The organism is Streptomyces sp. NPDC002788 (assembly GCF_053592115.1).
Genome location: NZ_JBSFVB010000002.1, coordinates 421191 through 478428, shown reverse-complemented (window position 1 = coordinate 478428; position 57238 = coordinate 421191). Strand labels below are relative to the sequence as shown.

General features: G+C 71.5%; 48 protein-coding genes and 3 pseudogenes (2 of these 51 only partly in view). 32 read left to right on the top strand and 19 right to left on the bottom strand.

Annotation, left to right across the window (positions count from 1 at the left end; genetic code table 11):
- From ACWD1U_RS05395 to ACWD1U_RS05385, 3 genes are all read left to right on the top strand, one after another.
- Window positions 1–761 carry the 3' portion of a xylulokinase gene (locus ACWD1U_RS05395; RefSeq protein WP_451104622.1) on the top strand. Its footprint begins 688 nt before the window's first position, so only the last 761 of its 1449 coding nucleotides appear in the window; its start codon lies beyond the left edge, outside the window; its stop codon occupies window positions 759–761.
- Window positions 762–871: 110 nt separating this feature from the next.
- The gene (locus ACWD1U_RS05390) at window positions 872–2605 is read left to right on the top strand and encodes an ABC transporter ATP-binding protein (RefSeq protein WP_451104620.1); all 1734 of its coding nucleotides are present in this window, start codon (window positions 872–874) and stop codon (window positions 2603–2605) included.
- Window positions 2605–4533, top strand: a complete 1929-nt coding sequence (locus ACWD1U_RS05385) for an ABC transporter ATP-binding protein (RefSeq protein ID WP_451104618.1) — start codon at window positions 2605–2607, stop codon at window positions 4531–4533. Before ACWD1U_RS05390 ends, ACWD1U_RS05385 begins: the two co-directional genes overlap by 1 nt.
- Window positions 4534–4576: 43 nt before the next feature.
- Here the strand turns inward: ACWD1U_RS05385 and ACWD1U_RS05380 are convergent, their stop codons facing one another.
- The 5 genes from ACWD1U_RS05380 to ACWD1U_RS05360 all read right to left on the bottom strand — a co-directional run bounded on the left by ACWD1U_RS05380 (window position 4577) and on the right by ACWD1U_RS05360 (window position 11482).
- Window positions 4577–5743, bottom strand: coding sequence for an RNA polymerase sigma factor (locus tag ACWD1U_RS05380; RefSeq protein WP_451104616.1), 1167 nt, complete (start codon window positions 5741–5743; stop codon window positions 4577–4579).
- Window positions 5744–5961: 218 nt separating this feature from the next.
- Complete coding sequence (gene dnaG, locus ACWD1U_RS05375; RefSeq protein WP_451104614.1) at window positions 5962–7884, bottom strand: DNA primase; 1923 nt, start codon at window positions 7882–7884, stop codon at window positions 5962–5964.
- Between the two features lie 29 nt (window positions 7885–7913).
- Window positions 7914–9179: an NAD(P)/FAD-dependent oxidoreductase gene (locus ACWD1U_RS05370; protein ID WP_451104612.1), complete on the bottom strand. Its 1266-nt coding sequence runs from the start codon at window positions 9177–9179 to the stop codon at window positions 7914–7916.
- Window positions 9180–9312: 133 nt separating this feature from the next.
- Window positions 9313–10590 (bottom strand): deoxyguanosinetriphosphate triphosphohydrolase, encoded by a 1278-nt coding sequence (locus ACWD1U_RS05365; RefSeq protein WP_451104611.1) that lies wholly within the window; start codon window positions 10588–10590, stop codon window positions 9313–9315.
- A gap of 118 nt (window positions 10591–10708) precedes the next feature.
- A complete protein-coding gene (locus ACWD1U_RS05360; protein WP_451104609.1) occupies window positions 10709–11482 on the bottom strand; it encodes a sirohydrochlorin chelatase in 774 nt (257 codons plus the stop codon).
- A gap of 214 nt (window positions 11483–11696) precedes the next feature.
- Here ACWD1U_RS05360 and ACWD1U_RS05355 point away from each other — a divergent pair, with 214 nt between their 5' ends.
- Together ACWD1U_RS05355 and ACWD1U_RS05350 are read left to right on the top strand one after the other, a co-directional pair.
- Window positions 11697–12395, top strand: a complete 699-nt coding sequence (locus tag ACWD1U_RS05355) for a SanA/YdcF family protein (RefSeq protein WP_451104607.1) — start codon at window positions 11697–11699, stop codon at window positions 12393–12395.
- A 307-nt stretch (window positions 12396–12702) separates the two neighbouring features.
- Window positions 12703–14796, top strand: coding sequence for a molybdopterin oxidoreductase family protein (locus tag ACWD1U_RS05350; protein WP_451104606.1), 2094 nt, complete (start codon window positions 12703–12705; stop codon window positions 14794–14796).
- A gap of 1 nt (window position 14797) precedes the next feature.
- On the opposite strand, the gene ACWD1U_RS05345 is transcribed toward ACWD1U_RS05350, so the two are convergent.
- Window positions 14798–16441, bottom strand: a complete 1644-nt coding sequence (locus ACWD1U_RS05345) for a M4 family metallopeptidase (RefSeq protein ID WP_451104604.1) — start codon at window positions 16439–16441, stop codon at window positions 14798–14800.
- 139 nt (window positions 16442–16580) lie between these two features.
- Here ACWD1U_RS05345 and ACWD1U_RS05340 point away from each other — a divergent pair, with 139 nt between their 5' ends.
- Both ACWD1U_RS05340 and ACWD1U_RS05335 read left to right on the top strand, forming a co-directional pair.
- Window positions 16581–16997: a gamma-glutamylcyclotransferase family protein gene (locus ACWD1U_RS05340; protein WP_451104602.1), complete on the top strand. Its 417-nt coding sequence runs from the start codon at window positions 16581–16583 to the stop codon at window positions 16995–16997.
- A gap of 57 nt (window positions 16998–17054) precedes the next feature.
- Window positions 17055–17201: a hypothetical protein gene (locus ACWD1U_RS05335; protein WP_451104601.1), complete on the top strand. Its 147-nt coding sequence runs from the start codon at window positions 17055–17057 to the stop codon at window positions 17199–17201.
- A 21-nt stretch (window positions 17202–17222) separates the two neighbouring features.
- On the opposite strand, the gene ACWD1U_RS05330 is transcribed toward ACWD1U_RS05335, so the two are convergent.
- Window positions 17223–17837: an NADPH-dependent FMN reductase gene (locus tag ACWD1U_RS05330; RefSeq protein WP_451104599.1), complete on the bottom strand. Its 615-nt coding sequence runs from the start codon at window positions 17835–17837 to the stop codon at window positions 17223–17225.
- Window positions 17838–18108: 271 nt separating this feature from the next.
- Here ACWD1U_RS05330 and ACWD1U_RS05325 point away from each other — a divergent pair, with 271 nt between their 5' ends.
- Both ACWD1U_RS05325 and ACWD1U_RS05320 read left to right on the top strand, forming a co-directional pair.
- A complete protein-coding gene (locus ACWD1U_RS05325) occupies window positions 18109–18630 on the top strand; it encodes a hypothetical protein (RefSeq protein WP_451104598.1) in 522 nt (173 codons plus the stop codon).
- Window positions 18631–18761: 131 nt separating this feature from the next.
- Entirely contained in the window at window positions 18762–19421 is a 660-nt protein-coding gene (locus ACWD1U_RS05320; RefSeq protein ID WP_451104596.1) for a class F sortase, read from the top strand.
- Here the strand turns inward: ACWD1U_RS05320 and ACWD1U_RS05315 are convergent.
- Window positions 19359–19751: a winged helix-turn-helix transcriptional regulator gene (locus ACWD1U_RS05315; RefSeq protein ID WP_451104594.1), complete on the bottom strand. Its 393-nt coding sequence runs from the start codon at window positions 19749–19751 to the stop codon at window positions 19359–19361. The genes ACWD1U_RS05320 and ACWD1U_RS05315 overlap by 63 nt on opposite strands.
- 105 nt (window positions 19752–19856) lie before the next feature.
- Between ACWD1U_RS05315 and ACWD1U_RS05310 the strand changes: the two are divergent.
- The 5 genes and pseudogenes from ACWD1U_RS05310 to ACWD1U_RS05290 form a co-directional block, all read left to right on the top strand.
- A pseudogene (locus ACWD1U_RS05310) lies at window positions 19857–20741 on the top strand (NAD(P)-dependent oxidoreductase); the annotation flags it as partial.
- Window positions 20742–20949: 208 nt separating this feature from the next.
- Complete coding sequence (locus tag ACWD1U_RS05305) at window positions 20950–22167, top strand: NAD(P)/FAD-dependent oxidoreductase (protein ID WP_451104592.1); 1218 nt, start codon at window positions 20950–20952, stop codon at window positions 22165–22167.
- A complete protein-coding gene (gene nirB, locus ACWD1U_RS05300) occupies window positions 22167–24761 on the top strand; it encodes a nitrite reductase large subunit NirB (RefSeq protein WP_451104591.1) in 2595 nt (864 codons plus the stop codon). Before ACWD1U_RS05305 ends, nirB begins: the two co-directional genes overlap by 1 nt.
- Window positions 24758–25108 (top strand): nitrite reductase small subunit NirD, encoded by a 351-nt coding sequence (gene nirD / locus ACWD1U_RS05295; protein ID WP_451104590.1) that lies wholly within the window; start codon window positions 24758–24760, stop codon window positions 25106–25108. The genes nirB and nirD overlap by 4 nt, the downstream gene beginning before the upstream one ends.
- A 174-nt stretch (window positions 25109–25282) precedes the next feature.
- A pseudogene (locus ACWD1U_RS05290) lies at window positions 25283–25413 on the top strand (superoxide dismutase); the annotation flags it as partial.
- On the opposite strand, the gene ACWD1U_RS05285 reads toward ACWD1U_RS05290, so the two are convergent.
- On the bottom strand, window positions 25388–26530 hold the full coding sequence (locus tag ACWD1U_RS05285) for a helix-turn-helix domain-containing protein (protein WP_451104588.1): 1143 nt from the start codon (window positions 26528–26530) through the stop codon (window positions 25388–25390). The pseudogene ACWD1U_RS05290 and the gene ACWD1U_RS05285 sit on opposite strands and share 26 nt — an antisense overlap.
- Before the next feature lie 228 nt (window positions 26531–26758).
- Between ACWD1U_RS05285 and ACWD1U_RS05280 the strand changes: the two genes are divergently transcribed.
- The 4 genes from ACWD1U_RS05280 (at window position 26759) to ACWD1U_RS05265 (ending at window position 29825) form a co-directional block, all read left to right on the top strand.
- Window positions 26759–27187 carry a peptidase inhibitor family I36 protein gene (locus tag ACWD1U_RS05280; RefSeq protein WP_451104586.1) on the top strand — a complete coding sequence of 143 codons (429 nt, stop codon included), beginning with the start codon at window positions 26759–26761 and terminating at the stop codon, window positions 27185–27187.
- A gap of 270 nt (window positions 27188–27457) precedes the next feature.
- The gene (locus ACWD1U_RS05275; RefSeq protein WP_451104585.1) at window positions 27458–28615 is read left to right on the top strand and encodes an alkaline phosphatase PhoX; all 1158 of its coding nucleotides are present in this window, start codon (window positions 27458–27460) and stop codon (window positions 28613–28615) included.
- A 109-nt stretch (window positions 28616–28724) separates the two neighbouring features.
- Window positions 28725–29213 carry an excalibur calcium-binding domain-containing protein gene (locus tag ACWD1U_RS05270; RefSeq protein ID WP_451104583.1) on the top strand — a complete coding sequence of 163 codons (489 nt, stop codon included), beginning with the start codon at window positions 28725–28727 and terminating at the stop codon, window positions 29211–29213.
- A gap of 93 nt (window positions 29214–29306) precedes the next feature.
- Entirely contained in the window at window positions 29307–29825 is a 519-nt protein-coding gene (locus ACWD1U_RS05265) for an NUDIX hydrolase (protein WP_451104581.1), read from the top strand.
- 178 nt (window positions 29826–30003) lie between these two features.
- Here ACWD1U_RS05265 and ppdK read toward each other — a convergent pair whose 3' ends face one another.
- Entirely contained in the window at window positions 30004–32751 is a 2748-nt protein-coding gene (gene ppdK, locus ACWD1U_RS05260; RefSeq protein WP_451104579.1) for a pyruvate, phosphate dikinase, read from the bottom strand.
- Between the two features lie 405 nt (window positions 32752–33156).
- Window positions 33157–34383, bottom strand: coding sequence for an ROK family protein (locus tag ACWD1U_RS05255; protein ID WP_451104578.1), 1227 nt, complete (start codon window positions 34381–34383; stop codon window positions 33157–33159).
- A 119-nt stretch (window positions 34384–34502) separates the two neighbouring features.
- Here ACWD1U_RS05255 and ACWD1U_RS05250 point away from each other — a divergent pair, with 119 nt between their 5' ends.
- From ACWD1U_RS05250 to ACWD1U_RS05240, 3 genes are all read left to right on the top strand, one after another.
- Complete coding sequence (locus ACWD1U_RS05250; RefSeq protein ID WP_451104576.1) at window positions 34503–35948, top strand: MGH1-like glycoside hydrolase domain-containing protein; 1446 nt, start codon at window positions 34503–34505, stop codon at window positions 35946–35948.
- On the top strand, window positions 35945–37882 hold the full coding sequence (locus ACWD1U_RS05245) for an amylo-alpha-1,6-glucosidase (RefSeq protein WP_451104574.1): 1938 nt from the start codon (window positions 35945–35947) through the stop codon (window positions 37880–37882). The genes ACWD1U_RS05250 and ACWD1U_RS05245 overlap by 4 nt, the downstream gene beginning before the upstream one ends.
- 152 nt (window positions 37883–38034) lie before the next feature.
- Window positions 38035–39831, top strand: coding sequence for a CDP-alcohol phosphatidyltransferase (locus ACWD1U_RS05240; protein ID WP_451104572.1), 1797 nt, complete (start codon window positions 38035–38037; stop codon window positions 39829–39831).
- On the opposite strand, the gene dusB is transcribed toward ACWD1U_RS05240, so the two are convergent.
- Window positions 39832–40992, bottom strand: coding sequence for a tRNA dihydrouridine synthase DusB (dusB, locus tag ACWD1U_RS05235; protein WP_451104570.1), 1161 nt, complete (start codon window positions 40990–40992; stop codon window positions 39832–39834).
- A 78-nt stretch (window positions 40993–41070) separates the two neighbouring features.
- On the opposite strand from dusB, the gene ACWD1U_RS05230 reads away from it, so the two are divergent.
- A complete protein-coding gene (locus ACWD1U_RS05230; protein ID WP_451104568.1) occupies window positions 41071–42516 on the top strand; it encodes an MFS transporter in 1446 nt (481 codons plus the stop codon).
- A gap of 152 nt (window positions 42517–42668) precedes the next feature.
- Here ACWD1U_RS05230 and ACWD1U_RS05225 read toward each other — a convergent pair whose 3' ends face one another.
- Both ACWD1U_RS05225 and ACWD1U_RS05220 read right to left on the bottom strand, forming a co-directional pair.
- Window positions 42669–43103 carry a VOC family protein gene (locus ACWD1U_RS05225; protein WP_451104566.1) on the bottom strand — a complete coding sequence of 145 codons (435 nt, stop codon included), beginning with the start codon at window positions 43101–43103 and terminating at the stop codon, window positions 42669–42671.
- Window positions 43104–43405: 302 nt separating this feature from the next.
- Entirely contained in the window at window positions 43406–44788 is a 1383-nt protein-coding gene (locus ACWD1U_RS05220) for a glycine--tRNA ligase (protein WP_451104564.1), read from the bottom strand.
- Between the two features lie 185 nt (window positions 44789–44973).
- On the opposite strand from ACWD1U_RS05220, the gene ACWD1U_RS05215 reads away from it, so the two are divergent.
- The 5 genes from ACWD1U_RS05215 (at window position 44974) to ACWD1U_RS05195 (ending at window position 49020) form a co-directional block, all read left to right on the top strand.
- Window positions 44974–45966 carry a metal ABC transporter substrate-binding protein gene (locus ACWD1U_RS05215; RefSeq protein WP_451104562.1) on the top strand — a complete coding sequence of 331 codons (993 nt, stop codon included), beginning with the start codon at window positions 44974–44976 and terminating at the stop codon, window positions 45964–45966.
- A gap of 20 nt (window positions 45967–45986) precedes the next feature.
- Window positions 45987–46754 carry a metal ABC transporter ATP-binding protein gene (locus tag ACWD1U_RS05210; protein WP_451104561.1) on the top strand — a complete coding sequence of 256 codons (768 nt, stop codon included), beginning with the start codon at window positions 45987–45989 and terminating at the stop codon, window positions 46752–46754.
- Entirely contained in the window at window positions 46754–47656 is a 903-nt protein-coding gene (locus ACWD1U_RS05205; protein WP_451104559.1) for a metal ABC transporter permease, read from the top strand. Before ACWD1U_RS05210 ends, ACWD1U_RS05205 begins: the two co-directional genes overlap by 1 nt.
- Window positions 47657–47713: 57 nt before the next feature.
- Complete coding sequence (locus ACWD1U_RS05200) at window positions 47714–48130, top strand: Fur family transcriptional regulator (protein ID WP_451104557.1); 417 nt, start codon at window positions 47714–47716, stop codon at window positions 48128–48130.
- 386 nt (window positions 48131–48516) lie between these two features.
- Complete coding sequence (locus ACWD1U_RS05195) at window positions 48517–49020, top strand: hypothetical protein (protein ID WP_451104555.1); 504 nt, start codon at window positions 48517–48519, stop codon at window positions 49018–49020.
- Window positions 49021–49559: 539 nt separating this feature from the next.
- On the opposite strand, the gene ACWD1U_RS05190 is transcribed toward ACWD1U_RS05195, so the two are convergent.
- Genes ACWD1U_RS05190 through ACWD1U_RS05175 form a run of 4 tightly spaced genes read right to left on the bottom strand, consistent with a single transcriptional unit; the run spans window position 49560 to window position 51635 of the window.
- The gene (locus tag ACWD1U_RS05190) at window positions 49560–50390 is read right to left on the bottom strand and encodes an isoprenyl transferase (protein WP_451104553.1); all 831 of its coding nucleotides are present in this window, start codon (window positions 50388–50390) and stop codon (window positions 49560–49562) included.
- Window positions 50391–50423: 33 nt separating this feature from the next.
- Window positions 50424–51170, bottom strand: coding sequence for a DNA repair protein RecO (recO, locus tag ACWD1U_RS05185; RefSeq protein ID WP_451104551.1), 747 nt, complete (start codon window positions 51168–51170; stop codon window positions 50424–50426).
- Window positions 51171–51216: 46 nt separating this feature from the next.
- The gene (locus tag ACWD1U_RS05180) at window positions 51217–51432 is read right to left on the bottom strand and encodes a hypothetical protein (protein ID WP_030836519.1); all 216 of its coding nucleotides are present in this window, start codon (window positions 51430–51432) and stop codon (window positions 51217–51219) included.
- The gene (locus ACWD1U_RS05175; protein WP_451104549.1) at window positions 51429–51635 is read right to left on the bottom strand and encodes a hypothetical protein; all 207 of its coding nucleotides are present in this window, start codon (window positions 51633–51635) and stop codon (window positions 51429–51431) included. The genes ACWD1U_RS05180 and ACWD1U_RS05175 overlap by 4 nt, the downstream gene beginning before the upstream one ends.
- Window positions 51636–51752: 117 nt before the next feature.
- Here ACWD1U_RS05175 and ACWD1U_RS05170 point away from each other — a divergent pair.
- Both ACWD1U_RS05170 and ACWD1U_RS05165 read left to right on the top strand, forming a co-directional pair.
- Window positions 51753–52315: pseudogene (locus ACWD1U_RS05170) on the top strand (Scr1 family TA system antitoxin-like transcriptional regulator); the annotation flags it as partial.
- 239 nt (window positions 52316–52554) lie between these two features.
- Window positions 52555–53007, top strand: a complete 453-nt coding sequence (locus ACWD1U_RS05165) for a GNAT family N-acetyltransferase (RefSeq protein ID WP_451105019.1) — start codon at window positions 52555–52557, stop codon at window positions 53005–53007.
- Window positions 53008–53195: 188 nt separating this feature from the next.
- Here ACWD1U_RS05165 and ACWD1U_RS05160 read toward each other — a convergent pair whose 3' ends face one another.
- A complete protein-coding gene (locus ACWD1U_RS05160) occupies window positions 53196–53672 on the bottom strand; it encodes a protein-tyrosine phosphatase family protein (protein ID WP_451104547.1) in 477 nt (158 codons plus the stop codon).
- 330 nt (window positions 53673–54002) lie between these two features.
- Between ACWD1U_RS05160 and ACWD1U_RS05155 the strand changes: the two genes are divergently transcribed.
- The 3 genes in view from ACWD1U_RS05155 to ACWD1U_RS05145 are tightly spaced (at most 21 nt apart) and all read left to right on the top strand, a layout consistent with a single transcriptional unit that may run on beyond the window.
- Entirely contained in the window at window positions 54003–55634 is a 1632-nt protein-coding gene (locus tag ACWD1U_RS05155; RefSeq protein WP_451104545.1) for an ABC transporter substrate-binding protein, read from the top strand.
- Window positions 55635–55655: 21 nt separating this feature from the next.
- Complete coding sequence (locus tag ACWD1U_RS05150; protein WP_451104543.1) at window positions 55656–56618, top strand: ABC transporter permease; 963 nt, start codon at window positions 55656–55658, stop codon at window positions 56616–56618.
- A protein-coding gene (locus tag ACWD1U_RS05145; RefSeq protein ID WP_451104541.1) for a dipeptide/oligopeptide/nickel ABC transporter permease/ATP-binding protein crosses the window boundary here: on the top strand, window positions 56618–57238 show its beginning. 1350 nt of this gene lie beyond the right edge of the window; the window shows 621 of its 1971 coding nt (coding positions 1–621); it begins with the start codon at window positions 56618–56620; its stop codon lies beyond the right edge, outside the window. The genes ACWD1U_RS05150 and ACWD1U_RS05145 overlap by 1 nt, the downstream gene beginning before the upstream one ends.

Sequence of the window (57238 nt, the reverse complement as noted above, 5' to 3'; positions counted from 1 at the left end):
GCGAGACGATGGCGGCGGCGTTCGGGCTCGGCATCGGCCTCGGCGACGCGGTCGTGTCGCTGGGTGCCTCCGGGTCCGTCATGGCCGTCCACCCCGAGGCGCTGGTCGACGGCTCCGGGATGATCACCGCGCTGGCCGACGCGACCGGCATGCACCTGCCGGTCGTCACCACGCTGAACGCCGTGCGGACGCTGCGCGGGACCGCCGAACTGCTGGGGCTGCCCGATCTGGAAAGCCTGTCCGAGCTGGCGATGAAGTCGACGCCGGGGTCGCACGGTCTGGTGCTGCTGCCCTATCTGGAGGGTGAGCGGACGCCGAACCTGCCGCACACCGCCGGGACCCTGGCGGGGCTCAGGCGCGAGTCGATGAAGGCGGAGCACCTGGCGCGGGCGGCGTTCGAGGGCATGCTGTGCGGGCTCGCGGACGCCTTGGACGTGCTGCGCGGCCGGGGCGTGGAGGTCCGGCGGGTGTTCCTGCTCGGGCCGGCCGCCGAGCTGCCCGCCGTGCAGGCCGCCGCCCCCGCGCTGTTCGGGACGCAGGTCGTGGTGCCGCAGCCCGCGGACTACGCGGCGGTCGGTGCCGCCCGCCAGGCGGCCTGGGCGCTCGGGGCGTCACAGGGCACGCTCGACGTGCGCACTCCGCCGGCCTGGCAGGGCGCGGTGGCGCAGGTGCTGGAGCCCGGGGAGGAGCTGGCCGTGGGGCAGGCGGTGCGGCAGCAGTTCGTGTCGGTACGGGAGCAAACGCACCCCGGAGCGTTCTGACGGTTTGACCGCCTGTTGGGTTAATTCGGTTGAGGCAACGCCGGGGGAGTGTTCGACGATAGGGGCCAGGGGCAACCAACCGCCCCGTCGTCCACTCCGAGAGAAGCAGCGTGCTCATACGACTCCTGCGGACCAGTCTCAGGCCCTACAAGAGACCCATCGCCCTGCTGGTGCTGCTGCAGTTCCTGCAGACCTGCGCCACGCTCTACCTGCCCACGCTCAACGCGGACATCATCGACCAGGGTGTCGTGAACGGCGACACCGGCTACATCCTGGGCTACGGCGCCGTGATGATCGGCATCTCGCTGGTCCAGGTCGTGTGCAACATCGGTGCCGTGTACTACGGCGCCCGTACGGCCGCGGCGCTCGGGCGGGATCTGCGGGCCGCCGTGTTCGACCGGGTGCAGTCGTTCTCCGCACGTGAGGTGGGTCACTTCGGGGCGCCGTCGTTGATCACCCGGACCACGAACGACGTCCAGCAGGTGCAGATGCTGGCGCTGATGACGTTCACGCTGATGGTGTCGGCGCCGATCATGTGCGTGGGCGGCATCGTGCTGGCGCTCGGCCTGGACGTACCGCTGTCCGGGGTGCTGGTGGCGGTCGTGCCGGTGCTCGGCATCTGCGTGACGCTGATCGTGCGGCGGCTGCGGCCGCTGTTCCGGTCCATGCAGGAGCGGCTGGACAACGTGAACCGGGTGCTGCGCGAGCAGATCACCGGCAACCGCGTCATCCGCGCGTTCGTCCGGGACGAGTACGAGCAGCAGCGCTTCCGGAAGGCCAACACCGACCTCACCGACTTCGCGCTGGGCACCGGCAACCTGCTCGCGCTGATGTTCCCGATCGTCATGACGGTGGTGAACCTGTCGTCGATCGCCGTGGTGTGGTTCGGCGCGCACCGGATCGACAGCGGCGGGATGCAGATCGGTGATCTGACGGCGTTCCTCGCCTATCTGATGCAGATCGTCATGTCCGTGATGATGGCCACCTTCATGTTCATGATGGTGCCGCGCGCGGAGGTGTGCGCCGAGCGCATCCAGGAGGTGCTGGACACCTCGTCGAGCGTCGTGCCGCCGTCGGCGCCCGTGCGGGAGCTGCGCCGGCACGGTCATCTGGAGCTCCGCGGGGCGGGCTTTCGCTACCCGGGTGCCGAGGAGCCGGTGCTGCGGGCCGTCGACCTGGTCGCCCGGCCGGGCGAGACCACCGCGGTCATCGGCTCGACCGGCAGCGGCAAGTCCACGCTGCTCGGGCTGGTCCCGCGGCTGATCGACGCGACCGACGGGCAGGTGCTCGTGGACGGGGTCGAGGTGGCGGAGATCGACCCGGAGCTGCTCGCGAAGACCGTCGGGCTGGTGCCGCAGAAGCCGTATCTGTTCGCGGGGACGGTGGCGACCAACCTGCGCTACGGCAACCCGGACGCCACCGACGAGGAGCTGTGGCACGCGCTGGAGGTGGCGCAGGCCAGGGAGTTCGTGGAGCGGCTGGAGGGCGGGCTGGACGCGCCGATCGCGCAGGGCGGGACGAACGTCTCGGGCGGTCAGCGGCAGCGGCTCGCGATCGCCCGGACGCTGGTGCAGCGCCCGGAGATCTACCTCTTCGACGACTCCTTCTCCGCGCTCGACTACGCCACGGACGCCGCCCTGCGGGCCGCGCTCGCGCAGGAGACCGCCGAGGCGACCGTGGTGATCGTCGCCCAGCGGGTGGCGACCATCCGGGACGCCGACCGGATCGTCGTCCTCGACGAGGGCCGGGTCGTCGGCACCGGCCGGCACCACGAGCTGATGGCGGACAACGAGACCTACCGGGAGATCGTGCTCTCCCAGCTCACGGAAGCGGAGGCTGCCTGATGGCCGGGCCCATGGGGCGGATGATGGCCGGAGGCGGCCCCGACCAGCGCTCGCTGGACTTCAAGGGGTCGGGCAAACGGCTCGTCGCGCGGTTCCGGCCGGAGCGCGTCACCCTCTACGTCCTGCTGCTGTGCGTGGTGCTCAGCGTCGGCCTCAACGTCGTCGGGCCGAAGATCCTCGGCAAGGCGACCGACCTGGTCTTCGCGGGCATCGTCGGGCGGGACATGCCGGACGGGGCGAGCAAGGAACAGGTCCTGGAGTCCATGCGGCAGCGCGGGGACGGTGCCGAAGCCGACATGCTGCGCAGCACCGACTTCACCCCGGGCCGGGGCATCGACTTCACCGCCGTCGGGCACGTGCTGCTGCTCGCGCTGGGCGTGTTCGCGGTGGCCGGTCTGCTGATGGCGGTGGCGACGCGGCTGGTCAACCGGGCCGTGAACCGCACCATGTTCCGGATGCGGGAGGACGTGCAGACGAAGCTGTCGCGGCTGCCGCTGTCGTACTTCGACAAGCGCCAGCGCGGCGAGGTGCTGTCCCGCGCGACGAACGACATCGACAACATCGGGCAGACGCTCCAGCAGTCGATGGGGCAGCTCATCAACTCGGTGCTGACCATCATCGGCGTCCTCGCGATGATGTTCTACGTCTCCTGGATCCTGGCGCTGGTCGCGCTGGTGACCGTGCCGCTGTCGTTCGTCGTCGCCACACGGGTGGGCAAGCGGTCGCAGCCCCACTTCGTGCAGCAGTGGCGCACGACGGGCACGCTGAACGCGCACATCGAGGAGATGTACACCGGGCACGCGCTGGTGAAGGTGTTCGGCCGGCAGGAGGAGTCGGCGCGGCAGTTCGCCGAGCAGAACGAGGCGCTGTACGAGGCCGGGTTCCGGGCGCAGTTCAACAGCGGGGTCATGCAGCCGCTGATGTTCTTCGTGTCGAACCTCAACTACGTGCTGGTCGCGGTCGTCGGCGGGCTGCGGGTCGCCTCGGGCTCGCTGTCGATCGGCGATGTGCAGGCGTTCATCCAGTACTCGCGGCAGTTCTCGATGCCGCTGACGCAGGTCGCGTCCATGGCGAACCTGGTGCAGTCGGGTGTCGCCTCGGCGGAGCGGGTCTTCGAGCTGCTCGACGCGGAGGAGCAGGGCGCCGATCCGGTGCCGGGCGTGCGGCCGGAGGAGCTGCGCGGGCAGGTGGCGCTGGAGCACGTGTCGTTCCGGTACGACCCCGACAAGCCGCTCATCGAGGACCTGTCGCTCACGGTCGAGCCCGGGCAGACGGTGGCCATCGTCGGCCCGACGGGCGCCGGCAAGACGACGCTGGTGAACCTGCTGATGCGGTTCTACGACGTCACCGGCGGGCGCATCACCCTCGACGGGGTCGACATCGCGCGGATGTCCCGGGACGAACTGCGCGCCGGGATCGGCATGGTGCTCCAGGACACCTGGCTGTTCGGCGGCACGATCGCGGAGAACATCGCGTACGGGGCGTCCCGGGAGGTGACCCGCGGGGAGATCGAGGAGGCGGCCCGGGCCGCGCACGCCGACCGGTTCATCAGGACGCTGCCGGACGGGTACGACACGGTGATCGACGACGAGGGCACCGGGGTCAGCGCGGGTGAGAAGCAGCTCATCACCATCGCCCGGGCGTTCCTGTCCGACCCGGTGATCCTGGTGCTCGACGAGGCGACCAGCTCGGTCGACACCCGCACCGAGGTGCTCATCCAGAAGGCGATGGCGAAACTCGCCCACGGCCGTACGTCGTTCGTCATCGCCCACCGGCTGTCGACCATCCGGGACGCGGACGCGATCCTGGTGATGGAGAGCGGATCGATCGTCGAGCAGGGGGCGCACGAGGAGCTGCTGGCGGCGGACGGGGCGTACGCGCGGCTGTACAAGGCGCAGTTCGCGCAGGCAGTCGCCGAAGTGGACTAGGCAGGGACCAGACAGGCGGGGGCCGCCGTCGAGCGGCCCCCTCTCAGTCCAGGTAACCCCTCAATTGGTCCGCGAAGGCGTGGTCCCTCAGCTTGTTGAGCGTTTTGGACTCGATCTGCCGTATCCGCTCCCTGGTCACTCCGAAGATGCGGCCTATCTCCTCCAGGGTGCGGGGGCGGCCGTCGGCGAGGCCGTAGCGGAGCTGGACGACCTTGCGCTCCCGCTCCCCCAGGGTCGACAGGACCGCTTCCAGGTGCTCCTTGAGGAGGAGGAACGCGGCGGACTCGACGGGGCTGGCGGCGTCGCCGTCCTCGATGAGGTCGCCGAGGGCGACGTCGTCCTCCTCGCCCACGGGCGCGTGCAGCGACACCGGCTCCTGGGCGAGGCGCAGGACCTCGCCGACCCGCTCCGGCGGCAGGCCCAGGTGCGCGGCGACCTCCTCGGGCCTGGGCTCGTAGCCCCGCTCCTGGAGCATGCGGCGCTGGACGCGGACGACGCGGTTGATGAGCTCCACGACGTGGACCGGGACGCGTATCGTGCGGGCCTGGTCGGCCAGGGCGCGGGACATGGCCTGGCGGATCCACCAGGTGGCGTAGGTGGAGAACTTGTAGCCGCGGGCGTAGTCGAACTTCTCCACGGCCCGGATGAGGCCGAGGTTGCCCTCCTGGACGAGGTCGAGCATGGTCAGGCCGCGGCCGACGTAGCGTTTGGCGACCGAGACGACCAGGCGCAGATTGGCCTCGATCAGGCGGCGCTTGGCCATGCGGCCCATGACGACGAGCCGGTCGAGGTCCAGGGCCAGCTGACTGTCCAGGTCGGGGGTGAGCCGCAGCTTCTCCTCGGCGAACAGGCCGGCCTCGACGCGGCGGGCGAGTTCGACCTCTTCGGCGGCGGTCAGCAGGGGGATGCGGCCGATCTCCCGAAGGTACTGGCGGAACAGGTCCGAGGACGGGCCGCCGGTCTCGGCGCGGGCCGGGGGCGGTTCGACGGGCTCGGCGGCCTCGGCCGTCTCGATGGCCTCGGCGGGCGGCTCCTCCGGCTCCGGTTCCGTCTCGGGATGGTGCGCGACGCGGCTCTGAGCCGGGAGGGCGGACAGGGCGTCGGCCTCCGCGTCCGGCGCTGTGCCGTCAGCGCCGCGAGCGGAACGGACGCCGGTCTGGGTGAGGGTCTGGGTCTGCACGCGGGCGACCTCCAGGATGATCGCTGCCAAGGAGGGCGGCAGCGGTACTTCGGGGCGGAGTCGACGATTTCGCCGCTTTCCGTCCCCGTACGCGATGAGCGGAACCGCGGGGGTCCGGAACCCGTCGGTGACGGATCGGCCGCGCTCCGAGGACTCAGGCACCGGAACCCAGTGTGGGGTAAGACACATCGTCACCACGAGGGGCGTGCGATGACTTTTTGCTTCCGGTCCGTGACCGCGTGGTGACCTCAGAGCGCGGCGGCGCCGTGCTCCCGGAGGGTCTGGTCGTACTGCTGCAGGACCCACAGTTCGTTCTGGACGGCGGCCAGCTCGGCCGGGTCACCGTGGTTGCCGAGGCGGGTGAGCCGACTGGTGATGTCGCGGATGCGGCGCTCGACGGCGCGGCGGCGGACGGTGACCAACTGGGCCCCCGCGTAGGTCTCGTCGACGCCCTTCACGCCCTTGTGCAGCATGATCGCCTCGACGGCCAGTTCCGTCACCATCGCGCGGACCGCGTCGTCGGGGGCGGCATCGCGGACCTTGACCAGGTAGTCCTGTGGGTCGGCGACGCCCAGTTCGGCGCCGCCCGCGTCCAGGATGGCCTGGCGCACGGCGGCGTAGGGCGGGGCGGTGAACTCGTCCACGCCGTAGGCGTCGAACGCCGGGGAGACCAACTCGGGGCGCTGCAGGGCGAGTTTGAGCAGTTCGCGTTCGGTGGCGTAGACGGGGTTGCGGAGGTTGAGGGCCGGGCCGCGGGGGGCGGCGGACGGCTGGGCGGAGGCGTACTGCTGTGGCCCTTGCTGGTGCCGGTCCGGGGCGGGGCCCTTGCCGCCGCGGTCGCGGGCCCAGCGGGCCAGCTGGGCCACGCGCTTGACCACGAACTGGGTGTCGAGGATGCCGAGCATCCCGGCGAGCTGCACGGCGACCTCGTGCTGGGCGCCGCTGTTCTTGATGCGGGCGACGATCGGGGCGGCCTCGTCCAGGGCGGCGGCGCGGCCGGCCGGGGTGTCGAGGTCGTAGCGGCTCATGATCTGGCGCAGGGCGAACTCGAAGAGCGGCGTGCGGGGTTCGACCAGGTCGGCGACGGCCTCGTCGCCCTTGGCGAGGCGCAGGTCGCAGGGGTCCATGCCGTCCGGGGCGATGGCGATGTACGTCTCGGCGGCGAACTTCTGGTCGTCCTCGAAGGCGCGCAGGGCCGCCTTCTGGCCGGCGGCGTCGCCGTCGAAGGTGAAGATGACCCGGGCCGAGCCGTTGTCCATGAGGAGCCGGCGGAGGATCTTGATGTGGTCGCTGCCGAAGGCGGTGCCGCAGGTGGCGATCGCGGTCGTCACACCGGCGAGGTGGCAGGCCATGACGTCCGTGTAGCCCTCGACGACGACCGCGCGGGAGGCCTTGGCGATGTCCTTCTTCGCCAGGTCGATGCCGTAGAGGACCTGGGACTTCCTGTAGATCGCCGTGTCGGGCGTGTTGAGGTACTTGGGGCCGTTGTCCGCCTCGTGGAGCTTGCGTGCGCCGAAGCCGACGACCTCGCCGCCGATGTCGCGGATCGGCCACATCAGACGGCCGCGGAAGCGGTCGATGGGGCCGCGGCGGCCCTCCTGGGAGAGGCCGGAGAGGAGGATCTCCTTGTCGGTGAAGCCCTTGCCGCGCAGATAGCGCGTGAGGTGGTCCCAGCCCTGGGGGCTGTAGCCGACACCGAAGTGGACGGCGGCGGCCTGGTCGAAGCCGCGCTCGGCGAGGAAGACCCGGCCGGCGTCGGCCTCCGGCGAAGTGGCGAGCTGTTCCGCGTACCACTCCGCCGCGATCTTGTGGGCTTCGACCAGGCGGATGCGTTCGCCGCGCTGGTGGGACGGGTTGTATCCGCCCTCCTCGTAGCGCAGGGTGATGCCCGCCTGGCCGGCCAGGCGCTCGACCGCCTCCGAGAAGGAGAGGTGGTCGATCTTCATCACGAACGTGATGGTGTCGCCGCCCTCCTGGCAGCCGAAGCAGTGGAACAGCCCCTTGCTGGGGCTGACCTGGAAGGACGGCGACTTCTCGTCGTGGAAGGGGCAGAGACCCTTGAGGTTCCCGCCGCCCGCGCCCCGCAGCTGGAGGTACTCGGACACCACGGCGTCGATCGGGACCGCGTCCCGTACCGCCTTCACGTCCTCGTCGTTGATCCGTCCTGCCACGCGTGAATTCTACGGGGACGGTGTGACAGCTACGGTGCGAGGTTTTCGAGCGGAATGTGGGGGTCCGCGAGGGTCTCCGTGTCCACCTGGGCCTTGCTGCGGATCAGGCGCTGGATCTTGTTCGTGACGTCCCACACATTCACGTTCATTCCGGCCAGCACCCGGCCGTCCTTCAGCCAGAACGCGATGAACTCCCGTTTCCCCGCGTCACCCCGGATCACCACCTGGTCATAGCTGCCCGGCGGAGCCCAGCCCGAGTACTCCATGCCCAGGTCGTACTGGTCGGAGAAGAAGTAGGGCACACGGTCGTACGTCACGTCGCGGCCCAGCATGGAGCGTGCGGCCGCCGGGCCGCCGTTGAGGGCGTTCGCCCAGTGCTCGACGCGCAGGCGGGTGTCGAACAGGGCGTGCGGGAAGGAGACGACGTCGCCGACCGCGTAGACGTCCGGGTCGGAGGTGCGCAGCCGTGCGTCGACGACGATGCCGCCGCCGTGGGCGCGGTCGGCGATCTCGAGTCCGGCCGCCTCCGCGAGGTGGGTGCGCGGGGCCGCGCCGATCGCGGCCAGGACGTCGTGTGCCGGATGTTCCTCGCCGTCGTCGGTGCGGGCCGCGAGGACCATGCCGTCCTGGCCGGTGATCTCGGTGAGCCGGGCGCCGAAGTGGAAGCGGACGCCGTGCTCGCGGTGCAGTTCGGCGAAGAGCTGGCCGAGTTCGGGGCCGAGGACCGAGTGCAGCGGGGTCGGCCCGCGGTGGACCACGGTGACCTCCGCGCCGTACCCGCGGGCCGCGGCCGCGACCTCCAGGCCGATCCAGCCGGCCCCCGCGATGACGAGGTGGCCGTTGTCGCGGCCGAGGTTGGCCAGGACGTGCTTGAGGCGCTCGGCGTGGGCGAGGCGGCGCAGGTGGTGCACGCCCGCCAGGTCCGTGCCCGGGATGTCGAGGCGACGGGGTTCCGCGCCGGTCGCCAGGAGCAGCTTGTCGTAGCGGACGACGGTGCCGTCGTCGCCGAAACGGACCGTCTTCGCGGTGCGGTCGATCGCGTCGACGGTCTGGCCGAGGTGGAGCTCGATGTCGTTCGCCGCGTACCAGGCCGGCTCGTGCACGAAGAGGCTGTCTCGCTCCTCCTTGCCGAGCAGGTAGCCCTTCGACAGGGAGGGGCGCTCGTAGGGGTGGTCGCGTTCGTCGCAGATCAGTATCACGCGGCCGGTGAAGCCCTCCGCGCGGAGCGTCTCGGCCGCCTTGGCGCCGGCCAGTCCTCCTCCGACGATGACGAATGTCTGATCCGCGTCGACCACTTGTTGCCTCCTCGTCAGGGTGCCGCCACTTGCGAGCGTCCCGCACGGAGCGTGATGCGGGAAGAGGGAGTGACCCGATCAGGCCAGGGAGGGTCACGATCGGGGTGCTCGCTTCCCGCCTGTCGCGTCAGTCTCATGCCTGTCCTGTCAGACGGGCGTGAAGCGACCGGGCCGAGGTGTCGGTGAGGGAGGCGATCTGGTCGACGATCACGCGCTTGCGGGCGCGGTCGTCGGGCGCCTGGTCGAACAGCGCGCGGAACTGCGGGTCCAGGCCGTCCGGGGCGCGGGCGGTGAGTGCCTCGGCCAGTTCGGCGACGACGATCCGCTGGTCGGCGCGCAGGCGTTCCTGCTCGGCGCGCTGCATGACGTAGAGGTCGGCGACGGCCTTGAGGACGGCGCACTCCATACGGGTCTCGCGCGGGACGACCAGTTCGGCGGCGTACCGGGTGAGCCGCCCGGCACCGAACGCGGTGCGGGTCGCGGTCTCGGCGGCCAGGCAGAAGCGTCCGATGAGCTGGCTGGTGGCGTCCTTCAGCCGGGCCTGGGCCACGGCGGTGCCGTCGTAGCCGTGCGGCCACCACTCCTGGGCGAGGAGCCGGTCGAGGGCCTCGGCGAGTTCGGCGGGGTCGGTGCCGGACGGCACGTAGCGTCCGCGGGCGACCTCGAAGACGTCCTCACGTTCGGGGTCGGCGTGCAGGCAGTTTGGGTCGATGTGGCCGGCGTGCAGGCCGTCCTCCACGTCGTGCACCGAGTAGGCCACGTCGTCGGACCAGTCCATGACCTGCGCCTCGAAGCAGACGCGGGTGCCGGGGGCGTCCTTGCGGACCCAGTCGAAGACGGGGCGGTCGTCCTCGTAGACGCCGAACTTGTTCGAGCCCGGGTCGGTGGGGTGGGCGCCGCGGGACCAGGGGTACTTGGTGGCGGCGTCGAGGGCGGCGCGGGTGAGGTTGAGACCGACGGAACCCTCGGGGGTGAACCGTTTGGGCTCGATGCGGGTGAGGAGTCGCAGGGACTGGGCGTTGCCCTCGAAGCCGCCGCAGTCCGAGGCGAACTCGTTGAGGGCCTGTTCGCCGTTGTGCCCGAAGGGCGGGTGGCCCAGGTCGTGCGAGAGGCAGGCGGCTTCGACGAGGTCGGGGTCGCAGCCGAGGGCCGCGCCCAGCTCCCGGCCGACCTGTGCGCATTCCAGGGAGTGCGTGAGGCGGGTGCGGGGGCTGGCGTCCCAGGCGGGGCCCAGGGTGCCGGGCGTCACCACCTGGGTCTTGCCGGCGAGGCGTCGCAGGGCGGCGGAGTGGAGGACTCGGGCGCGGTCGCGCTGGAAGGCCGTGCGGCCGGGGCGCTTGTCTGGTTCCGGTGCCCAGCGGTCGACTGACGTCGGATCGTAGGCCGTGGAGTTCTGTGCGGTGCCTGCCATGTGTCGAACAGTAGGCGCCTGTGCGTGCGCCGGGTTCGTTTTCCGGGCGTGTGCGGGTCGCGTGTGGCTGTCGCGACCGCGCGGCGGAGCCGCAGATCGTTCCAGCCCCCGCGCCCCTTCAGGCCGATGCCAGTGCCGGTTCCTCGAAAGCCCGGGTCGCCAGGGCCTCGTCGTAGCGGTGAAGGAGGAGGTGGGCCATGGACGGGTGGGTGCCCAGGGGGGCCGCCGCCATCCCTGGGGCCGCCTGGGCGCACTCCGTGGCGAAGCGGCCGGGGGCCGTGAAGTAGGAGGCCAGGGCTATGTGGCGGCGGCCCCTGGCGAGGAGGGCGCGGACGGCCGTTTCCACCGTGGGGGTCGCCGCGGAGGCGTAGGCAGGGATGACGGGGACGCCCAGCCGGGCCGCGAGGAGGTGAGCGGTGCGGGTGGTGTCCGTCTTCGCGTCCGGGTCGCGGGAGCCGGCCGCGGCGAGTACCACCGCGCTGGTGCGGCGGGGCGTCGCGCCCCAGCCGGCCTCCGTCAGGCGGGCCTGGAGGGCGTCCACCAGGAGGGGGTGGGGGCCCAGCGGAGCCGCCACCCGGACGCGGGCCGGGGATGCCGCCGCCATCTCGGGGATGTCCTGCTTGACGTGGTAGCCGCGGCTGAGGAGGAGGGGGACGAGGACCGCTTCCGTGTCTGTGAGTGCGGCGAGGGTGTCGGGGAGCAGGGGGGCGTTCAGTTCGATGTGCCCGAGGTGTACCGGCACGTCGGGGCGCAGCGCGCGGACGCGGTCCAGGAGCGCGCGTACGGTGCTCAGCGCGCGGGGGTCGCGGCTGCCGTGGGCCACGGCCACGAGGGCGGGCGGGGCCGGGCGGCGCGTGGCGGGCGGCGGGACGAGGCTGAGCTGGCTGGGCATGCCACCGATGGTCGCGGCGCCACGTTGCCTCCCCGTTGCGTGGGGGTCACGGGTGTTTTCCAGCGGTTCACGATGCGGTACAGGGCGTGTGTGAGGTGCCTTGACCTGGGGTTTGCGGTGGGGAGTGAAGCTGGTCACGTGGCCGGGAGTGAACCGGGCGGCCCGGTTGGACGTCCCTGAGGGTCGAGGGGCCGACCTGGGGAGGGACCGTCCGATGCGTCTTCCGACGTTGCGCAGACCGCGGCTGCCGCGTACCCGCCGGGGGCAGCGGCGGCTGGTGCAGGCCGTGATGGCCGGGTGCGTGCTCGCGCTGCTCCCGGCGACCTGGATGTACGCCGCGGCGGGTGACCGGCTGCGGACGGCGGCGGATGTGCCGCGTACCGAGGTGGCCGTGGTGTTCGGGGCCGGGCTGTGGGACGGGGAGCCCTCGCCCTACCTCGCGCACCGGCTGGACGCGGCGGCGGGGCTGTACCGGGAGGGGCGGGTGAAGGTGGTGCTCGTCACCGGCGACAACAGCCGTGCGGACTACGACGAGCCGGACGCGATGCGCGTCTACCTGACCCGGCACGGGGTGCCCGACGGGCGGATCGTCAGCGACTACGCGGGGTTCGACACGTGGGACTCGTGCGTGCGGGCGAAGAAGATCTTCGGGGTGGACAAGGCCGTGCTGATCAGCCAGGGCTTCCACATCCGGCGGGCGCTGGCGCTGTGTCGGGCGGCGGGGGTCGAGTCGTACGGGGTCGGGGTGGACGCGGTGCATGACGCGACCTGGTACTACGGGGGCGCCCGGGAGATCCTCGCCGCGGGGAAGGCGGCGCTGGACGCGGTGTTCCGGCCGGATCCCCGGTTCCTCGGGCCCCGGGAGCCGGGCGTGGAGCGGGCGTTGGCCGCGGCGGGAGACTCTGTCGGCTGAACGGGTGCCGGCCGGGCGTACCGAGGGCCGGGGGCGGGAGCGCGGCCGGTGCCCCGCTTGGTCCGCCGCCCGGACTCATCGCCGGTGTCAGCGGCCGTGGAAGCGCGGGGTGCGCTGCTCCAGGAACGCTGAAACGAGCCACCTGTGGCGTTTTCGCCACAGGGCAACGTCCGGGCAGGTCGGCGACGGCCTGAAGGTGGGCCGGCCCGTGCCTCACGCGGGCGGGGCGGTGGCGGGGAGGTTGCCGTCCCGGCCGCGTAACAGGGAACCGTCCCGGGCGTAACACGGCCGAAGCACGCTGGACGGTATGCAGAACACCGCGACGCCCACGCACTGCCCGTACTGCGCCCTGCAGTGCGGGATGAACCTCACGCCCGCGCCGGACGGGACCGTCGAGGTGAGCGAGCGGACGGACTTCCCGGTGAACCGGGGCGCGCTGTGCGGCAAGGGCCGTACGGCTGCGGCGGTGCTCGCGAGGAACGTCCGGCTGACCTCGCCGCTGGTGCGGGACGGCGACGGCGCGCTGGTGCCCGCCTCCTGGGACGAGGCGCTCGGACGGATCGCCGAGGGGCTGCGCCGGACGCGTGCGGAGCACGGGCCGGACGCGGTCGGGGTGTTCGGCGGGGGCGGTCTGACGAACGAGAAGGCGTACACGCTCGGCAAGTTCGCGCGGGTCGTGCTCGGCACGTCCCAGATCGACTACAACGGCCGTTTCTGCATGTCGTCGGCCGCGGCGGCCGGCATCAAGGCGTTCGGGCTGGACCGCGGGCTGCCGTTCCCGCTGGAGGACATCCCGAAGTCGGGCTGTGTGATCCTCGTCGGGTCGAACCTCGCGGAGACCATGCCGCCGTCGCTGCGGTTCTTCACCGAGCTGAAGGAGAACGGCGGCACGCTGATCGTCATCGATCCGCGGCGGACGAAGACGGCCGAGCAGGCCGACCTGCACCTGGCACCCCGGCCGGGCACGGACCTGGCGCTCGCCCTCGGCCTGCTGCATCTGGTGGTCGCCGAGGGGCGGGTGGACGAGGAGTACGTCCAGGAGCGCACGGTCGGCTGGGAGGAGGCCCGGGCGGCGGCGATGGCGCACTGGCCGGAGTACGTGGAGCGGATCACGGGGGTCTCCGTTCCCCAGCTGCGGGAGACCGTGCGGCTGTTCTGCGAGCCCGAGTCGGCGATGGTGCTCACCGCCCGGGGGCCCGAGCAGCAGTCCAAGGGCACGGACACGGTGGGCGCCTGGATCAACCTGTGCCTGGCCACCGGCCGGGCGGGCCGCCCCCGGTCCGGGTACGGCTGCCTGACCGGGCAGGGCAACGGGCAGGGCGGGCGCGAGCACGGCCAGAAGGCCGACCAGTTGCCGGGCTACCGCAAGCTCGACGATCCGGCCGCGCGGGCGCACGTCGCCGAGGTGTGGGGCGTGGACCCGGACAGCCTGCCGGGCCCGGGGCGCAGTGCGTACGAGCTGCTGGACGCGCTGGGCACGGACATCAGATCTCTGCTGCTGATGGCGTCCAACCCGGTGGTGTCGGCGCCGCGGGCCGCGCACGTCGAGGAGCGCATCAGGTCCCTGGACTTCCTGGCCGTCTGCGACGTGGTGCTGTCGGAGACGGCGGCGCTCGCGGACGTGGTCCTGCCGGTCACGCAGTGGGCCGAGGAGACGGGTACGACGACGAACCTGGAGGGCCGGGTGCTGCTCCGCCGCCGGGCGATCACCCCGCCCGACGGCATCCGCAGCGACCTGGAGGTCATGCACGAACTGGCCGCCCGCCTGGGCGTGGAGAAGGGGTTCCCGACCGACCCGGAGGAGGTCTTCGAGGAGCTGCGCCGGGCGAGCGCGGGCGGGCCGGCGGACTACTCGGGGATCACGTACCGGAGGCTGGCGGAGGAGGACGGGGTGTTCTGGCCCTGTCCGGCGGACGGATCACCCGCCGTCGGCGACCACCCCGGCACCCCCCGCCTCTTCCTCGACCGTTTCGCCACTCCCGACGGGCGCGCCCGGTTCGTCCCCGTCGCGCACCGGGCGATCGCCGAGGAACCCGACGACGAGTACCCCGTGCTGCTCACCACCGGGCGGGTCGTGGCGCAGTACCAGTCGGGGGCGCAGACCCGGCGCGTGGCGGAGCTGAACGCCGCCGCGCCCGGGCCGTTCGTGGAGCTGCACCCGCGGCTGGCGGCCCGGCTCGGGGCGGCCGAGGGCGATCCGGTCGCCGTGGTGTCGCGGCGGGGCCGGGCGGTGGCGCCCGCGAGGATCACGAACGCCATCCGGCCCGACACCGTCTTCATGCCGTTCCACTGGCCGGGCGAGGGCCGCGCCAACTCCCTCACCAATCCGGCGCTCGACCCGACCTCCCGCATGCCTGAGTTCAAGGCGTGCGCGGTGCGGCTGGAGGCGGTCGAGCGGTAGGTCAGCGCACGCCGACCGCCTTCCAGGCCGCGGCCACCGCCCGGTACTCCGTGCCGTCGCCGTACAGGTCCTTCGCCGCGTCCAGGGTCGCCTTGCGTGCGGCGGCGTAGTCCGTCGAGGACGTCATGTAGACCGTCAGGGCGCGATACCAGATCTTGCCGAGCTCGGCCCGTCCGATTCCCTTCACCGAGGAGCCGTCGCAGGTCGGCGAGTCGTGGCCGACGCCGTTGATCGTCTTCTTGCCGCTGCCCTCCGCGAGCAGGTACGCGAAGTGGTTGCCGACGCCCGAGGAGTAGTGCACGTCGAGGTCGGCCAGCGTCTCGCTCCAGCAGTCGGCCGACTTCCCGTCCCGGGACGGCTTGTCCATGAACCGCAGGGCCTCCCGGCCGAGGCCGGAGCGGACGACCTTCTCACCGACGAGCCAGTCACCGGGATCCTCGGCGTTGGCCGCGTGGAACTCCACCAGCGTGCCGAAGATGTCCGACGTGGCCTCGTTCAGGCCTCCGGACTCGCCCGAGTACGTCAGCGCCGCCGTCTTCGACGTCACGCCGTGGGACATCTCGTGTCCGGCCACGTCCAGTGACACCAGCGGGCCCATCACCTTGCCGTCGCCGTCGCCGTAGGTCATGCAGAAGCAGTTGTCGTCCCAGAAGGCGTTGTTGTAGTCCTTGCCGTAGTGGACGCGGTTGAACGAGCCCTTCCCGTCGCCGGCGATGCCGTTCCGGCCCAGGACGTTCTTGTAGTAGTCCCAGGTGACGTCCGTGCCGTACTGGGCGTCCACCGCCACCGTGGCCCGGTCGGAGGCGGCGCCCGAGGCCCAGTGGTTGTCGGCGTCCGTGAAGAGCGTCGCGGGTGCCCGGGTCAGGCAGACCGTCAGCAGGCACTGGTCCGTCTTGTTCTCCGCGTCACCGGTGTACGTACCGCCGCGTGTGGCGTCCTTCAGCCCGTACGACGTACCGGACTTCGTCGTCTGCAACGGGACCGTGCCGCCGTAGAGGGACCTGCCGTCGCCCGAGGCCGATTCCAGGGTGTCCCAGGTGTCGATGCGGGCGCCGGTCGTCGCGTCGGTGAGCACGGCGCGCCCGACGGGGTTGCCGAGTTCGTCGTGCGCCACCGCTTCGGTCTGCCAGGCCAGCTTGGGGGCGCCGTGCAGGGCGTCGACGACCAGGCGGGGCTTGGCGGTCAGCTTCTTCAGGGTCTCGCCGACATGGGCGGCGCGCAGCAGGTTCGCCGCGAGGTCGGCGGCCTTCGGCGCGGCCACCTTCGGGGTGACGGTGGTGAGGGAGAGTGCGGACTTCGTCGCGCGGCTGGTGCCGCGGTAGGTGCCGTCCGGGTTCAGGTGGAGGACGAAGTCGCCGCCGAGGACCGGGAGTCGGTGGTAGGTGCGGTCGTAGCGGACGTGTCGGGTGCCGTCCTGGTCGACGACGACGTCCCGGACCTTCGTGTCCTGGGCCGGGGTGAGGCCCAGGGCACCGGCCCGGTCCGCGAGCACCGTCCCGGCCTCCTCGATCGCACCGGCCCGGGCCGGCCGGCCGGCCGCGCCGGCGGTCGGGGAGAGCGCGGCGGCCACCAGGGCGGCGGTGCCGGTGACGGCCACGCCGGCGAGGGCGAGACGGGAACCGCGGACATGACGTATCCGACTCATCGGTCTCCTCATACGGGCGCACCCGGTCGCGTGGGGTCGACCGGGGGCGACGTTGATGTTGACCGCGAGTCAAGTCGGCGCGGACATGGCACGTCCATAGCCCCGCTGTGGAGGTGTGTGAGGGTGCAGAATCGTTCCTGTGACCCTGCCTTTCTTCGTCTACGGCACCCTGCGCCCGGGCGAGGTCAACCACGACCTCTTCCTGCGCGGCCGCACCCGCTCCGAGGAACCCGGGCGGCTCCACGGAGCCGTGCTGTACGACGGGCCGGGCTATCCGTACGCGGTCGAGGAGCCCTGCGGCGGCGCGGTCGGCGGGGAGTTGGTGACCGCGCTGCCGCAGGCCTACGGGGAGCTGCTCGCCGAGCTGGACCGGCTGGAGGAATACGTGCCGGGTGATCCGAGCAGTCTCTACGTGCGCGTGGAGCGCAAGGTCGTACGGGCGGCGGACGGCGCGAGTGTCCGGGCCTGGGTGTATGTGGCCGGGCCCGCTGTCGCCGGGCGGCTGCGGGCCGCCGGGCGGCGGATCGAGAGCGGGGAGTGGCGGGGGCGGGCGTGACGGGGGCGACCCCGTGGTGGCGGGCCTGACTGTGGCCGGCCTAACGGTGGCGACCCCGTGGTGGCGGGCCTGACGATGGCGGGCGTCACGGTGGCGGGCGTCGCGGCGGCCGGCGTCACGGCGGCCGGCCTGACGGTGGCCGGCCTGACGGTGGCCGGCCTGACGGTGGCCGGCCTGACGGTGGCGGGCGTGACGATGGCGTGACCGCCACGCCCCCTGCCGGGTTCAGCCCGCGTACGGCCGCCTCTCCCGGGCCTCCCGCAACGCCTCCCCCCACCACACCAGTTGGTCCAGCATGGTCTTCGCCGCGGCCTCCGGGCCCGTCGGGTCGCGCAGGGTGCCCTGGTCGTCGAAGGACGCGCCGGCGTTGTGGAAGGAGAGGGTGTCGCGGACCGTCACGGCGTGGAGTTCGGCGAAGACCTGGCGGAGGTGCTCCGCGGCGCGCAGGCCGCCGGCCATGCCGCCGTAGGAGACCAGGGCGACGGGCTTGGCCCGCCACTCGCCGTGGTGCCAGTCGACGAGGTTCTTCAGGCCCGCCGGGAAGGAGTGGTTGTACTCGGGCGTGAGGACGACGAAGGCGTCCGCGCGAGCCAGCTTCGGGGTGATGCCGGACAGCGCGGCGGTCGCCTCGGGCGTCGGCTCGAAGGAGGTCGGGAGCGCGGCGTCGGCGACGTCGACGACCTCGGCGACCAGGTCGCCTCGCTCCCGGAGGCGGCCGAGGAGCCAGTTCGCGACGACGGGGCCGAAGCGGCCGTGCCGGTTGCTGCCTACGACGAGGGTCACACGGAGCGGCTCGGTCGCGGGCTGCTGGGCGGCTGCGTGGGCAGCGGTGGTGTTCATGCGGCACAGACTCGTACCTCAACCTTCATCGAGGTCAAGCGCCGGGGCGCGTCCCCGGGTCACCCGTTCACAGGCACGCCCCGGGCCTTTCCGTCCCTCAGCCCGCCGAAACGCCCATGACCTGGGCGAAACCCGCCTGACGGACCGTCGACCCGGTCTCCCCTGACACCCATTCACCCCAATTCTGACGCTCACTCAGAAAGCGCGCTGGTGCCGCTGCCCGTTACCTCGGAAGGGCAGGCGCACGACCGAACCGCTCGAAGGAGCCCCGATGCGACCTACCGTCCGGCCGCTGACCGGTACCGCGCTCGCCATCGCCGCCGCGGCTCTCGCCGCCACCCCCGCGCACAGCGCGCCCGCCGGTGACCTGGAGGTGTCCCCGGAGTCGGTCGTGCCGGGCGGGCAGGTCACCGTGCGCACGGCGGCCTGTGGCGACGGCGGTTCGGCGAGGGGCGACGCCGGCGCGGTCGGAGCCGGTTCGCTCGGTCTCGCGCCGGGTCCGCACGAGCAGGACGCGACCGGGCGGTTCCGGGTGCCGCCGAGCGCGCAGCCGGGCACGTACGAGATCACCGCGACGTGCACCCGCAGCGGCCGGCGGGTCACCGGTGACCTGGTGGTCACCCTGACGCCGTCACGCGAACAGGTGCATCCACGGGGGAGCGTGAAGACGGGGGTCGGCGGCGCTCTGGGCCCCGATCCCGTGCGGACCGCGGCCGGTGTGGCGGCTCTAGCCGTCGCCGCCGCGGGCGGTACCTGGCTCCTGCATCGCCGGGCGAGAGGCGACGGGATCTGACGGACCCCCTCCGCTGTCCGTCGCCGGTACCGCAAGTCCCCTCCCCCTCCGGGTCCGACGCCCCTCGCGGCCCGGAGGGGCGCGGGGTGGCTCTGCCGCCCGAGTGCGGAGGGAGATCAGGAAGGGTGGGTATGCGCAGGTTCCCGAGGTTCGGCAGCGGATGCGGCAACCCCGCGAACGCCGCCATGGCGGCCGTCACGGTGTTCGCCCTGTGCTCCGGGGCGTGGCTGCTGCGCGACGGCACCGAGACGCACGCCCCGCCGCAGCCGTCCGCCGCGCAGGCCCGGGCCGGGCTGGACGGCCGGGCGGGTGAGCGGCCCGCCGTGCCCGCGCTGCCACCGTCGCCGCCCGACCGCATCCGCATCCCGGCGATCCGGGTGGACGCGCCCCTGACGGGGCTGGGCCTGACCAAGACCGGCAGCCTCGACGTACCGCCCGCCTCCCGCCCGAACCTCGCCGGCTGGTACGCGGCCGGCACCACCCCCGGCGAGCGGGGCACCGCGATCGTGGCCGGCCATGTCGACAACGCCGACGGTCCGGCCGTCTTCTACGATCTCGGCACCCTGGCCAAGGGCAGCACGATCGAGGTGGACCGGCGGGACGGCGGCGTCGCGGTGTTCACCGTGGACGCCGTCGAGGCGTACGCCGCGAAGGGCTTCCCCGACGAGAAGGTCTACGGCGCGGCCCGCCGCCCCGAGCTGCGGGTCATCACCTGCGGCGGCGGCTGGTCACGCGGCACCGGGTACCTCGGGAACGTCGTCGTCTTCGCCCATCTGACCGGCAGCCGGTGACCCGCCCAGGACGTTGGCCCTCCCCCAGGCCCCCAGCGGTTCCAGTGCCTCGTTCAGGGACACGCCCCGGGGAGTCAGCGAGTACTCCACGCGCGGCGGAACCTCCTCGTACGCCTCGCGGTGCACCAGCCCGTCGCACTCCATCTCCCTGAGGTGCGAGGCGAGCACCTTCTCGGTGATCCCCGGCAGCTCGCGGCGCAGCTCGCCGAAACGGCGGGGCCGTTCGTTCAGCGCCCAGAGGATCAGCACCTTCCACTTGCCGCCGATCACGTCCATCGCCGCGTCGATCCCGCAGACGTACGCCCCCGGCCGCCGCCCCGTCGTCCCCATGCCCCAGCCCTCCCCTTCCGCTGCCTGGACCCTTCCCCCTGGGTAACCACCCACTTCCAAGTGCGTACTTGAGCAGGCGCTTCCCCTGAGACGAGCCTAAACGCCATGACCGACAACTCAGTCGCTTCCCGAACCTCCCTCACTCTGCTCGGCACCGGCGCCATGGGCACCGCCCTGGCCCGCGCCTGGCTCGCCGCCGGGCACGCGGTGACCGTCTGGAACCGCACGCCCACCCGCGCGGAGGCCCTCGCCGCCGAGGGCGCCACGGTCGCGCGGACCGCCGCCGAGGCCGTGGCCGCGAACCGGCTGGTGATCGCCTGCCTGCTCGACGACGCCTCCGTGGGCGAGGCCCTCGACGGGGCCGGCCTCGCCGGGCGGGACCTGGTGAACCTGACCACGGGCACCCCCGGCCAGGGCCGGGACCGCGCCGCCTGGGCCGAGGCGCGCGGCGCCCGTTTCCTGGACGGCGGGATCATGGCCGTACCGCCGATGATCGGGGCCCCGGAGTCCGGCGGGTACGTCTTCTACAGCGGCTCCCCCGAGCTGTTCGAGGAGCACCGCGGCACCCTCGCTGTCCCGGCGGGCACCCGCTACGTCGGGTCCGACCCGGGGTTCGCCGCGCTGCACGACGTGGCGCTGCTGAGCGCGATGACCGGCATGTTCGCGGGCATCACGCACGCCTTCGCGCTGATCCGCCCGGAGGACATCGCCCCGAAGGACTTCGCGCCGCTGCTCGTGGACTGGCTGACCGCGATGGCCCCGGCCGTGCACCAGATGGCCGACCAGCTGCAGAGTGGCGACTACACCAGGAACGTCGTCTCCAACCTCGCCATGCAGGTCGCGGGCAACGCCACGCTGTCGCGCACGGCCGAGGAGCAGCGGGTGAGTCCGGAGCTGCTGACGCCGTACATGGCGCTGATGGAGCGGCGGCTCGCGGCGGGGCACGGCGACGAGGACCCCACCGGGACGATCGAACTGCTGGATCTGCGGCGGGGTGCGGGCGCCTGGGCGAGCCCCTGCTCGCGAGTCACTGCTCCTGCGCCAGGTTCGCCACCGGCGCGCGGCGGCCCCTCACATCTCATGGTCGCCGCACTTCAGGAACCCTCACACCCACCCCGCGTCCCCGCTGAGGGCAGCGTTCCCCGCGGGAAACAGAGGTGATGCTGCCGGGAAACACCGGCACCGCACGCTCAAGGACATGACCTCGAATGAGCGTGTGGTGGTGATCGGCACCGGCCTCGCGGGCGTACGGCTCGCCCGGCGGCTCGGTGAGCTCGGCACGCCCGCGCTGCTGATCGGCGAGGAGGAGCACCGGCCCTACAACCGGGTCCTGCTCGCCGAGGTGCTGGCCGGGCGGTACAGGCCCGAGGTGATCGCCCTGCCGGCCCCCGCGCAGGTCAGGCGCGGCCGGGTCACCGGTGTCGACCGCGAGCGGCGGACCGTCGCGTGTGCGGACGGGTCGGTGATCGCATACGATCGGCTGGTCCTCGCGACCGGGTCCAACCCCGTACTGCCGCCACTGCGCGGGCTGTTCACCGAGAACCACGAACTGCCCGAGGGCGTCCACGCGTTCCGCACCATGGACGACTGCCTGGGCCTGTCCGAGGCGGTCCGGCCGGGCGTGAAGGCGGTCGTCATCGGCGGCGGGCTCCTCGGGGTCTCCGCCGCCCGCGCGCTCGCCCTGCGCGGCGCCCAGGTGGTGCTGGCCCAGCAGTCCGAGCGGCTGATGGAGCGCCAGCTCGACCCGGCCGCCTCGAAGCTCGTCAAGCGGCACCTGACCGACCTGGGCGTCGAGGTGCACACCGAGTGCCGGGTGCGGGACGTGCGCTGCGTCGGCGGCTCGGTCCGCTCCGTGGAGATGGCCGACGGGTACGCGCTCGACGCCGATCTCGTGGTCGTCGCCTGCGGTGTCCGCCCGCGGGTGGGTCTCGCCCAGACGGCCGGACTCGACGTCCGCAAGGGCGTCGTCGTCGACGACGAGCTGCGCACCTCCGACCCGTACATCCACGCGATCGGCGACTGCGCCCAGCACGACGGCGTCCTGTACGGACTCGCCACTCCCGCACTCGAACAGGCCGACGCGCTCGCAGAGCTGCTGGCCGGTGACGTGAACGCCCGGTACACCGGCACGCGCTCCCTGACCCGGCTCACGCTGAACGGGCACGACAGCCCCTTCGACCTCGCCGCGTTCGGCGAGACCGAGGCGCTCCCGGGCGACGACGTCGTCCAGCTCGCCGACGCCACCCGCGGCACCTATCGCAAGGTCGTCGTCCGCGACGACCGCCTGGTCGGCGGGGTCCTCGTCGGCGAACTCGGCACCGTCGGCGCGCTCGCCCGCGCCTGGGAGGGAGCAGAGCCGCTCCCCTCCGACGGCGGCCCGCTGCTCCACCTGCTCACCAACGACGGAGGCTCCTGATGTCCAAGGACACCCCCACGATCGTGCTCGTCGGCCACGGCATGGTCGGCCAGCGCTTCCTCGAAGCGCTCGCCGAGCGCGGCCTGACCGCCACGCACCGCGTGGTCGTGCTCTGCGAGGAGCCGCGCCCGGCCTACGACCGCGTCCAGCTCACCTCGTACTTCTCGGGCAAGACGCCCGAGGACCTGTCCATGACGGACCTGCGGTTCATCGAGGACCACGGCATCGAGCTGTACGTGGGCGACCCGGCGGTCGCCGTCGACCGTGAGGCCCGCAAGGTCACCGCCGGCTCCGGCGCGGTCTTCGACTACGACGTCCTCGTCCTGGCCACCGGCTCGTACCCGTTCGTGCCGCCGGTTCCGGGCAAGGACGCCGAAGGGTGCTTCGTCTACCGCACGATCGAGGACCTGCTCGCGATCGAGGAGTACGCGAAGACCGCGACCACCGGTGCCGTGGTCGGCGGCGGTCTGCTCGGTCTGGAGGCCGCGGGCGCGCTGAAGGGCCTCGGGCTCGAGGCGCACATCGTGGAGTTCGCACCGCGGCTGATGCCCGTCCAGGTCGACGAGGGCGGCGGCGCCGCGCTGCTGCGCACCATCGAGGAGATGGGCCTGAGCGTCCACACGGGCGTCGGCACGCAGGAGATCGTCGTCGGCGAGGACGGTGCCGTCACCGGCATGAAGCTGTCCGACGGTTCCGAACTCTCCACCGACCTGGTGGTGTTCTCCGCCGGTGTCCGCCCCCGCGACCAGCTGGCCCGCGACTGCGGCCTGACCGTCGGCGAGCGCGGCGGCATCACGGTCGACGAGCAGTGCCGTACGGTCGCCGACCCGCACGTGTTCGCGATCGGCGAGTGCGCCCTGGCGGCGGACGGCCGGGTGTACGGCCTGGTGGCCCCCGGTTACGAGCAGGCGGAGACCGTGGCGGCGACGATCGCCGAGGACGAGTCGGCGTTCACCGGCGCCGACCTGTCCACCAAGCTGAAGCTGCTCGGTGTGGACGTGGCGTCCTTCGGTGACGCGCACGGCACCGCCGAGGACTGCCTGGACGTCGTCTACTCCGACTCCCGCGCGGGCCTGTACAAGAAGCTGGTCATCGGCCGCGACGGCACCCTCCTCGGCGGCATCCTGGTCGGCGACGCGGAGGCGTACGGCACGCTGAAGGCGTTCACCGGCTCGGTCCCGCCGGTCGCCCCCGAGTCGCTCGTGCTGCCGGCCGGTGCCGGGGAGTCCGTCCAGCTCGGCCCGTCCGCGCTGCCGGACGACGCGATCGTCTGCTCCTGCCACAACGTCTCCAAGGGCGCGATCCGCGGCGCGGTCACCGACCACCAGTGCACGACCGTGCCCGAGGTGAAGAAGTGCACCAAGGCCGGCACCGGCTGCGGCTCCTGCGTCAAGGTCCTCGGCCAGCTCGTCAACGCCGAGCTGGAGGCGAGCGGAGTCGAGGTCGACAAGGGCCTGTGCGGCTGCTTCGGGCAGACCCGCGAGGAGCTGTACGAGATCGTCCTCGCCCTGCGCATCAACTCCTACCAGGACCTGCTGGACCGCTACGGCCGCGAGGAGGCCCGGGGCGGTGACGGCTGCGAGGTCTGCAAGCCGACCGTCGGCTCGATCATCGCCTCCCTCGCCCCGACGATCGGTGCGAGCGGCTACGTCCTGGACGGTGAGCAGGCCGCCCTGCAGGACACCAACGACCACTTCCTGGCCAACCTGCAGAAGAACGGCTCGTACTCGGTCGTCCCGCGCATCCCCGGCGGTGAGATCGCCCCGGAGAAGCTGATCGTGATCGGCGAGATCGCCCGCGACTTCGGCCTCTACACGAAGATCACCGGCGGCCAGCGGATCGACATGTTCGGCGCCCGCGTCGAGCAGCTGCCCCTGATCTGGGCCCGCCTGGTCGACGCCGGTTTCGAGTCCGGCCACGCCTACGGCAAGTCGCTGCGCACGGTGAAGTCCTGCGTGGGGCAGACCTGGTGCCGCTACGGCGTCCAGGACTCGGTCCGCATGGCGATCGACCTGGAGCTGCGCTACCGGGGCCTGCGCTCCCCGCACAAGCTGAAGTCGGCGGTCTCCGGCTGCCAGCGCGAGTGCGCCGAGGCCCAGTCGAAGGACTTCGGCGTGATCGCCACCGCCAACGGCTGGAACCTGTACGTCGGCGGCAACGGCGGCGCCACGCCGCGCCACGCGGACCTGCTCGCGCAGGACCTGTCGGACGCCGAACTGGTGCGACTGATCGACCGGTTCCTGATGTTCTACATCCGTACGGCCGACCGCCTGGAGCGCACCTCGACCTGGCTGGAGCGGATCCCGGGCGGCCTGGACCACGTACGGGACGTGGTGGTGCACGACTCGCTCGGCATCTGCGACGAGCTGGAGCAGCTGATGCAGGCGCACGTCGCCCACTACCGCGACGAATGGGCCGAGACCATCAACGACCCCGAGAAGCTCGCCCGGTTCGTGTCCTTCGTGAACGCGCCGGACACCCCGGACCCGGTCGTCGCCTTCGTGCCCGAGCGCGACCAGATGAAGCCCGACCTGCCGCTGCTGTCCATCGGTATGCGACCCGCCGACGTTCTGGAAGGAAGCGCCCAGCGATGACCCTGGCACCCGAGACCACCGATCTGAAGGTCGAGCTCGCCCTGGACGGCGACTGGTTCACGGTCTGCGACCTGAGCGTGCTGCTCCCGGGCCGCGGGGTGGCGGCACTGCTGCCGGACGGCCGCCAGGCCGCGATCTTCCGCGACCGTTCCGGTGAGCTGTTCGCCATCGACAACCGCGACCCCTTCACCGGCGCGGCGGTCCTCTCCCGAGGCCTGACCGGCACTCACCAGGGCCGTCCGTTCGTGGCCTCGCCCCTGCTGAAGCAGCGCTTCGACCTGGCGTCCGGGCAGTGCCTGGACGACGAGGCGGTGCGGGTGACGGCATACGAGGTGCGTACCGCGTAGTCGTGGCCGGCTGAAGCCGCTCGCATCCGGAGCACCCCTCACATCGAGGGGTGCTTTCCGTTTCGCCCTGGCAGGCTGGGCCCATGGTCACGCAGCCGTACGACAGGTCCGCCCTCTCCCGGCTCGGCACCCCGATCGACGCGCGCCCGCTGTTCGGCCCGGAACTTGAGGCGCTGTACCGGCCCCCGGTTCGACGTCGCCACCACCGCCGCCCGTTTCGGCCACCGTCTCCACCTCGTCAACGCCCGCTTCACAGGCCGCAGGCCCCTGAGACGACGTTCAACGCGGTGGCCGTGCCTCGGTAGGCGAGCGCCGGGGCGCCGGGGACTTGTCCGGGCCGGCGGCCCGTGCGCAGTGCGGCCAGTCGCCGAAGTCCCGGTTCTGCCTCCACAGCTGTCTGGCCGCCTGGATGTTCCACTCCGGGTCCAGGGCCTGGCGCGGGGTGCCGCCCAGGTCGCGCAGGCGGGCGTCGGAGATCTGGAACAGGCCCCAGTTCCGGGTGCCGTTGGTGTTGGGGAGGATGTGCAGCGGGTCGAGGAAGGACTGGCAGTCGGCGATGGCCACCGCCTTGTCCGGCACCTCGGGGAACACCTCGCGGACCCGCTGCCGCACCTTCTCCGGCGACCACACGCCCATCCGGACACGCGAGGTGTACAGCGCCTTCTTGGTGGGTTCCTCGACGATCCCGTTGGGCTGGAGCCCCGCGAGCACCTGGAAGGCGGTGACGCGGCGCAGGGTCTGCGGCCCGAAGTTGCCGTCGACGTCGATGTCGGCGCCCTTGGTGCGCAGCAGGCGCTGCACCTCTTTCACGCATGCGTCGTGCTCGCCCATGGCGACGACGGGCGGGCAGTTGGCCGAGAACAGGGGCCGGTCGTCGCCGGTGCTCCGTGCGCCGCCGTCGCCGCCGGAGGGTGACCGGCCGTTCGTGAGCGCCCAGGCGGAGATGGTGACGGCGGCGAGGATCGCGGCGACGACGACGGTGGTGCGGAGCCGGCGTCGGCGTGACTGCCGAGCGGGGTGGGCGGTCGCGTCGGCGGCCGGCTCCCCCGTCCGGTCACGGTCCGGGTCCGGTGCCGGGTCGTCGGCCCGCCCTACGGCTTCGTGTTCCGCCTCCTCCTCGCTCTCGTCCTCACTTCTCTGCCCGTCCCCTTCCTCGGCACCGGTCGCGGCAGCCCTCGCCGCGTCCGCCAGCGCCCACAGGCGGTGCAGGGTGCGAAGCTCCTCCGGGGTCGCGCCGCAGACGGTGGCCAGCCGGTGGACGCTCCCGTAGTCCTGGGGCACCGACGTACCACGGCAGTAGCGGTGCAACGTCGAGCCGGCCAGTCCGGACTTCCTGGCGAGGGCCTCATAACTCAGGCCGGACCGGCTCTTCAGCGAACGCAGCAGTGCGGCGAACCGCTCCGTTTCCGGGCATGCGGACATCGCCTCTCCCCCTCGGAAGTCCCCACCGGACGCTGGTCGGGCGTCTCGTGCCGACACTGTGCCACCAATGGCGTCCCATGGCCGTCCCAACGGTTCCGGAACGCGCCAGGTGCGCGGTGTCGCGCCGTCCCGGCGTCCCACCCGGCCCTTCCGTCCTTGCCCGGCCTCCCCGTGCCTTGCCAGCGTCGGGCCGTCCGCACCACCGTCCCCGACCTCCGAGGAGACCTCATGCGTTTCTCCGTACGCCGGCACAACCGCTCCACCCCGCTGTTCGCGGTGCTCGCCGTCAGCGCCGCCGCGGCCACCGCCCTGGCCGTGCCGACCTCCGCGTCGGCGGCACCGGCCGCTCCCGCCGCGGTGGACTGCGCCAGCGGGCACATCTGCTTCTGGACCGGCGCCAACTTCACCGGCAGCAAGTGCGCGTGGGACGTGGCCGACCCCGACTGGCAGAGCGGCGCCGTCCGGTGTTCCTGGGCCGCCACGACCAACGTGAAGTCGGTGTGGAACGCCGGCACCGGCGACTACAGCGGTGTCGCGTACTACCGGGGCGCCAACTACTCCGACCGGGTCGGCTGCACCCGGCAGCAGCACGGAGGCAACCTGGCCGGTACGTACAAGGTCCGCTCCCACAGGTGGATCTCGGGCAGCTGCGGCTGACGCGCGTCGGTACCAGAGTGGTGGCGTGCACGCGTTCTCGCGCGTGCACGCCACCGCGGCATGTCCGAAATGGGTCCGTCCTCAGCCCACGAGGGGCGAGTGCGGCGCCGACTCCCCGCAGGGCGGCACCCTGCATGCGCATGCCGCCCTCCGGCCATGGATTGTCCATGCCCCGTCAATCCTGCCCGCCTAGCGTCCTCCTCGCCTCCCCCCACGCACGACCCTGCCGTCGACCGGCGGCAGGGCGGTACGGCACCTCCTGGAGTGAGAGTGGAACGTCGTAGCCTCCTGCGTGCGGCCGTCCTCGGCGGCACCTCGGCCGCGCTGGGCGGAACCCTGTGGCGCGGCGCCGCCTACGCGGCCCCCGCCCAGCCCGGCACCGGCCCTTACGGTCCGCTGGGTTCCCCCGACGCCAACGGCATCAGACTCCCCAGCGGCTTCACGAGCCGGGTCATCGCCCGCTCGGGCCAGCGGGTCGGGAGCACGTCGTACACCTGGCACAACGCCCCGGACGGCGGCGCCTGTTACGCCGACGGCACGGGCTGGATCTACGTCTCCAACTCCGAGATCAACCCCTCGGGCGGCGCGAGCGCGGTGAAGTTCTCCTCGACCGGCGCGATCACCGGCGCGTACCGCATCCTGTCGAGCACGCGCCAGAACTGCGCGGGCGGCAAGACCCCGTGGAACACCTGGCTGTCCTGCGAGGAGGTGGACCGGGGCTACGTCTACGAGACGGACCCCTGGGGCGTGAAGGCGGCGGTGCGCCGTGACGCGATGGGCCGCTTCAAGCACGAGGCGGCCGCGGCGGATCCCGTCCGGCGGGTCATCTACCTGACGGAGGACGTCACGGACGGCTGCTTCTACCGCTTCCGCCCGACGACCTGGGGCGATCTCTCCTCCGGCACGCTGGAGGTCCTGGTGGCGGGCAGCGGCACGAGCGGCCCGGTGACCTGGGCCCGGGTTCCCGACCCCTCCGGCGCGACCGCGACCCGCAGCCAGGTCTCCGGCGCCAAGCGCTTCAACGGCGGCGAGGGCTGCTACTACGCGAACGACACCTGCTGGTTCACCACCAAGGGCGACAACCGCGTCTGGCAGTACGACGCCGCCGCCCAGACCATCGAACTCGCCTACGACGACTCCCTGGTGACGAGCGGTACGGCCCCCCTCACCGGCGTCGACAACGTCACCGGCTCCGCCTCCGGCGACCTGTTCGTCGCCGAGGACGGCGGCAGCATGGACATCTGCGTGATCACCCCCGCCGACGTGGTGGCCCCCTTCCTCCGCGTGGACGGCCAGTCCGCCTCGGAGATCACCGGCCCGGCCTTCTCACCGGACGGCACCCGCCTGTACTTCTCCAGCCAGCGAGGCACCAGCGGCAGTTCCTCGGGCGGCATCACGTACGAGGTGACGGGTCCGTTCCGCGCGTAACCCCCCAGCCCGGCTTCACACGACCATCACGAAATGGTCACCCGTCCTCCGAGTCGAACTGCCCGGCCCTACGGTCATCCCCTCACGTACCGCTTCTGGGGGGATGACCATGACCAACCCGTACACGGGTCCGCACAACAACCCGTACCCCGCGCCGCCGCCCGTGCCGCAGCCCGGGCGGCCCGCGCCCCGCTGGGCCCGTAAGCGCTACGTGCTGCCCGCGCTCGGCCTGGCGCTCTTCGTCGGCATAGGCATGGGCGCCGGCGGCGGGGAGACCACCACCGACGCTAAGCCGGCGTCCGCCAAGCCGCAGCCGACCGTCACGGTCACCGCGACGACCACCGCCACCCCGAGTCCGCTCCCCGAGGAGCCCGCCCCCACCGTCACCGCCACGAAGACCGTCCGGGCCACCACCACGGTCACCGCCCGGGCGGCGGCGGGCGGCGGCTCCGACGACAGCGACTCGGGCGGCGAGGACGTGTACTACGCCAACTGCAGCGCCGTCCGTGCCGCCGGTGCCGCCCCCATCCACCGGGGCGAACCCGGGTACGCCTCCCACCTGGACCGTGACAAGGACGGGGTCGCCTGCGACACCTGAGCCGATCCGGCAGGTGACCATCGGCGGGTCCGGCCGTTCCTCCGGTTGGGCAGCTCGTTTTCGGGCTGTTCAGCCGACGGAAGGGACATCACCGTGGACACGACCGTGCCCGCCACCGACGTACCGCTCGTGCTGCCGCGTGCCGAGTGGGTCAAGACGCTGCCGCAGACCATCGTCGCGTCCTGCGTCCTCCTCCTCGACGCCGAGGACCGGATCCTGCTGCTGCGCTACGCCGGGGGCCAGCCAGCCGCCGGGTTGTGGGGGCTGCCGGGCGGGATGCTCGACCACAACGAGGATCCCGTCGGTGCCGCCTGCCGGGAAGTGCGCGAGGAGACCGGGATCGTGCTCGACCGCACGCCCCGGATCATCGGGTACGACCACCGGGCCGACGTGCAGGGGACGGGCCCGGTGATCGACTTCTACTTCTACGGCGGGCGCCTCCCGGCCTCGCTGTCCGTCCGGCGCAGCACGGAGCACGACGACGACGGCCTGTTCGCCCTGGACGAGCTCGGATCCACCGCCCTGATGCCCCCGTTGCCCGCCCTCACCGCGCTGCACACCGCCGCCCTGACCGGCTCCGTCGTATGCCTGCGGGAAGGACGGCCTGTGTGACCGCCTTCTCGGGGCGGGGACCGCAGGTCCGCCTGACGAACCGGAAGAGCGGGGGCAGCACCTCCGCACAAAAGGTGCCGCCCCCGCTCTCCTTTCGAGTTCCGGAGCCGCCGCGATCGGTGAGGGTCGGGGACCGTCGACGGCTCCGGGTTCCGGTGGGCCCGTGCGGGCCGCGGGGCTAGCGGTGGTCGCTGCCCTGGGACGTGACCGCCGCCCGGCCCGCCTCCAGGCGGGCGACCGGGATGCGGAACGGGGAGCAGGAGACGTAGTCGAGTCCGACCTCGTGGAAGAAGTGGACCGACTCCGGGTCGCCGCCGTGCTCGCCGCAGACGCCGAGCTTGAGGTCGGGACGCGTCTTGCGGCCGGCCTTGGCGGCGAGCTTCACGAGGGAGCCGACGCCGTCCTTGTCGATCGTCTCGAACGGGGAGACACCGAAGATGCCCTTCTCCAGGTACGCGGTGAAGAAGCTCGCCTCCACGTCGTCCCGGGAGAAGCCCCACACCGTCTGGGTCAGGTCGTTCGTGCCGAAGGAGAAGAACTCGGCCGCCTCGGCGATCTGACCGGCGGTCAGGGCGGCGCGCGGCAGCTCGATCATCGTGCCGATGGACAGCTTCAGCTGGGCACCGGAGGCCGCCTCGACCTCGGCGATGACCTTGTCGGCCTCCTCGCGCACGATCTCCAGCTCCTGCACCGTGCCGACGAGCGGGATCATGATCTCGGCGCGCGGGTCGCCCTTGGCGGCCTTGCGTTCGGCCGCGGCCTCGGCGATCGCCCGGACCTGCATGGTGAACAGGCCGGGGATGACCAGGCCGAGGCGCACCCCGCGCAGGCCCAGCATCGGGTTCTGCTCGTGCAGGCGGTGGACCGCCTGGAGGAGGCGGAGTTCGTTCTCGTGGGGTTCCTGGCGGGATTCCGCGAGGGCCACGCGGACCGAGAGTTCCGTGATGTCGGGCAGGAACTCGTGCAGCGGCGGGTCGAGGAGGCGGACGGTGACCGGAAGGCCGTCCATCGACTCAAACAGCTGGACGAAGTCCTGCTTCTGGAGCGGGAGCAGTCCCTTGAGGGACTCCTCGCGCTCGGCCTCCGTGTCGGCCAGGATCAGCCGTTCCACGAGCTCGCGCCGGTCACCGAGGAACATGTGCTCGGTGCGGCACAGGCCGATGCCCTGGGCGCCGAAGCGGCGGGCGCGCAGTGCGTCCTCGGCGTTGTCGGCGTTGGCGCGCACGCGCAGGCGGCGCTTGCGGTCGGCGAAGGCCATCATGCGGTGGACGGCCTCGACCAGTTCGTCGGCGTCGTCGGCACCGGGATGCATCCGGCCCTCGAAGTACTCCACGACCGGGGACGGCACGACGGGTACCTCACCGAGGTAGACCTTGCCCGAGGAGCCGTCGATGGAGACGACGTCGCCCTCCTCGACGACGTGCCCGCCCGGCACGGTCATCCGGCGGCGCTTGGTGTCGACCTCCAGCTCCTCGGCGCCGCAGACACAGGTCTTGCCCATGCCGCGGGCCACCACGGCCGCGTGGGAGGTCTTGCCGCCGCGCGAGGTGAGGATTCCCTCGGCGGCGATCATGCCGTCCAGGTCGTCGGGGTTGGTCTCGCGGCGGATCAGGATGACCTTCTCGCCGGAACGCGACCACTTGACGGCCGTGTAGGAGTCGAAGACGGCCTTGCCGACGGCCGCTCCCGGCGAGGCGGCGATGCCCCGGCCGACCTGCTCGACCTTCGCGCTCTCGTCGAAGCGGGGGAACATCAGCTGGGCGAGCTGGGCGCCGTTGACGCGGGTGAGGGCCTCGGCCTCGTCGATCAGGCCCTGGTCCACCAGCTGGGTCGCGATGCGGAAGGCCGCGCCCGCGGTGCGCTTGCCGACGCGGGTCTGGAGCATCCACAGCACACCGCGCTCGATGGTGAACTCGATGTCGCAGAGATCCTTGTAGTGGTTCTCCAGCGTCTCCATGATCTGCATCAGCTGGTCGTACGACTTCTTGTCGATCTGCTCCAGCTCGGCGAGCGGCACGGTGTTGCGGATGCCCGCGACGACGTCCTCGCCCTGCGCGTTCTGCAGGTAGTCGCCGTAGACGCCCTGGTGGCCGGAGGCGGGGTCGCGGGTGAAGGCGACGCCGGTGCCGGAGTCGGGGCCGAGGTTGCCGAAGACCATGGAGCAGACGTTGACGGCGGTGCCGAGGTCGTGCGGGATGCGTTCCTGGCGGCGGTAGAGCTTGGCCCGGTCGGTGTTCCAGGAGTCGAAGACCGCGTGGATGGCGAGGTCCATCTGCTCGCGCGGATTCTGCGGGAAGTCCCGTCCGGCCTCGGTCTTGACGATCTTCTTGAACTTCGTGACGAGCTTCTTGAGGTCGGCGGCCTCCAGCTCGGTGTCGACCGTGACCTTCTTGGCCGCCTTCGCCGCCTCCAGCGCGTCCTCGAACAGTTCGCCGTCGACGCCCAGGACGGTCTTGCCGAACATCTGGATGAGGCGGCGGTAGGAGTCCCACGCGAACCGGTCGTCGCCGGCCTGCTTGGCCAGGCCCTGCACGGACTTGTCGGAGAGGCCGATGTTGAGGACGGTGTCCATCATGCCGGGCATGGAGAACTTGGCGCCCGAGCGCACCGACACCAGCAGCGGGTCGTCGGCCTGGCCGAGCTTCTTGCCCATCCGGGCCTCCAGCGCGTCGAGGTGCGCACTCACCTCGTCACGCAGTGCCGCCGGCTCCTCGCCGCTGCCCAGGTAGACCTTGCAGGCCTCGGTGGTGATCGTGAAGCCCGGCGGGACCGGAAGGCCGAGGTTGGTCATCTCGGCGAGGTTGGCGCCCTTGCCGCCGAGGAGGTCCTTGAGGTCCTTGTTGCCCTCGGTGAAGTCGTAGACGAACTTCACGCCCTCAACGCTCTTACCGTGCTCAGCTACCTGGGGATCTTTGTTTTCCGACACGGGTCTCGACTCCTCGAGGACGCGGTGGCTGCCCTGACGGCGAGGAACATACCCAGATCGAAGGCGTCTGGGTACGTCCACTCGCGCGTCATACGCCTGTAACCACTCGTCCGCCAGCGGATCGAAAGTCAAGGCTGGACCACGGATCACAGGCTCGTGTTTTCACTTCTTGAACGCAAGATCCTTCACAGACCCCGCTGAGCGCTCACATGAGCGGTGTTCGCCACGCTTGATTTCGCTCGATGAACGATCAAAGGGTGGCACTGAGTGCCACCCTTTGGAGAAGTGCAGCCGCTCGCGCTCCGCTCATCTGAGCGCCACCGTTATCAAGGGTGGCGAGAATCACGCTGCCACAGCCGACCGGATTTCACCATGCGGACGCGTCGCGGGCGCGAAACCGGACCGTCACACCCCGAGCGCGCGCAGCCGTTCCTCGACCCGGTCCGGCGCGTACAGGTGCTCCACGACCATCGCACCGGCTCCCACCAGCCCGGCCCTCTCACCCAGCCGGGCGGTGACCACGTCGAGGTGGGCGGTGGAGCGGGGCAGCGCCCGCTGGTAGAGCAGTTCGCGCACGCCGGTGAGGAAGGGAGTTCCGGCCAGATCTCCGGCGATCATCAGCACGCCGGGATTCAGCAGGGTCACGACGGTCGCGAGGACGTCCCCGACCCGGCGCCCGGCCTCGCGGGCGAGCCCGACCGCCTCCGGGTGCCCGGAGGCCAGCAGATCCCGGATGTCCGAGCCGGAGGAGGCCGGCACCCCGGCCTCCGCCAGCCGCCGCGCGACCGCGCCGCCGCTCGCCACGGCGGCGAGGCAGCCGTAGGAGCCGCACCGGCACAGCGCCTGGGCACCCTCCGGCACCCGGATGTGTCCGATGTCCCCGGCGCCGCCGTCGACGCCCCGGAACAACGAGCCGTCGACGACGACCCCGGCGCCGATGCCGGTGGAGACCTTGACGAGGACGAAGGCGGAGCAGTCGGGGTAGTGGGTGCGCTGTTCGCCGTACGCCATGAGATTGGCGTCGTTGTCCACCAGCACCGGCATCCCGGCGGCGCCGGTGTGCTCGGTGAGCGCCCGGGCCAGCCGGTCCCTTATGTCGTAGCCGTCCCAGCCGGGCATGATCGGAGGCTGGACGACGCGGCCGGTGTCGGTGTCGACCGGGCCGGGCACCGCCAGCCCGACCCCGCACACGGCCTCCGCCCCGTGTCCGGCCTTCTCCAGCAGCTCTGCGAACCAGCGGCCGATTTCGCCGAGCACGGCGTCCGGCCCGTCCTCGACGACGAGGACGCCGGAGTGCTCGGCGAGGATCTCGCCGCTCAGCGACAGCACGGCCGCCCGCGCGTGCCGGGTGTCGAGGTCGGCGGCCAGGACCACCGCGTGCCCGTCGTCGAACTCCAGGGTGATGGAGGGCCGCCCGCCCAGCGGGGAGTCCACCGGCCCCCCGGCACCCTCGCGCAGCCAGCCCGCGCGGAAGAGCCGGTCCAGCCGCTGCCCGACGGTCGCCCGGGACAGTCCGGTCGCCTGCTGCAGGGCACCCCGGGTCGTGGCGCGTCGACTGCGCACCAGTTCGAGAAGGTCCCCGGCGCCGGCCTGGCCCGCGCCTCTTCCGGTCCTCCCGGGCCGTCCGCTCATGCACACCCCTTGTGTTTCTCAACCTTGCCTTACATAGTGGGTTTTGCGTGTTAAATAGACGTAACCCCACGGTAGCCGTTGCCGAGCCGGCCGGCCGGACCTCTTCCGGAGAGCCCCGAGTGGATCGCACCGCCCCACGCGCACCGAGTCCGACCGAGCACACCGTCGCATACGATCCGTCCAGCGCCGCCCCTCCCCTGCACGCCAGGGCCGCCGCCGTGCTGGAGGCCGGCTGGACGGGCGACTCGACCGTGCCCTCGCGCAGCCTGTATCCGCACCAGTGGTCGTGGGACTCGGCGTTCATCGCGATCGGCCTCAGGCACCTGTCGCCGTTACGGGCCCAGACGGAGCTGGAGACGCTGCTGGCGGCGCAGTGGGGGGACGGGCGGATCCCGCACATCGTCTTCAACCCCTCCGTCCCCCTCGACGCGTACTTCCCGAGCCCCGACTTCTGGCGCTCGGCGACCGCCGGGCGCGCGGCCGGCGCCCCGCGCACCGTACAGACCTCCGGGATCGTGCAGCCACCGGTCCACGCGACGGCCGCCTGGCTGGTGCACCTCGCCGACCCGGGCCTGTCCCGGGCGCGCGGCTTCCTCGCCCGGGCGTATCCGCGACTGGCCGCGTGGCACCACTACCTCCTGCACCGGCGCGACCTGGGCGGGGGCGGTCTGGTGTCCGTGGTGCACCCCTGGGAACAGGGTATGGACAACAGCCCCTGCTGGGACCGTCCGTTGTCCCGGATCACTCCGGCCCCGGTCGGCTCCTTCCGCCGCGCCGACCTCGCCCACGGTGCCCCCGCGGACCGGCCGACGGACCTGGACTACGGGCGCTATGTGCGGCTGGCGGCGGACTACCGGGACCGCGGATACGCCGACGAGCCGGACGAGGGTCCGGCGCGTGGCAGGCGACCGGCGGCCGAATTCGCCGTGGAGGACCCGGCGTTCAACGCCCTGCTCATCGCCTCCGAGTACGCGCTGGCCCGCATCGCCCACGAGCTGGGCGCGTCCGGTGCGGCCCGGCAGGCCCGCGCCGAGCGACTGACGGCGGCCCTGGTGGAGCGCCTGTGGGATCCGGCGGCGGGGTCGTTCCTGTGCCGGGACGTGCGCGCCGGTGAACTGATCCAGGAGCGCGGTGTCTCCGGGCTCGTGCCCCTGCTGCTGCCGGCCCTGCCGCGCGACCTGGCGGCGACCCTGGTCCGCACGATGTGCGGCCCGCACTTCGGCCTCGGCGGCACGACCCGCCTGGTCCCGAGCTACGACCTGCTCGGCGCGGCCTTCGACCCGCACCGCTACTGGCGCGGCCCGGCCTGGTTCAACACCAACTGGCTGCTGGAGCGCGGGCTGCGGCTGCACGGCGAGCGCGGCCGGGCCGACGCCCTGCGCACGGGCATCCTGCACACCGCCGGCGCCTCGGATTTCGCGGAGTACGTCGACCCGTACACGGCCCGGGCCTGCGGCACCACCGGCTTCGGCTGGACCGCCGCGCTCACGCTCGACCTGCTGCACGACCGGCCCGCAGGGGGCGGGAACGGCGTCACGTCGATCAAGGGAGGAGACCGGGGATGACGGACCGGCATCATCTGATGGTGCACGGCGGGACGTTCGCCGCCGTGGGCGACCGGGGCGACATCAGCGGACACCGGGGCGGCGGCGCCCCGGACGGCTTGTTCGTACGAGACGCGCGGCATCTGAGCCGGTGGCAGCTCACCCTCGACGGCGCCGTGCCCGAGACGCTGACGCCGGTGGCCGACGGGGACACCGCGCGCTGCGTGCTCGTCCCGCGCGGCGGCCGCGACGAGCCGCCCGCCTGCACGCTCTTCCGCGAACAGGCCGTCGGTGACGCCTCGTTCGTGGAGTCGCTGCGCGTCACCAGCAACCGCCCCGTGCCGACGACGGTCCGCCTCGCGGTGACCGCCGACGCCGACTTCAGCGACCAGTTCGAACTGCGCTCCGACCACCGCACCTACACCAAGGCCGGCGCGGTGCGCTCCCGTCAGGTCCTCGGCCACGGTGTGGAGTTCGGCTACCGGCGCGGCGGGTGGCGTTCCGTCACGACGGTGACGGCCGATCCGCAGCCGGACGCCGTGGAGGAGACCGGCACCGGTGCCCGCCGCCTGGTGTGGACCCTGGATCTCGCCCCGCACGGCACCGCCGAGCTGGTCCTGCGGGTGATGGCCCGCCCGCACGGTGACAGGCGTGCCCTGCGCGTCCCCCGCTCCCCCGCCGCCCTCCAGGAGCAACGCGCGACCCGTGAGGGCCAGTTCATGGAGGGCGTGTGCTTCCCGAGCGGCTGGCCGGAGCTGGCCGCCGCCTGCGCCCGGGGCCTCGCCGACCTCGCCGCGCTCCAGGTCCCGGCGACCGGACCGGACGGCGAGGAACTGCGCGTCCCGGCCGCCGGCGCCCCCTGGTTCCTGACCCTGCTGGGCCGGGACGCCCTGCTGACGTCCCTGTTCACCCTGCCCTACCGGCCCCGGCTGGCCGCCGCCACCCTGCCCGCGCTCGCCGCGACCCAGGCCACGCAGACCGGCGCCGACGGGGTCGCCCAGCCAGGGAAGATCGTGCACGAGGTCCGGCACGGCGAACTGGCCCACTTCGGCCAGGTCCCGTACGGCCGCTACTACGGCTCGGTCGACGCGACCCCGCTGTTCCTCGTCCTGCTGGGCGTGTACACCGACCGCACCGGCGACCCGGCCCTGGCCCGCCGCCTCGAACCCCACGCCCGCGCGGCCGTCGGCTGGATGCTCGACCACGGCGGCCTGACCAGCTGCGGCTACCTCGTCTACCGCGCCGACCGGGGCGGCCTTGCCAACCAGAACTGGAAGGACTCCCCCGGCGCCGTCTGCTCCGCCGAAGGCACCCGCCCGCACGGGCCGGTGGCGGCCGCGGGCGCCCAGGGCTACGCCTACGACGCGCTGCGCCGCACCGCGGGTCTCGCGCGCACCGTGTGGCAGGACGCGACCTACGCGGAGCTGCTGGAGCAGGCGGCCGGTGATCTGCGCGACCGTTTCCAGCGGGACTTCTGGATGCCGGAGCACTCCTTCCCGGCGCTCGCCCTCGACGGCCGCGGCAACCGCGTCGACGCTCTCGCCTCCGACGCCGGGCACCTGCTGTGGTCCGGCCTGCTGGACAAGGAGTACGGCGAACAGGTCGGCCGGCGGCTGCTGGAGCCGGACTTCTTCTCCGGCTGGGGCGTGCGCACCCTGGCGGCCGGGCAGGCGGCGTACCACCCGCTCTCCTACCACCGCGGCTCGGTGTGGCCGCACGACAACGCGCTGATCGCCCTGGGCCTGGCCCGCTACGGGCTGCACGACGAGGCCCGCGCGGTCGCCCGGGGCCTGGTCGACGCGGCGAGCGCCACCGGCCACCGGCTGCCGGAGGTCCTCGCGGGCTACGGCCGCGACACCCACCCGGAGCCGGTGCCGTACCCGCACGCGTGCGTGCGGGAATCCCGCTCGGCGTCGGCCCCGCTGGCGCTGCTCACGGCGGTCGGCGGCGCCTGAGCCCGGTTGGCCGGCCGTTTGCCGGGTGTTTGCCGAGCGCCGGCCCGCCGGTCTGAACGCACTCGGTGGGCGCCCCGTACGGAACGGAGGCGGACCCGTCCCCCCACGCGGGTCCGCCACCTCACCGGGTTTCGCACGGGAAGGACCCTCGGGTGCCTGTCTTCACACGCTTCCGCCAGTCGCCGCAACCGGGCATCCCGGGGGCCGGGTCCGGGGCGGAGCGTGACGAGGGCGAGGCCGCCGTCACGGCGGAGGGGGAGACTCCCGCCCCCCGGTCCCGCCTCACCCGTCTCCGCGCCTGGCGCACCCGCCACCCCCGGACCGCTCGCGTCCTCCACCTGACCACCACCGCCCTCGCCGCCGTCCTGGTCCTCGGTGCTCCGCTCCTGCCCAACACCCTCCCCGCCGTCGAGCCGGACCGCTTCGCGCGGATCCCGGCGGAGGCGGTCGTCGGGGCCGTCGTCATGCTGGTGCTGCCGCGCCGGCCCCGGCTGGTGGCGGCGGTGCTGTACGGGCTCGGACTCACCGCGCTGACCGCGCTGAACCTGCTCGACATGGGGTTCAACGAGTACCTGGGCCGTGGCTTCAACGCGGCGCTCGACTGGGACCTGCTGCCCGACGCGCAGGCGTACGTCGAGGACACGCTGGGCGGGGGCGTCGCGACCGCCGCGGCCGTCGGCGCGGTCGTGCTCGTCCTGCTCGTGGCGGCCGTCATGGTCGCGGCGACGATCCGGCTCGCCGGCGTGCTGGCCCGCCACCGGGTCCGGGCGACCAAGGGCGCCCTGCTCGCCGGCACCGTCTGGGTCACCTGCTCCGCCCTGGGCCTGACGCTGTTCGGCGGTCCGATCGCCTCCGAGCGCGGGGCCGGGGTGCTGCGGGTGCACGCCCAGCGGACGGTGGAGTCACTGCGGGACGAGGCGGCGTTCGTGAGGCAGTCGAAGGCGGACACCTTCGGCAACACCCCGCCCGGTCAGCTCCTGCCGGACCTGCGCGGCAAGGACGTGATCTTCACGTTCATCGAGAGCTACGGCCGCAGCGCCCTCGAGGACCCGATCATGGCCTCCGGCGTCGACCGGACCCTCGACACGAGCACCGAGGCCCTGGCGAAGGCCGGCTTCCACGCCCGCAGCGGCTGGCTGACCTCGGCGACCTTCGGCGGCAGCAGCTGGCTCGGCCACTCCACGACCATGTCCGGCCTGTGGATCGACAACCAGCGCCGCTACCGCACCGTCACCGCCGGCGACCACCTCACCCTCACCAGGGCGTTCCAGAAGACCGGCGCGTGGGACACGGTCGGTGTGATGCCGGGCGTGCAGAAGGGCTGGCCGGAGGAGAAGTGGTATGGCCTCGACAAGCTCTACGACGCCTTCGACCTGGGCTACCGGGGCCCGAAGTTCAGCTGGTCGACGATGCCCGACCAGTACGCGCTGGAGGCGTTCCAGCGCCGGGTGCACGGAAAGGAGCGCGACAAGCCGCTGATGTCGTTCGTCATCCTGACCTCCAGCCACCAGCCCTGGGCGCCCCTGCCGAAGATGGTCGGCTGGGACGAACTCGGCGACGGCTCGGTCTTCGACGCCATCGAGAAGGCCGGCAACAAGGCGTCGGACGTCATCACCGACACCACCAGGTCCCGGCAGGAGTACGGCAAGTCCATCCAGTACTCGGTCACCAGCCTCACCCAGTGGCTGGAGCGCTACGGCACCGACGACACCGTCCTGGTCTTCCTCGGCGACCACCAGCCCATGGCCCGGGTCAGCGGCACGCGCGCCTCCCGCGACGTGCCGGTGTCACTCGTCGCGAAGGACCCGAAGGTCCTGGACAGGATCAGCGACTGGAACTGGACGCAGGGCCTCAGGCCCGACCGCGACGCGCCCGTCTGGAAGATGGACTCCTTCCGCGACCGCTTCCTGAAGGCGTACGGCTCCACCCCGCACCCCTCCGGAGGCTGATCAGCCGCCCGAGGTGTCGAGCTCGGCGTCCACGCCGACCCCGGCGCAGTCGTACGGGTCCTTCAGCCAGCCGTCCGGCAGCACCACGCGGTTGTTGCCGGACGTACGGCCCCGGGGTCCGTCGGCGCCGGCGGGCCAGGGCTGGTCGAGGTCCAGCTCGTCCAGGCCCGAGCGCAGCTCCTGGAGCGACGAGGTGATCGCGAGCCGCTTGCGCATCTCGGAGCCGACCGCGAAGCCCTTCAGGTACCAGGCGACGTGCTTGCGGAAGTCGATCACGCCGCGGGACTCGTCCCCGATCCACTCCCCGAGCAGGGTGGCGTGCCGGACCATGACGTCGGCGACTTCCCGCAGGGCGGGCCGTGCGATGTCCTGGGGGCGTCCCTCGAAAGCCGCCCCGAGATCGGAGAACAGCCAGGGCCGACCCAGGCACCCGCGCCCGACCACCACCCCGTCGCAGCCGGTCTCGCGCACCATCCGCAGGGCGTCCTCGGCCGACCAGATGTCGCCGTTGCCGAGCACCGGGATCTCCGGCACGTGCTCCTTCAGCCGGGCGATGGCGTCCCAGTCGGCGGTGCCGCCGTAGTGCTGGGCGGCGGTGCGGCCGTGCAGGGCGATGGCGGTGACGCCCTCCTCGACGGCGATCCGGCCGGCGTCGAGGTAGGTGATGTGGTCGTCGTCGATGCCCTTGCGCATCTTCATCGTCACGGGCAGATCGCCGGCGCCGCTGACGGCCTCGCGCAGGATCGCCCGCAGCAGGTTCCGCTTGTACGGCAGCGCCGAGCCGCCGCCCTTCCTCGTCACCTTCGGCACCGGGCAGCCGAAGTTCAGGTCGATGTGGTCGGCGAGGTCCTCCTCCGCGATCATGCGGACGGCCTTGCCGACGGTCACCGGGTCCACGCCGTACAGCTGGATCGACCGGGGGCGCTCACTCGCGTCGAAGTGAATGAGCTGCATGGTCTTCTCGTTGCGCTCGACCAGTGCCCGGGTGGTGATCATCTCGCTGACGAACAGGCCCTTGCCGCCGATGGCTCCGTCCTTCGATCCGCCACCGGCGAAGTGCCGGCACAGGGTGCGGAAGGGCGCGTTGGTGATCCCGGCCATGGGGGCCAGGACGACGGGCGGCTGGACGGTGTGCGGGCCGATCTGGAGGGGCGTGGACATTCCTCCATTGTGCCGTGCAATGAGATGGCAAAATTCATTAGTTAGTCACACTATCGAAATGGGCGTACGATGGCGCCCATGCCCGAGCTCAGTCCCCGCCGCCGCATGCTGGTGCTCGCGATCTGCTGCATGAGCCTGCTGATCGTGAGCCTCGACAACACGGTCCTGAACGTGGCGCTGCCGTCCATGCAGCAGGACCTGCACGCGAGTACGTCGGGTCTGCAGTGGACGATCGACGCGTACACGCTGGTCCTGGCCTCGCTGCTGATGCTCGCGGGCTCCACCGCCGACCGGATCGGCCGCAAGCGGGTCTTCATGGCGGGCCTGGTCGTCTTCACCCTCGGCTCGCTCCTGTGCTCCCTCGCGCCGAACCTTCAGGCGCTCGTGGCCTTCCGGATGGTGCAGGCCGTGGGCGGCTCGATGCTGAACCCGGTCGCCATGTCGATCATCACCAACACCTTCACCGACCCGCGCGAACGCGCCCGCGCGATCGGCGCCTGGGGCGCGGTCGTCGGCATCTCGATGGCCGCCGGCCCGCTGGTCGGGGGCCTGCTCGTCGAGTCGGTCGGCTGGCGCTCGATCTTCTGGATCAACCTGCCGGTGGGCCTGGCCGCCCTCCTGCTCACCCTGCGCTTCGTCCCCGAGTCCCGCGCGCCGAGGGCTCGCCGCCCGGACCCGGTCGGGCAGCTCCTGGTGATCGCGCTGTTCGGCTCGCTCACGTACGCGATCATCGAGGCGCCGAGCACGCCGTTCGCCTCCACAGCCCCACTGGCCGTTGTCGCCCTGGCCGCGCTGGCCGGCCTGCTGTGGTACGAACCACGCCGCGCGGAACCCCTGATCGACCTGCGCTTCTTCCGCTCGGCGCCGTTCAGCGGGGCGACGGTGATCGCGATCAGCGCGTTCGCCGCTCTCGGCGGCTTCCTCTTCCTCTCCACGCTGTACCTGCAGAACGTACGCGGGCTGACCGCCCTGGAAGCGGGCCTGTGGATGCTGCCGATGGCGGTCCCGACGTTCCTGTGCGCCCCGCTGTCCGGCCGTCTGGTGGGCACGCGGGGACCCCGGCTGTCCCTGCTGATCGCGGGCGTCGCGATGACGGCGAGCGGCGTGCTCTTCGCCGCGTTCGAGGCGGAGACCTCGAACGCCACGCTCTTCGCGGGCTACCTCCTCTTCGGCATCGGCTTCGGCTTCGTCAACGCGCCCATCACCAACACGGCGGTCTCCGGCATGCCGCGCGCCCAGGCGGGCGTCGCGGCGGCGGTCGCCTCCACGAGCCGGCAGCTCGGGCAGACACTCGGGGTGGCCGTGGTGGGCGCGGTACTCGCGTCGGGCGTCGGCTCGTCCTCGTACCACGAGATGTTCGTGTCCGCAGCGCGGCCCGGGTGGTGGATTCTGGCGGTGTGCGGGTTCGCGGTGTTGGTACTGGGGGCCCTGACCAGTGGGCGGTGGGCTCGCCGCACGGCCGACCGGACGGCGGAGCGCCTGGAGTCGGCGGAGGTACGGCAGACCGTCGGGACGAGCAACTGAGCCGGGCACCGACCCCGGCGGATGTCCGCCGGTGCGTGCCAGGCGCCGCGACTCGGACATCCCGCAGGGTCCTTCGTCTCGCAGGGTCCTTCGCGACTGCCGTGGCAGGTCCCGAAGGAAGACGGCTCCCGCTTCGCCGTCTGGGAGGACGCTCAGTCGAGACAGAACTCGTTGCCCTCGACGTCCTGCATCACGATGCACGACTCGTCGTACTCGTCGGCGAGCAGCACCCGCACGCGTGTCGCGCCGAGCGCGACCAGTCGTGCGCACTCGGCTTCGAGCGTGGCCAGGCGCTCTTCGCCCACGAGCCCGGTGCCGACCCGCACGCAGAGATGCAGCCGGTTCTTGACGACCTTGGCCTCGGGGACGCGCTGGAAGTACAGCCGCGGGCCCACGCCCGCGGGATCACCGCAGACGAACTCTGCGCCCTGCCGCTCCGGCGGCAGAGAGCGGTGGAAATCGCCCCACGTGGCGAACCCCTCCGGTGGCGGCGGTACGACGTACCCCAGCACCTCGCACCAGAAGCGAGCGACGCGCTCGGGTTCCGCGCAGTCGAAGGTGATCTGGACCTGCCTGACCGATGACATCGGCGCACCATAACAGGAGGCGGTGTCGCTCATCTCCCGGTTCTCATCGGCCCGTTGTGGTGTACTCCCGCGCTCGGGACCGGTGGCGGCGAAGTCACCGGTCTTCACGCCGGCCTCGATGATCCGGGTCAGCCGGGCGGTCCGGCGTGCCCATGCCCTCACCCTGGCGCCACCGCGCCCGGGGTCCCAGGACCAGTCGACCGCCGCACTGAAGGGCCGAGCCGCGCACCGGGTCCCCCGAAACGCGACGGTGCCGGGCCCCTCCGCGGAGGAACCCGGCACCGTCGTACGACGAGAAGCGATCAGCAGCCGACCAGGCGGGCCGCCAGGTAGCCCTCGATCTGGTCGAGGGAGACGCGCTCCTGCTTCATCGTGTCGCGCTCGCGGACGGTGACCGCGTTGTCCTCGAGCGTGTCGAAGTCGACGGTCACGCAGAACGGCGTACCGATCTCGTCCTGGCGGCGGTAGCGGCGGCCGATCGCGCCGGCGTCGTCGAACTCGATGTTCCAGTTCTGGCGCAGCGCCTGGGCGAGGCCCTTGGCCTTCGGGGACAGCTCGGGGTTGCGGGACAGCGGGAGCACCGCGACCTTCACCGGCGACAGCCGCGGGTCGAGGCGCAGCACCGTGCGCTTCTCCATCTTGCCCTTGGCGTTGGGCGCCTCGTCCTCGATGTAGGCGTCCAGGAGGAAGGCCAGCATCGCGCGGCCGACACCGGCCGCGGGCTCGATGACGTACGGAGTCCAGCGCTCGCCGGCCTCCTGGTCGAAGTACGTCAGGTCCTGGCCGGAGGCCTTGGAGTGGGCGCCCAGGTCGTAGTCGGTGCGGTTGGCGACACCCTCGAGCTCACCCCACTCGCTGCCGCCGAACTGGAAGCGGTACTCGATGTCGGCGGTGCGCTTGGAGTAGTGGGAGAGCTTCTCCTTCGGGTGCTCGTACCACCGCATGTTCTCTTCGCGCAGGCCGAGACCGGTGTACCAGTTCCAGCGCTGCTCCATCCAGTACTCCTGCCACTTCTCGTCCTCGCCCGGCTTGACGAAGAACTCCATCTCCATCTGCTCGAACTCGCGGGTGCGGAAGATGAAGTTGCCGGGCGTGATCTCGTTGCGGAAGGACTTGCCCATCTGGGCGATGCCGAACGGCGGCTTGCGGCGCGAGGTGGTCTGCACCTGGGAGAAGTTGGTGAAGATGCCCTGCGCGGTCTCGGGCCGCAGGTAGGCGACGGAGCCGGAGTCCTGGGTCGGGCCGAGATGGGTGGACAGCAGGCCCGAGAACTGCTTGGGCTCGGTGAACTGGCCCTTGTTGCCGCAGTTGGGGCAGTTGACGTCGGCCAGGCCGTTCTCCGGCAGGCGGTTGTGCTTGGCCTCGTAGGCCTCCTCCAGGTGGTCCGCGCGGAACCGCTTGTGGCAGGAGGTGCACTCGGTCAGCGGGTCCGTGAAGGTGGCGACGTGACCGGAGGCCACCCAGACCTCGGGGGCCAGGATCACGGACGAGTCGATACCGACCACGTCCTCGCGCGACGTCACCATGTAGCGCCACCACTGGCGCTTGAGGTTCTCCTTGAGCTCGACACCCAGCGGGCCGTAGTCCCAGGCGGCGCGCTGGCCACCGTAGATCTCACTACAGGGGAATACGAAGCCACGGCGCTTGCTCAGGCTGACGATGGTGTCGATCTTGTCGGCGGCCACGGTGCTCTCTTCATTACGACGACGGGCGACGAAGCGAGTTGCTTCCAGCGAATGCTTCAGGTTACCGGCGGGGGCGCCCCCTCAATCAAATCGCTCCCCCTTCGGCGGCCACCAGGCGCTTCCAGGAGACCCCGGTCGGAAACGTTTGTTGACAACGGTTTCCATATTTGTTGAAAATGAGTGTCATGAACGTACGACGACGCCTCATATCCGCCACCGCGGTCACCGCGGCCACCGCCCTGGGCCTCGGCGCCCTCTCCGCCTGCTCCAGCGACAGCGCGGCGACGGACAACACGGACAAGTTCGACGTCGTCGCGTCGTTCTACCCGATGGCCTTCCTCGCCGAGCAGATCGGCGGCGACCACGCGAACGTCACCAGCCTGACCGAGCCCGGCCAGGAGCCGCACGACCTGGAGATCAGCACCAAGCAGCGGGCACAGCTCGAAGAGGCCGACGCGGCGCTCTTCCTCAAGGGCCTCCAGCCCGCCGTCGACGAGGCGGTCTCGCAGACCGGCATCAAGACGAAGATCGACGCGGCCGGCCTGACCACCCTCGAGGACCACGGCAACACCGAGCACAGCCATGAGGGCGAGGAGGGCCACGCCGAGGAGAAGGGGCACGCCGAGGAGGAGGGCCACGCCGAGGAGGAGGAGCACGCCCGCGACCCGCACGTCTGGCTGGACCCGGTGAAGTACGCCGAGGTCGCCGAGGGCGTGGGCAAGGCCTTCGAGAAGGCCGACCCGGACCACGCGGCCGACTACAAGAAGAACACCGCGGCCCTGGTCAAGAAGCTGAACGACCTCAACGGCGAGTTCGAGAAGGGCCTGAAGGACACCAAGACCAAGGTCTTCTTCACCAACCACGCCGCCTTCGGCTACCTCGCCGAGCGCTACGGCCTCACCCAGGAGGCCATCTCCGGCCTCGACCCCGAGAGCGAGCCCAGCGCCGCCCGGGTCAGGGAGCTCCAGCAGGAGGCCAAGGCCGACGGCGTCACCACCGTCTTCTACGAGACACTTGTCTCCGACAAGACCGCGAAGACCCTCGCCAAGGACGCGAAGCTCAAGACGGACGTCCTCGACCCGCTGGAGGGCATCACCGACAAGTCCCGCGGTGACGACTACTTCCAGGTCATGGAAGCCAACCTCAAGGCCCTGCGGACGGCCCTGGGAGCCAAGTGATCGACCCATCGGAGGACGGCATGACCGAGCCCGTCATATCCCTGCGCGGCGTCCGCGCGGACCTGGGCTCGCGCCCCGTGCTGCGCGGCATCGACCTCACCGTGCGCCGCGGCGAGGTCGTCGCACTGCTCGGCGCGAACGGCTCGGGCAAGTCGACGGCCGTGCGCAGCGTCATCGGCCAGGTGCAGCCCGGCGCCGGCGAGATCGAGCTGTTCGGCACGGACCGCAGGCGGTTCCGCGACTGGCACCGCGTGGGTTACGTCCCGCAGCGCACCACGGCCGCCGGCGGCGTGCCCGCCACGGTGACCGAGGTGGTCTCCTCCGGCCGGCTGTCCCGGGCCCGCTTCGGCGTGCTGCGCAAGTCCGACCGCGAGGCCGTGCGGCGCGCCCTGGACCTCGTCGGCATGGCCGACCGGGCCAAGGACTCGGTCGACGCCCTCTCCGGCGGCCAGCACCAGCGCGTCCTGATCGCCCGCGCCCTCGCCTCCGAACCCGAGCTGCTGATCATGGACGAGCCGATGGCCGGCGTCGACCTGGCCAGCCAGGAGGTCCTCGCGCACACGCTGCGCGAGCAGGTCTCCCAGGGCACGACCGTGCTGCTCGTGCTGCACGAACTGGGCCCCCTGGAGCCCCTCATCGACCGGGCGGTCGTACTGCGCGACGGCTGCGTCGTGCACGACGGACCGCCCCCGAAGGCGGTCGGGCAGCACGCCCTCCCCGGCCACGACCACGTACACCCGCACGCACCCGCGGGCGCCGAACCGATCCGCACGGGACTGCTGAGCTGATGGACCTCCTCGACTACGCCTTCATGCAGCGGGCGCTGATCGCCGCCGTCCTGGTCGGCATCACGGCCCCCGCGGTGGGGATCTACCTGGTCCAGCGCCGCCAGGCCCTGATGGGCGACGGCATCGGCCACGTGGCTATGACCGGCGTCGGCCTCGGCTTCCTGCTGACCTGGTCCCCGGTGTGGATGGCGACCCTCGTCTCGATCATCGGCGCGGTCCTCATGGAACTGATCCGCTGGTACGGCAGGACCCGCGGCGACGTCGCCCTCGCGATGCTGTTCTACGGCGGCATGGCCGGCGGTGTGATGTTCATCAACCTCGCCCCGACGGGCTCCAACGCCAACCTGACGTCGTACCTGTTCGGCTCCCTGTCGACGGTGTCCGAGTCGGACGTCACGGCGATCTGCGTCCTGGCCGCCTTCGTCGTCCTCGTCACCCTCGGCCTGCGCCGGCAGTTGTTCGCGGTCAGCCAGGACGAGGAGTTCGCCCGGGTGACGGGCCTGCCGGTGCGCGCCCTGAACCTGCTGACGGCGATCACCGCGGCCGTCACGGTGACGGTGGCGATGCGCGTGGTCGGCCTGCTGCTGGTCAGCGCGCTGATGGTGGTGCCCGTCGCGGCCGCCCAGCAGATCGGCCGCAGCTTCGCCGCCACCTTCGCGATCGCCGTCGCCATCGGCGTGAGCGTGACGATCGGCGGCACCGTCACCTCGTACTACCAGGACGTGCCGCCCGGGGCGACGATCGTGCTGCTGACGATCGGCGCGTTCATCGTGCTGACGGCGCTGGCGGCCCCGCTGGCCCGCCGCCGCGCCCGAGCTCAGGCCGCCGCGAACACCGCGGCCGACCCCGCCGAGTGCGCGATCCCGGGCAGCCGGGAGGCGGCCGACGAGGTCGGCGTCTGACCGCCCCCACCCCGGGCTGGCACAATGGCCCGGCAAGGCAGACGTGAGGAGGCAACGGTGACGACCGCTGGACCGTCCGTGAAGGGCCGCGCCACCAAGCAGCGTGCCGCCGTGGCGGCGGCCCTGCAGGAGGTCGACGAGTTCCGCAGCGCGCAGGAACTGCACGACATGCTCAAGCACAAGGGCGACTCGGTCGGGCTCACCACGGTCTACCGCACCCTCCAGTCCCTCGCCGACGCCGGTGAGGTCGACGTCCTGCGCACCGCCGAGGGCGAGTCCGTCTACCGCCGTTGCTCCACCGACGACCATCACCACCACCTCGTGTGCCGCACCTGCGGCAAGGCCGTCGAGGTGGAGGGCCCGGCCGTGGAGAAATGGGCCGAGGCCATCGCCGCCGAGCACGGCTACGTCAACGTGGCCCACACGGTGGAGATCTTCGGCACCTGCGCGGACTGCGCGGCGGCCGGGGACTAGGGGTTTCGGCGGCGGCGCCACGGCCCGGATCGTCAGCGCTCGCTCGCGCATACCAGAACGCCCTCGTACTCCGCCAAGCCCCAGCCGCTCCCGGCCCCCATGGCCGGCGCGACGAGCGCGACTCCCCCGGAGGGCGCCGTCGTCATCGGCACGGCCCTGGGCCGCCGCTGAAGACCGCCGTCCTGCAGCCCTGCGCCGTCCTGCCCGCCCCGCTGACGGGAGCAAGGAACACCAGGATGCGCACGTCCTCCTACTTGCCCGCGAGACCCAGGTTGGCCCCGTCGCGTAGGTCCTGAAGGCCCTGCGCTATCACGGCTGCTGGGGCGAGGCAGGCCCGGCGCACATCCGCTGCGGCGGGCCCGGCCGGGCATCCCAGGGACTCGTACTTGCGTACGGCCACCTGTATCTTCCGCGCGCCCGCGTCCAGTGTGGCGAAGCCCGTACGCTCGTCGATCTCACGCAGAGCCAGCCGGGCGGCGTCGGACGTGGCGTCGGCCGCAGCCTGGCACCTGGCCGTGAAAACCTGGGGTGACGCGGGGGTACAAGGGGATTTCACGCCCGACCCGAACTTCCCCTCGGCTGTCGAGATGCTCGCTTCCACGGCGTTCTTCACCTTCTCGGCGATCTGGGCCTTCGTCGGGGCGGTCGGCTCCTTCGAGGGTGGAGCAGAACTGCCCGACGGTCTGGCCGAAGGCCCCTCCTCTTCGGAATCACTGCACCCCGCGCAGAAAGCTGCGACCAGACCCGCCACTGCCGCCGCCCGCAACACGTACCGCTTCATCGTCATCCCCTCTGATGGTGGCGTCACTCATCGGGAAGGGCATGCGAGGAGTGGAAAGAGTTTTAAAAGAAGAAACCGTCTGATTGACGCCCACGCGCGAAAGGCATGAAGATCTCCAGCCTGGCACATCCCGCAATATCCCGGAATGGACTCCCCGTGCGTCTCAGGCTCACCTTTGGCGCTGCAATCTGCACTGTCGCCGCCGTCCCCGGCACGGCTCCCTCGGCCTCGATCCTGAGCAGCGGCAGCTGCACGACGTGCTCCAGGGTTGCCCGCAGTACGAATCCAGCACGAGCGGAAGCGGCCAGTTCCAGTACGAGAAGAACAACGCCGCTTCTGTCTACGACGAAGCCGACTGGGCCTCCTGGGTCTTCTGCAACAGCAACTACGGAGCGGAAATGCAGCTCATCAAATGCGGCTCATCGAATTAGTACGCATCAAGAGCGTGCGAAAGCGGTGAGAACCAGAAGACGCCTGAGACCGCTGACCATGACGGCGGCGTCCGCCGCGCTGGTCGGCGGTCTCGTACAGGGCACCCCGCCACCGCCGCGACCACCCCCATCTCACCGTCGCCTTCATGGCGGGGCATCGCCCGGTGAAGGGACCCGGTGCCCTTGCGGGACGAACACAAGGCGTGACCGTTGAGAACTACTCCTGCCTGCCTTCCATGGCCAGCAGCTCCTCGTTCGGGATGGCCCCGCCGAACCGCCGGTCCCGCGAGGCGAACTCCAGGCACGCCCGCCACAGGTCACGCCGGTCGAAGTCCGGCCAGAGCACGTCCTGGAAGACCATCTCGGCGTACGCGCTCTGCCAGAGCAGGTAGTTGGAGGTGCGCTGCTCGCCGCTCGGGCGCAGGAACAGGTCCACGTCCGGCATGTCCGGGTAGTACATGTACTTGGCGAAGGTCTTCTCGTTGACCTTCGACGGATCGAGCCTGCCGCTCTTCACGTCCTCCGCGAGCGCCTTGGCCGCGTCGGCGATCTCGGCCCGCCCCCCGTAGTTCATGCAGAAGTACAGGGTCAGCCGGTCATTGTCCTTGGTCTGCTCCTGGGCGACCTGCAGCTCCTTGGCGACGGAGCGCCACAGCTTGGGCATGCGGCCCACCCAGCGCACCCGGATGCCCAACTCGTCGAGCTGGTCGCGGGTCTTGCGGATGAAGTCCCGGTTGAAGTTCATCAGGAAGCGCACCTCGTCCGGCGACCGCTTCCAGTTCTCGGTGGAGAAGGCGTACAGGGAGATGGCCCCCACGCCCATCTCGATGGCGCCCTGGAGCACGTCCAGCACGCGCTCGGCACCGACCTTGTGCCCCTCGGTGCGCGGCAGGCCGCGGTCCTTGGCCCAGCGGCCGTTGCCGTCCATGACGATCGCCACATGCTGTGGTACGAGCTCTCCGAGCTTCGGCGGCCGCGCGCCGGACGGGTGCGGCTCCGGCGTCCTGTACTCCCGGCGCTGGCGCCCCAGGATCCCGCGTACGGCCATGTGTGTCTCGTCTCCTCGGCTTGCTTGCTTCTCTTACTTCTCGACGTAGCGCAGCGAGCGCAGCCCGCGCTCCATGTGCCAGTGCAGATAGGCGGACACCAGCCCGCTGCCCTCCCGGACGTACCGCGCCTCGCACGCGTCCGCGGTCTCCCAGTCTCCCGTAAGCAGCGCGCCGAGGAGTTCCAGGGCCTGGGGCGAGGGTACGACGCTGCCGGGCACCCGGCAGTCCACGCAGACGGAACCGCCCGACGCCACCGAGAAGAACCGGTTCGGCCCCGGCATACCGCACTTCGCGCAGTCGCTGAAGGTCGGGGCGTAGCCGTTGACGGCGAGGGAGCGCAGCAGGAACGCGTCGAGGACGAGATGCGGCGCGTGCTCCCCCCGGGCGAGGGTCCGCAGCCCGCCGACGAGCAGCAGATACTGCTGCACGGCCGGCTCTCCCTCATGGTCGGTGAACCGCTCGGCGGTCTCCAGCATGGCGGTCCCGGCGGTGTACCGGGCGTAGTCACTCACGATTCCGCCCCCGTACGGGGCGATGGTCTCACTCTGCGTACACAGCGGCAGCCCGCGCCCGACGAGCTCGCTCCCCTTGGCGAAGAACTGCACGTCGACGTGGGAGAACGGTTCGAGGCGCGCACCGAACTTCGACTTCGTCCGGCGCACGCCCCGGGCCACGGCCCGTACCCGTCCGTGACCGCGCGTGAGCAGTGTGATGATCCGATCCGCCTCACCCAGCTTCTGGGTGCGCAGCACGATGCCGTCGTCGCGGAACAGACTCATGCAGCCATTCTCACCTACACGCGGGGCCCCCGGGCCGTGAGGTGGGTCAAGGGACCTCCCCCCGACTGCGTGCGTTGGCGTACGCGGTCGCCGCGCGCAGCCGCTCGGCCGGGGTGGCGTGCCGGACGGCACCCGGGTCGGCGTCCCACTCCCTGCCGCCACCGTACGGCCTCAGCTGGACATAGGGCCCCTCATGCCCCATGACGATGCCGATCCGACCGCTGCGGGTGTCCACGACGTACGCGCCGACCGGGGGCTTCATCGCGGCACCGCCGCGAGCCGCCGGGCGGTCCGAACGGAACACCGGCCCGATTCCACGAGCGGACAGAGTGCTTCCCGCGCAAGACTCACCGGGTCGACTCCCAGGGAAGGCAGGATAATTCCGGCCTCGGCGAGTTCTGCCCGCAATTCTTTCACCGCATCCTCCGCTTCTTCGACGCAGAGCGCCGAGTGTCGTGCCTCCACCGTGCTCCCCTTCCTTTTCCAGTTTCACTCTTCGCATCCCCACGGTGACGCTCCGCGCCTACACTCGGGAAGGGTCTGTGCCCCTACAACTGCGGGGCAGTGCAAAGGGGTTCGGCAATGGCCAACGGTTCGCGGCAGGCAGCGTGGGAGTTCTTCGGCACGGAGCTCAAACGGCGGAGGGAGGATGAGGGCCTCACCCAGGTGGAGCTGGGCTCCCGGGTGTTCGTCTCCGGCGGCTGCATCGGCCAGTTCGAACAGGCCATTCGCAAGCCTCAACTCGATGTGGCCCAACGCATCGACGGGGTGCTGCAAACCGACGGTATTTTCGAGCGGTTGTGCAGGAAGCTGATTGCCGGTCAGCGGTATGCGGAGTATTTCGTGGCGGTTGTCGAACTGGAGAGGGAGGCTGCGGCTATCTGTGAGTTCGAACCAACCGTCGTGCCGGGGCTCCTCCAAACACCGGTGTTAACAAGAGCCCTCACTCTGGCGACGCATCCATTCGCGACGGACGAGTTCATCGAGGAGAGAACCGCCGCTCGGGCCCAGCGCACGCAGATCCTCGACTGCGCTGCAAGGCCGGTGTATTGGGTGGTCGTGCACGAGACCGTACTCCGCGTCCCGGTAGGGGGCCGGAAGTCACGGCTCAGGCCCTCGACCACATGGCCGACCTGGCGCGCGACTGCGTCGAAGTCGCCGTCGGAGTACCCGGGTCGGCCCCCGTCCGGGACAGCAAGCTGGCTTCGGACAGCCCCGTGGTCCTGGTCGGGTCGGAGGCCTGGAGGGCGTTCATACGTACGGTCGGGGCCGCCCGCTTCTGAGCCGGTGTCGTGCTGTGCGGGATGATCAAGCCGTGGACGCGAGCACGGAGATGCAGACGGCACGGTCGGGCGGCCGGGGAGACATCGGTCCGGTCTGGGACATGCGCCCGGCGGAGCAGTCCGATCTCGAGGCGATAGTGGAGCTGCGGGCGGTGGTGATGCGCCCGGACCTGGAGCGGCTGGGCCGTTACGACGCACACCGGGTCAGGCAGCGCCTGCGGGACGGTTACTCCCCACAGCACACGTCGATCATCACGGCCGACTGCACGTTCGCCGGCAGCGTGGCTCTGCGCCCTTCGAAGGACTCCTACTGGCTGGAGCACTTCTACCTCAGCCCGGAGGTCCAGGGCAAAGGCCTGGGCTCGGCAGTCCTCCGCACCCTCCTGACCAGGACGGACACCACCGGCGACCTCGTCCGCCTGAACGTCCTCCAGGGCAGCCAGGCCCGCCGCCTCTATGAACGCCACGGCTTCACGATCGAAAGCCAGGACCCGGTCGACATCTTCATGCTGCGCCGGCCGAGCGGGAACCCGGACGCGCAGAGCCCCGCATAAGGGGCCCTTCACACGACTGCCGGACCAGCCCCATTCCCCCTCCACCCCGAGCCCGATGGCCAAGAGCCCCCGGCGTGGGAAGGTTCCTGCTCGTGCAGAACGAGCGGGAGGTCGCCACCCCGCTCAGAGGTGCCCCTGAAGCTCAGGCAGCGCGACCAAGGTATGGCCCGCCGCGCCGAAGGAGAGGCTCAGCCCTCGCCGAACCGGCGGACGTACCGCCGCTGCCAGGGCGTCTCCACCGCGTGCCGGTCGTAGTGCCGGCGGACGTACGCCACCGCCTCCTCGCCGGGGACGCCGTCCAGGACCGCGAGGCAGGCCAGGGCCGTGCCGGTGCGGCCGCGTCCGCCGCCGCAGGCGATCTCCAGGCGCTCCCCGGCGGCCCGTTCCCACACATCGGCCAGGACGGCGCGGGCTGCCACCCGGTCCACGGGGAGGCGGAAGTCGGGCCAGCGGATCCAGCCGGACTCCCAGGGGACCTCGGGCGGCTGTTTGCCCAGCAGGTACAGGCCGTAGGAGGGGTCGGGAGCGGTCGGGTCGAGGGGGTGACGAAGGCCCCGGCCGCGGATCAGCCGGCCGGAGGGCAGGCGCAGGACGCCGGCGTCCGTCTCGCTCCACAGGTCACTCACACTGTCGCCCCCGATCCTCGTCGGCCGCCCAGATCCCATCCCAGACGCGCCGCCGGACCCCGGCAACCCGGTTCACCGAGAGCCGAAGCGGAACCGTAGCCCCCCTCTCGGTGGGCAGCGGCACACCGACGGTGAGTCTGCGGTCGAGGATGATCTCCCTCTCCGGCGGTACCCGGTGCCGCGCCCGCCCTGACAAGCCGTCAACTCGCTAACACCGACGTCATTGGTCCGACCTGTGGCAGGTACGCCATTCGTGTGCGATCCCTTGACCGGCCTCACGGCCCCTCCTATGGTCGCGCCTGGCAGGACGTAGAACGTCGTATCTCCCCAGCTCGTCCCCCTCCCCCCAGACCTCTCGCTGGAGGACCCGTGCGCGACGTGAACCCTGACGTGCCGGCGCTGCGCCGCCGGTCGTTCCTGAAGTACACCGGAGCGCTGGGTGCGGCCGCCGCCGTCTCCGCGTCGCTGTCGGCCTGTTCGTCCGGGCCGCAGTCCACCAATGACACCGGTGACGGCGGCGGCGGGGCGAACCGGACGCTGACGGCGGTGATCGGCTACGGCAACGACGGCAGCTGGGACCCCACCCAGACGGCGTCCGCGTTCTGCATGGCCGCCAACAACCACATCTACGAGGGACTGCTGGACACGGACCCGATCTCGCGGGAGCCGTACGCCGCCCTGGCGACCGAGGTGCCGAAGGACGCGAACAGCACGTCCTGGACGTTTTCGCTGCGGGCGGGTGCGAAGTTCCACGACGGCAGGCCCGTGACCGCCGACGATGTCGTCTTCGTCTTCGAGCGGATCCTCGACCCGGACACCCAGACCCTCGCCAAGGGCTTCTTCGCGAGCTGGCTGAAGGAGGTGCGGAAGATCGACGCGCGGAACGTGGAGCTGGTGCTGAAGTTCCCGTTCCCGGACGGGCTTTCGCGGCTGACGCTCGCCAAGATCATGCCGAAGCACGTGTTCTCGCGGCCGGGCGCCTGGGACGAGGCCATCAAGGGCAAGGCGATCGGCTCGGGGCCCTACCGGCAGACCGCCCACCACCCGAAGTCGAACACGACCTTCGAGGCGTTCGACGGCTACAACGGCCCGCGCAAGCCGGCCTTCCGGAAGATGAACTGGCTGACGATCGTGGACGCGGCCCCGCGCGTCGCGAAGATCTCCGGGGCGAGCGCGGGCGCGCAGATCGCGGACAACATCCCGTACGCCAACATCGGCCAACTGGAGGGCAGCGGGCTGACGGTCGCCGGCGGGGCCGGCATGAACAACCTGTTCCTGATGTTCAACACCGAGCACAAGCCCTTCGACGACGTGCGGGTGCGCCAGGCCCTGCACTACGCCATCGACACCGAGAAGATGGTCGAGGTCGCGCTCAGGGGCCACGGCAAGCCGTCCAGCTCCTTCCTCGACGAGAGCAACCCCTCCTACCGCCGGGCGAAGACGGTCTACGACCACGACCCCGACAAGGCGAAGGCGCTCCTGAAGGAGGCCGGGGTCAAGGGGCTGAGCGTCGAGATCCTCGCGGTGAACGTCAGCTGGATCGTCGACTGCCTGCCGACCATCAAGGCGTCCTGGGACGCGATCGGGGTGAAGACGACCCTGTCCCCGCAGGAGACCACCGCGGTCTTCACGAAGATGGACCAGAAGCAGGACTACCAGGTCGTGGCGGCCGCCTCGAACCCCAACCAGTTCGGCCTCGACGCAGACCTGATCATGCACTACAACTACGGGCCCGAGAACCTGTGGATGCAGTACACGCGGTGGGCCTCCGACCCGGTCGCCAAGCAGCTCTTCAAGGACATGGACCGGGCCACCCGGGAGCCCGACCCCGAGAAGAAGAAGGCGATGGTCCAGGACTACATCGACGTCGTCGCCGAACAGGCCGTGCTCTACCCGGTCGTCCACAACGAGCTGATGACGGCCTGGGATCCGAAGCGGCTCAGCGGGATAAGGGCACAGCCGTACCCCGGCATCAACCTCCTTCAGGCCAAGTGGGCCTAGCCGACAGGGGGTTGCCGTCACGTGATCGCCGTCGTCCGTATCCTGCTCCGCCGTGTCGCCCTGCTCGTGCCGCTGATGCTCGGCATCGTGCTGTTCGTGTTCCTGGTGATGCGGTTCTCGGACGTCGACCCGGCGTCCGCGTTCTTCCAGGGCGCCAACCCGACACCTCGGCAACTGCGCGACTTCCGTGAGGAACACGGCCTGCTCGACCCGCTGCCCGTGCGCTACGCCGGCTTCGTCGCCGACCTGCTGCACGGCGACATGGGCACCAGCGCGCTGACCCGCGCCCCGGTGATCGACCAGATCACCACCGCCCTGCCGCTCACCCTCCAGCTGACCTTCCTGGGGCTGGGCATCGCGGTCGTGCTGTCCCTGGTGGGCGGGGTGACCGCGGCGATCTACCGGGACCGGCTGCCCGACCAGATCATCCGGGTCGTGTCGCTGACCGGTGTCGCCGCGCCCGGCTTCTGGCTGGCGCTGCTGATGATCCAGTACCTGGCGGTCGACCTGGGCTGGTTCCCGACCGGCGGCTACATCAACCCGGCCGACTCCGTCACCGGCTGGCTGAAGACGATGACGCTCCCCGCGCTCGCCCTCTCCCTTCCGGTGGCGGCGCAGCTGACCCGGATCGTGCGGACGGCCGTGGTGGAGGAGTTGGACAGGGACTACGTACGCACGGCGATCGGGAGCGGGCTGCCACCCCGGGTGGTGGTCGGGCGGAACGTGCTGCGGAACGCCCTCATCAACCCGCTCACCGTGCTGGGCCTGCGCGTCGGCTATCTGCTGGGCGGCGCGGTCGTCATCGAGACGATCTTCTCGCTGCCCGGCATGGGCAAGCTGATGATCGACGCCGTGAAGAACGGCGACCCGGCCGTCGTCCAGGGCGTGGTGCTGACCACGGCGGCCGGGTTCGTCGTCGTGAACCTCGTCATCGACGTCCTGTACCTGCTGGTCAACCCGCGACTGAGGGATGCGACCACGTGATGACCCGCAAGAGCCTCACCGATGCGCTGTCCCGGCCCGGCATCCGGCTGCGCGGCCTGCGCCGGCTGCCCCTGCTGTCGAAGGCCGCCGTCTGCTTCCTCGCGGTCGTCGTCCTGCTGGCGCTGCTCGCGCCGCTCGTCGCCCCGCACGACCCGCTCGACCAGCAGCCGCCGGTCGACGGCACCGGGCATCCCTCCGCCGGGCACTGGATGGGCCAGGACAGCCTCGGCCGGGACATCCTCAGCCGGCTGATGTACGGGGCGCGCTGGTCGCTGGCGATCGGGCTGGGCGCGACCGGGCTCGCCCTGGTGGCCGGCGCGCTGCTCGGGGCGATCGCGGCGACCTCCCGCAAGGCGGTCGACGAGACGCTGATGCGCTGCCTGGACGTGGTGATGGCGTTCCCGGGCATCGCGCTGGCCGCCGTGCTGGTGGCGGTGTTCGGCGGTGGCATCACGGTGCTGATCTGCGCGATCGCGTTCCTGTTCACGCCGCCGGTGGCACGGGTCGTCCGGGCGAACGTCCTCGACCAGTACGGCGAGGACTACGTGACCGCGGAACGGGTGATCGGCGCCCGGACCCCGCACATCGTCCTGAAGCACGTGGCGGTCAACTGTGCCGCG

Excerpts from the sequence above, each read along its gene's own strand:
- ACWD1U_RS05350 (WP_451104606.1), top strand. The coding sequence starts at position 12,703 with ATGCAGAACACCGCGACGCCCACGCACTGCCCGTACTGCGCCCTGCAG.
- ACWD1U_RS05210 (WP_451104561.1), top strand. The coding sequence starts at position 45,987 with ATGACCGAGCCCGTCATATCCCTGCGCGGCGTCCGCGCGGACCTGGGC.
- ACWD1U_RS05165 (WP_451105019.1), top strand. The coding sequence starts at position 52,555 with ATGCGCCCGGCGGAGCAGTCCGATCTCGAGGCGATAGTGGAGCTGCGG.
- ACWD1U_RS05280 (WP_451104586.1), top strand. The coding sequence starts at position 26,759 with ATGCGTTTCTCCGTACGCCGGCACAACCGCTCCACCCCGCTGTTCGCG.
- ACWD1U_RS05205 (WP_451104559.1), top strand. The coding sequence starts at position 46,754 with ATGGACCTCCTCGACTACGCCTTCATGCAGCGGGCGCTGATCGCCGCC.
- ACWD1U_RS05320 (WP_451104596.1), top strand. The coding sequence starts at position 18,762 with ATGCGCAGGTTCCCGAGGTTCGGCAGCGGATGCGGCAACCCCGCGAAC.
- ACWD1U_RS05270 (WP_451104583.1), top strand. The coding sequence starts at position 28,725 with ATGACCAACCCGTACACGGGTCCGCACAACAACCCGTACCCCGCGCCG.
- ACWD1U_RS05325 (WP_451104598.1), top strand. The coding sequence starts at position 18,109 with ATGCGACCTACCGTCCGGCCGCTGACCGGTACCGCGCTCGCCATCGCC.
- ACWD1U_RS05330 (WP_451104599.1), bottom strand. The coding sequence starts at position 17,837 with ATGAACACCACCGCTGCCCACGCAGCCGCCCAGCAGCCCGCGACCGAG.
- ACWD1U_RS05180 (WP_030836519.1), bottom strand. The coding sequence starts at position 51,432 with ATGAAGCCCCCGGTCGGCGCGTACGTCGTGGACACCCGCAGCGGTCGG.
- recO (WP_451104551.1), bottom strand. The coding sequence starts at position 51,170 with ATGAGTCTGTTCCGCGACGACGGCATCGTGCTGCGCACCCAGAAGCTG.
- ACWD1U_RS05315 (WP_451104594.1), bottom strand. The coding sequence starts at position 19,751 with ATGGGGACGACGGGGCGGCGGCCGGGGGCGTACGTCTGCGGGATCGAC.
- ACWD1U_RS05345 (WP_451104604.1), bottom strand. The coding sequence starts at position 16,441 with ATGAGTCGGATACGTCATGTCCGCGGTTCCCGTCTCGCCCTCGCCGGC.
- nirB (WP_451104591.1), top strand. The coding sequence starts at position 22,167 with ATGTCCAAGGACACCCCCACGATCGTGCTCGTCGGCCACGGCATGGTC.
- ACWD1U_RS05255 (WP_451104578.1), bottom strand. The coding sequence starts at position 34,383 with ATGAGCGGACGGCCCGGGAGGACCGGAAGAGGCGCGGGCCAGGCCGGC.
- nirD (WP_451104590.1), top strand. The coding sequence starts at position 24,758 with ATGACCCTGGCACCCGAGACCACCGATCTGAAGGTCGAGCTCGCCCTG.
- ACWD1U_RS05305 (WP_451104592.1), top strand. The coding sequence starts at position 20,950 with ATGACCTCGAATGAGCGTGTGGTGGTGATCGGCACCGGCCTCGCGGGC.
- ACWD1U_RS05160 (WP_451104547.1), bottom strand. The coding sequence starts at position 53,672 with ATGGGATCTGGGCGGCCGACGAGGATCGGGGGCGACAGTGTGAGTGAC.
- ACWD1U_RS05360 (WP_451104609.1), bottom strand. The coding sequence starts at position 11,482 with ATGCCCAGCCAGCTCAGCCTCGTCCCGCCGCCCGCCACGCGCCGCCCG.
- ACWD1U_RS05285 (WP_451104588.1), bottom strand. The coding sequence starts at position 26,530 with ATGTCCGCATGCCCGGAAACGGAGCGGTTCGCCGCACTGCTGCGTTCG.
- ACWD1U_RS05365 (WP_451104611.1), bottom strand. The coding sequence starts at position 10,590 with ATGGCAGGCACCGCACAGAACTCCACGGCCTACGATCCGACGTCAGTC.
- ACWD1U_RS05385 (WP_451104618.1), top strand. The coding sequence starts at position 2,605 with ATGGCCGGGCCCATGGGGCGGATGATGGCCGGAGGCGGCCCCGACCAG.
- ACWD1U_RS05245 (WP_451104574.1), top strand. The coding sequence starts at position 35,945 with ATGACGGACCGGCATCATCTGATGGTGCACGGCGGGACGTTCGCCGCC.
- ACWD1U_RS05190 (WP_451104553.1), bottom strand. The coding sequence starts at position 50,390 with ATGGCCGTACGCGGGATCCTGGGGCGCCAGCGCCGGGAGTACAGGACG.
- ACWD1U_RS05355 (WP_451104607.1), top strand. The coding sequence starts at position 11,697 with ATGCGTCTTCCGACGTTGCGCAGACCGCGGCTGCCGCGTACCCGCCGG.
- ACWD1U_RS05215 (WP_451104562.1), top strand. The coding sequence starts at position 44,974 with ATGAACGTACGACGACGCCTCATATCCGCCACCGCGGTCACCGCGGCC.
- ACWD1U_RS05225 (WP_451104566.1), bottom strand. The coding sequence starts at position 43,103 with ATGTCATCGGTCAGGCAGGTCCAGATCACCTTCGACTGCGCGGAACCC.
- ACWD1U_RS05230 (WP_451104568.1), top strand. The coding sequence starts at position 41,071 with ATGCCCGAGCTCAGTCCCCGCCGCCGCATGCTGGTGCTCGCGATCTGC.
- dusB (WP_451104570.1), bottom strand. The coding sequence starts at position 40,992 with ATGTCCACGCCCCTCCAGATCGGCCCGCACACCGTCCAGCCGCCCGTC.